This is a genomic window from Williamsia sp. Y712, assembly GCF_059445525.1.
In genome coordinates this window covers 2385820-2443490 of the sequence record NZ_JCAIUN010000001.1, presented here as the reverse complement: position 1 = coordinate 2443490, position 57671 = coordinate 2385820, and the positions used below count along the sequence as shown (strand labels likewise).

Sequence of the window (57671 nt, the reverse complement as noted above, 5' to 3'; positions counted from 1 at the left end):
CACCGTGAAGATCTCTGTGTAGTACTGCCAGGTGAATCCCCCACCGGATCCCGTGACGCTTCGGACCAGAAAGGATGTGAGTGGAGCCACCATGAACAACACCAGGAAGGCGACTGCGGGAATCGAACACACCATCACGCCGAGGCCGCGCGGGACGCGCGGCCTCGGCCGGCCGGTGCGTTTGGTGCTCGGGCCGGTCATGAGCATGGTCAGCCCGAGATTGCAGCGGTGTAATCGGCGACGAAATCAGCCTGTGCCGCAGCGAGTTCGGTCATGTCAAGCGACTGCGCCGCGTCGTACGCCTCACTCGGAGCGATCTTCGCCGCGATGTCGGCAGGCATTTCACCGCGAACGGGATGCACGTAGAACTCAGCGAAGAGCTTCTGCCCCTCATCCGAGAACTGGAAGTCGATCCACTTCTTCGCGCCGTCCGGATTCGGCCCGTTCTTGACCAGGCTCAAAGCGTAGGCGACCTTGACGGTTCCGTCGGAGGGAAGGACGACCTCGATGTCGGCATTCTGGTTGTACTTCTGTGCGTAGCCGTTGAAGTCAGCGTCGACGAGGATCGGATACTCACCCGAAGCCGCCTTGCTGGGCGTGGTGTTGACAGGCGCCTGACCACCGTTCGCCTTCAACTTCGCGAAGTAGTCGAGGGCCGGGGACCAGTCGGTCATCGACCCGCCGCGAGCAAGATTGACCGCCGCCGCCGTGTAGTACCCGATCGCCGCCTTTGCCGGATCGGCGTAGAACACCATGTCCTTGTACTCGGGCTTGAGCAGATCGTCCCAACTCTGCGGCACGGGAAGCCCGCCGAGCGCCTTCTTGTTGACCAGGAACGACACCACGCCGTAGTGCGCGACGTTCCATGAACCATCGGCGGCCTTCAAATCGTTCGAGATCTCGTCGGCCCCGGCCGGCACATAGGGTTCCAAGAGACCCTGCTGATCAGCAGAGACACCGAAGGTTGGTCCCCAGTAGGCCACATCGGCCTGCGGATGGTCCTTCTGCTCTGCCAGTGCGGAGAGAGTCTGCCCGCTGTTCTTGACATCGGCGGGAACGGTGATGTCCGTCTGCTCGGCGAATGCCGCTCGGACGTCCTTGTAATTCGCCCACTCGTCCGGACTGTTGTACTGGACCACCGTGCCTGCGGCTGCATCGCTGCCACCGCCTCCCACCGCACTGGAACATCCAGCGGTCGACATCATGGCGATAACTGCAAGCGCCCCAGCATATTTCACTACTTTTGAACGTGAACGAACGAGACCGCGCATTGCGGATGCCACTCCTCTTTTAGGGGATGAATTGGGCCTTGAGCAGACCAGCGAGAGGCGGACACCGTGGTCCGCAGTCCCAGTATGTCGCACGAAAATGGGTAGTTTTCACCAAATCATGAAGATTTAACCATTAGTTACGCTAACGGACTTCGGGCGTCTGGCTACCGGACTCCTTCGCGCACATCGACACGAAAGCGGCTGTACTGCAGTCACATTGCGGTCGTCATCGGGTAGATGAGCATCCATGGACGGACGTCGAACAATGCTACGGTCATGGAGATCGGCCCGGCGTATCCCCAATCCATCCCCTGTGCCCAGATCGAGGAGACCGTCAGTGAGCTCGAGCAGAGCGGCCCCGCCGGCACGACGCCAGCAAGCCATTGCCGATCACCTGTTCGCACACAACACGTCCACCGCACAAGAACTCGCGGAACTGTTCGGTGTGAGCCTGGTGACCATGCATCGAGATCTGGATGCGCTGGCGAGAAAGCGCGTCGTCCGGAAGTTCCACGGCGGCGTCACCGCGCAACCTTCCAGTGTGTTCGAGAGCAGTGTCGAGTTCAGGATGAGCCATGCACTGGAAGAGAAGCGGTCGATTGCCCGGTTGGCCGCGCAGTACGTCGAGCCAGGAATGTCAGTGCTACTGGATAATTCGACGACCAATCTCCACTTACTGGAACTCCTCGAGGAGACCCGTCCGCTGACCCTGATCACCAACTTCGTCCCGATCATCACCACTGCGTCGCAGTGGTCGGACGTGGTCCTGGTTGTACTCGGAGGCGAGTACAACAGTCGGCTCGCCTCGCTCCTCGGCGTCGATTGCCAGGCTGCGGCGAGGCGGGTCCGCGCCGATATCGGGTTCTTCTCGTTTTCCGGAATCGATGCCGGTGGGATGTACCACCAAGAGCAGGACGTCGTCGCGTGCAAGCAGGCCATGCTCGCGTCGTCGGGCCGACGGATTGCTCTCGCCGATCACAGCAAACTTGGCCGAACCGCGTTGCATTGGGCTGCGCCCCTGGCTGATTTCGAGCAGGTGATCACCGATCCCGGCGCACCGAGGGACGTTCTGCGTGAACTTCGTGAGCATGACGCACGTGTCACCGTCTGCACCGATGCACGCGGGCAGGAGTAGCTGCCGCCGAACTTGAACCTTGCGGGGTGGCTATTTCGGGTCCGCTGGCTCCTCCTCGCTCGGACCGGCATCGACCGCGTTTTCGCTGTCGTCTGTTGCCGGCGGTCCCTCAGCCAAGAGTTTTTTGAAACCGTCCTCGTCGAGGATGGGGACACCGAGTTGTTCTGCTTTGGCCGCTTTCGTCCCCGGGGCGTCACCGATCACCACAAACGCGGTCTTCTTCGACACCGACCCCGACGCCTTGCCGCCGCGGACCAGGATCGCTTCCTTGGCACCGTCGCGGGAGAAGTCCTGCAGGGAACCGGTGACCACGATGCTCAGGCCCTCGAGGTTGCGCGGGATCGACTCGTCGCGCTCGTCCTCCATCTGGACGCCTGCGGCCCGCCACTTGTCGACGATCTCACGATGCCAGTCGACGGCGAACCAGTCGACGACGCTCTGCGCCAACGTGTTTCCCATACCTTCGACATCGGCGAGTTGCTCAACCGAAGCCGACTCGATGGCTTCGAGCGAGCCGAACTCCGTGGCCAGCGCACGCGCCGCGCTGGGCCCGACATGCCTGATCGACAGCCCTACCAGTACCCGCCACAGCGGCACCTTCTTGGCCTTCTCGAGATTGGTGAGCAACCAGGCGCCGTTGGCCGACAATCCACCGTCTTTATTGTTGAATAGTTCAACTCGCGCCAGATCATCGGCGGTCAACGAGAACAGGTCGGCCTCGTTGCGCAGAACGCCAGATGACAGCAACGCTCCGGCAGCCTCGTAGCCGAGGGCCTCGATGTCGAACGCTCCCCGGCCGGCCAAATGAAAAAGACGCTCACGTAACTGCGCGGGACACAGCTCACTGTTGGGGCAGCGAATGTCCGCGTCGCCGTCTTTCTCGTATTTCAGTTCCGTTCCGCATTCGGGACAGTGCGTGGGCATCACGAACTCACGCTCTGTGCCGTCGCGTAGATCGACGACCGGACCGAGAACCTCGGGTATCACGTCACCGGCCTTGCGGATGGTGACGGTGTCACCGATCCACACGCCCTTGCGCTTCACCTCCGACGCATTGTGCAGCGTCGCCCGCGACACAGTCGAACCAGCGACAGTGACCGGCTTCATGAAGGCATACGGCGTGACTCGACCCGTTCTACCGACGCCCACCTTGATGTCGAGCAGCTTCGTCGTCACCTCTTCAGGCGGGTACTTGTATGCGATGGCCCAGCGCGGCGCGCGGGAGGTGGAGCCGAGACGACGCTGCAATCCTAAGTCGTCGACCTTCACCACGATGCCGTCGATCTCGTGTTCGACATCGTGGCGATGCACGCCCCAATAATCGATCCTCTCCAGGATCGATTCGGCGCCAACAAGTTTGGTGGTGTGCTTAGAAACCGGAAGGCCCCACTCCCCCAGCGCCAGATAAGCGTCGTGGAGGGTCTTGAATGTGGCTCCCTCGACCCGGCCGAGCCCGTGGCAGATCATGCCCAGCCGACGGCGTGCGGTGATCTGTGGATTCTTCTGGCGCAGCGAACCGGCCGCGGAGTTGCGCGGGTTGGCGAACGGCGCCTTACCGGCCTCGACCAACGACGCATTGAGCGCTTGAAAGTCTTTGACCCGGAAGAACACCTCACCGCGGACCTCCAGCAGATCCGGAATCGGGTACTTCTCCGATTCGGTCAGCCGATGCGGGACGTCGTTGATGGTTTTCGCGTTGAGGGTGACATCTTCACCTGTGCGGCCGTCGCCTCGGGTGGTGCCTCGAACGAGCACACCCTTCTCATAGACCAGGCTCAACGCCACGCCGTCGATCTTCAGCTCGCACAGGTATTCCAGGCCGGCGCCGGCATCGGCCTCGACGCGACCGACCCAGGCCCGCATCTCCTCGGCGTCGAAGACGTTGTCGAGCGACATCATGCGTTCGAGGTGATCAACCGCCTTGAACTCGGTTGCGAATCCACCGCCGACGAGCTTGGTCGGCGAGTCGGCCACCGCGAGCTCGGGATACTGCTCCTCCAGGTGCTGCAGCTTCTGGAGAAGGGCATCGAAATCACCGTCGGTGATGATCGGCGCGTCTTTGACGTAGTAGCGAAACTGGTGGTCACGCACCTCTTCGGCCAGCCTCGCCCACTGCTCGCGCACATCCGAGGGGGTGGGCTCCGCGGGCGTCGGCTCTTCGATATCTGCACTGTCGGACACACTGTTGAAGATAGTCGAGGGTGCCGACAGACCAATCCGGCTACGGCCGAATAGTCGAAACGCCCCACCTGCTCGTTCTACCCTTGTCACCATGTCGCACCCGATCATGTTCTCCGACGATGACCCGGTCCTGAATCGGTTGCGCAGTGTCGCCCTGGCGTTTCCCGATGCCACCGAGGTCGTCGCACACGGCAGGCCCACATTTCGTGGCGGAAAGATGTTCGGCATGTACGGCGGTGGCGTCAAGGGCGGGCCGAGGTTCGACGCGTCGATCCTCTTCAAGGTCGACGAATCCGAACGTAGTGCCCTGGAACAAGATCCCCGGTTCTTCTATCCGGCCTACGTGGGGCCCTACGGTTGGCTTGGTCTCGATCTGTCGAAGAAGCCCGATTGGACAGAGGTGGCCGAATTGCTCGACGCCAGTTACCGCATGATCGCGCCGAAGAAACTCATCACGCGCCTCGACGACGGAGAACGACCGGCCGAACTGGGCTGATACCCGGGCGTCGGTTGACCCGGACGCGAGGACCAAATCACGTCCAATGTGCGATCTGGGTCACCTCACTGCATATACTCCGCACATGCTTCTCATCGGAATCATCCTCTTCGGCATGCTCATCGGCGCCGCAGCCCAGCTCATCCTCGGCAAGCCCTCCGGTGGCATCGACTGGACCCTGGCGATCATCGCCGGCCTGCTCGGATCATTCGTCGGCGGACTGCTGATCAGCCTGGTCACGGGCCACGGGATCCAATTCCACATCAGCGGCATCATCGGCTCGCTGGTCGGCGCCGTGATCGTGACCGCCGGATGGCAGTTGTGGGCGCGTAAGCGCACTGCCTGATCTGCGCCTGCGTCGGTTGCTGCGCGTGGGGTGCTCACACACCCTTGCGTAGTGATTGCTCATGTAGATCAGAGCCGTGCGGGACGTGAAATGTTCCCGAACGTTTCCAGAGCACGGGTCAGACAGATGTGGGATCGGCGTGTAGGCCTTGAGCTGCCTTGCCGCACAACGCGAGCGCGGTCTTCGCCCATTCCGCGTCGGCCCCGGCCAGACCACATCCGGGACTGATGACGATCTGCTCGGCCAACACCTTGCGGGACAACCCGATTCGGTCGATCAGCTCTGCGCAGTTGGCGGCCACCTGCTCGGCAGCGAGTTCTTTGGCAGGCGCGGTGGACGGTACGGCGCCAAGCACCACCTCGCGGCCCTCGTCGAGCAGCAGCCCGATCCCATCGAGGTCTGCTGTCCGGATCTGCGCAAGATCAACGCTGATCGCGGCAAAGCGGCTCCGCGCCAGCAGATCCCACTGCACATCGGACGAGCAGTCGTGCATGATCACCGGGCGGTTCACCACGGTGATGAAGTTGTCGTAGTGCTCGGCGACCGTCTGCACCGGGATCGGGTTGATGATGTTGAACCGGGTCAACGGCTCGATCGAACCCTCGACCACGCGGCCGATGAGCGGTTCGTCCACCTGGACGACAACCTTTGCGCCCGTACGCCTACTGACGTCGTTGGCGTGTACCCGGAGGCCTTCGGCCATCGATTCGACCAGATCGGACCACGCGCCCTCGTCGCGGAGGATCTTGTGACCACCGGCGAGTTCCACCGATGCGGCCAGTGTGAACGGCCCGCACGCCTGCACTTTGACGGTGCGGTCGGTACCGGTCAAACCTGCCCGCTCCCAGGCTTCTTCGAAGGCATCCAGATCGGCGGCCAGGAAGTCCCGGGCCCGGCGACTCAAACCCGATGGGCGTCCCGAGAGTCGATAGCCCGAAGGTGCGACGTCCATCGGCATGTCAACCAGGAGCACCGCGGCCCGGCCGACCATGTCGGCGCCCAGTCCGCGGGCGGGCAATTCCGGGAGGAACGCGAACTCTGTTTCACCGACACTGATCTCGGCGGCAACCCGCGGATCGGTGCCCGGCATCGAGCCGACCCCTGTGCCCGATCCGACTGGCAGGATGCTCACGCGCCGGAGCTGCTGACCAGGTCGCCGGGGACCGAACCGGTCACCACGATGCGACCACTGCCGACCACCAGGTCGCCGTTGACAGAATCCGGTAGATAAACAACCGCTGCCTGCCCTCGGGCCACACCGGTTAGTGGGGCCTGCAGTCGAATCCGGATTCCCGGACCTTCGACACCGTCGGTACCGTCATCGATCGCCTCGACCGTCGCAGGTGCCAGGCCACCGTGAGCCCGCACCTGAACCATCGCCTCGAACGGCCCGGTCGGCGTCTCACCGGAGGTCCAGATCGCGCGGCCCGCGGTGATACTCCACACCTGGAGGTGCTCAGAAGAACCAACCGTCACCGTGCCCGAATCCGGGTCGATCTCGGTGACGTACCGGGGCTTGCCGTCGGTTGCCGGGGCCTCGATCCCGAGGCCCTTGCGCTGACCGATGGTGAATCCGTGGACGCCCTCGTGGTCGGCGAGCTCGGCGCCCGAATCGGCGTCGACAACCTTGCCCGGCCGCACACCGATGGTGGCGCCGAGGAAGGCCCGGGTATCTCCGGTGGGGATGAAGCAGATGTCGTGTGAGTCCGGCTTGTCGGCCACGGACAGGTCTTTCGCGGCGGCCTCGGCGCGGATCTGATCCTTCGGGGTGTCGCCCACCGGGAACATCGCATGCGAAAGCTGCTCCGCGGTCAGCACCGCCAGCACGTAGGACTGGTCTTTGTCGTCGTCGACGGCTCGCCGCAGTTGCCCGTTCTCGAGCCGGGCGTAGTGGCCCGTGGCCACCGCGTCGAATCCCAATGCGATCGCCCGCTCGGACAACGCGGAGAACTTGATCTTCTCGTTGCAGGTCAAGCAGGGATTGGGTGTCTGCCCGGCAGCGTAGGCGGCAACGAACTCGTCGATGACGTCGTCCTTGAACCGATCGGCGAAGTCCCAGACGTAGAACGGGATCCCGAGCACGTCGGCAGCGCGGCGCGCATCGTCGGCGTCCTCACGCGAACAGCATCCGCGAGAACCGGTACGTAGTGCGCCGGGTGCGGTCGACAACGCCAGGTGCACCCCGACGACCTCGTGTCCGGCCTCGACGGCGCGGGCCGCGGCAACTGCCGAGTCGACACCACCGCTCATGGCAGCGAGTACCCGCATCAGCGATCACCCGCCATCGCGGTGGCCATACCGGCAGCCTGTGCGCGGGCGACGACCTCACCGATCACCGCACCGACCGCCTCGATCTCGTCGACCGTGGTGGACGGTGCCAGCGAAAAGCGAAGGGAGCTACGGGCATCGGCGGTGGACACACCCATCGCGGTCAGCACGTGGCTCGCACGCGCCACACCGGCCGTGCAGGCCGAGCCGGTCGAACATTCAATACCGTTGGCGTCGAGCAACATCAACAGCGAATCACCTTCACAGCCGGGGAAAGAAACATGTACATTTCCGGGAAGTCGCTGCGGTCCGATCGGGCCGTTGATGACACATCCGGAGCTCGATTCGGCGAGCACCTCGAACAGTCGATCACGCAGCGCCGCGACCGCGGGCATCGTGACATCGAGTTCTCGCACCGAAACGTCCAGCGCCACAGCCATACCCACCGCAGCCGGTACGTCGGGGGTGCCAGAGCGAACGTCGCGCTCGTGTCCGCCACCGTGCAGCAGCGGGACACAATCGACGTCGCGGCCGAGCAGTAGTGCACCGACGCCGTAGGGTCCACCGAACTTGTGTCCGGTGACACTCATTGCCGACAGTCCGCTGGCACCGAAGTCGATGGGCAGATGCCCGGCGGCCTGGATCGCATCGGAGTGCATCGGCACCCCGAACTCGCGACAGATCTCGGCCAGCTCCGCAATGGGTTCGATGGCACCGATTTCGTTGTTGGCCCACATCACGCTGACCAGTGCGGTCTGCTCGGCATGGGCCGACAGCTCGGCGCGAAGGACGGCAGGATCGACGAGTCCCTGGGCATCGACCGGGAGCCAGGTCACGTCGGCACCCTCGGAATCAACGAGCCACAGCACCGGATCGAGGATCGCGTGATGTTCGATCGACGAAGCGATGATCCGCTTGCGCGGAGTCTCCGGATTCTTGTTGCGCGCCCAGAAGATGCCCTTGATGGCGAGGTTGTCGCTCTCGGTGCCACCACCGGTGAAGATCACCTCGGAGGGCCGTGCGCCCAGGGAGGCCGCGATCGATTCGCGTGATTCCTCCAGGCGACGACGGGCCCGGCGACCGGATCCGTGCAGCGACGAAGCATTGCCCGCGATCCCCAAGAGCTCATTCATCGCCACGACGGCGGCGGGGACCATGATGGTCGACGCGGCGTGGTCGAGGTAGATGGGCGTGCGATCAGCGGAGAACATAACCAACCAAGGATAACCGCATCATCGCCCTTGTTATTTCCAGCGTCCGAGCCGCCGTCGGCGCGCTCGTTCAGATTCGGCAACCCGAACACGATGCGCTCACAGCGGGCCGCGAGTTCACGGCGATCACAGCCGGAAAACTGCAGTTCACAGAGTCGGACCCGCACCGTCAGTCCTTTTGCGAGCAACACCCGACGCAGGGTGTCGGCAATGGTGTCATCGCCGATGTAGCAGGGTGCGGTGCTGACCTGGCCTGCCGATGTGTGGAAACTCACCACCATCGGACGTACCGGCACCTGCGCATCGATCGCGGCCTGGAAGAACGCCGGCCGGAAGCGGCCACCGCCGCGACCACACCAGGTGGTTCCCTCGGGGAACACCCCGACGCTGTCACCGGCCACGAGTTCGGCCCGCACCTCGTCGACCACTGTCGGCAATTCCCGCAGGGATTCACGCCTCAGCCCGATGACACCGATACCCCGGGTCAGCCATCCGATCACCGGCCACCCGGTCACCTCGGACTTGGCTACAAAATGTGCCGGGCTGACCGCGGCCAGCGCCAGGATGTCGAGGAACGAAACGTGGTTGGCCACGATGAGGCCGCCACCGGAAATCCTTCCCGCCGCCTCGTCGGCCGGATTGTCGATGTCCAAGGCCAGCCCGAGTGCGGCGAGCAACCGGCGGGCGGCAAACCGCAGGTACGGGGTGCGTAGCGCTCTGGGCAGGAAGGCCACGATCACACCGACCACCAGAACCGCGGCGATGGTCAGTGGCAACGCCACGATCCGCCGGGCCTGCCGAATCCGTCCGGCCCGGTGCTCGCCCGGGCGGATGCAGCTGTTGTCGCAGCCACTGACCGGGAACCAGCCGTGCCGCGGCGATCCGGTCACAGCGGGATCGGAGACGGCGAGATCGGAGACACTGGACGCAGCCTCTGGGGGCGCGGCCACGATGGCTGTACTCGCGGTGGTCATCGCCCCGCTCCGGACGTCGCCTGGCGTAGGCGGTCCAGATATCTGCGGTTGGCGAGCCGGCCGTCGAGGACCGTTACGAAATCGGCGACACCGAAGTCCGGGTCGTGTGCGGGCTCCCCGCAGATCCACGCGCCCATTCGGAGGTAGCCGGTGAGCAGAGGCGGCATCCGCAGCCTCGGTGACGGGTCGATGTCATCGAGATGCACTCCGTCGATTTCGACGCGGCGGTGCGGAAAGGCCTGCCACGGTCCGGCGTGCCGGTTACGCACGTGATCGCGGATCCCGCGGACCTGTGCGCCGGGACGGTCACGCGACGGATCGCCGGAGATGGGTACCGAGGTGGCACCCATGAGGTAGCGGTATCCGCTGCGCTCGAGGTAGGCCAAGATGCCCGACCACATCAGTGCCAGCACCGCGCCGGATCGGTGTGCTGCGTCGACGCATGCTCGTCCCATCTCGATCGTTTGTGGTGCGATGCCGTCGAGTTCGGTGATGTCGAATTCGGTTGCGAGATATGGTCCGCCCGCGGCAATCGCGCCTGGCGGCGGCAGCAGGCGGTAGCTGCCGACCACGTCTCCGCTCAGATTGTGTCGGACCACCAGATGATCGCAATGTTCGTCGAAGCGATCGGTGTCGCGTTGATCCGCGGAGGCCGATGCCGGCGCGGTGAAGCCCGGCTCGCCGGCGAAGACGCGGTAACGCAGCCGGGCGATGGTGTCGATGTCGGAGAGGTCGTTGCTCAGATACAGGCTGTAGGTAGGGCCGGAGACGAGTGCGGTGTCGCGCTGTGCGGCATATGTCCTCATGGGCATAGGTGTATCGACCGCGCCGTACCGGGCGACTGCGCAGACGTTAGGTGTCGGTGCCAATTGGGTGAACAGGCAGGGTGGATGAACGGCAAACGACCCTCCACCCGATTCGGGTGAAGGGTCGTTCGATTGCCTGCGAAGCGCGGAGGAGCTAGGCGCTCACTTGCGCGCCTTGACGGCCTCGGTCAGCTGCGGGGCGACGTTGAACAGGTCGCCGACGATGCCGAAGTCGGCGATCTCGAAGATGGGTGCCTCTTCGTCCTTGTTGACAGCGACGATCGTCTTCGAGGTCTGCATACCGGCCCGGTGCTGGATGGCACCGGAGATGCCGAGTGCCACATAGAGCTGGGGCGACACGGTCTTGCCGGTCTGACCGACCTGGAACTGTCCCGGGTAGTAACCGGAGTCGACGGCCGCACGCGAAGCGCCGACAGCGGCACCCAGCGAATCGGCGAGTTCTTCGACGACGGAGAACTTCTCGGCACTGCCGACGCCGCGGCCACCGGAGACCACGATGGTGGCCTCGGTCAGCTCGGGGCGATCGCCACCGATGTTCGGCTCGATCTTGGTGATCTTGACGGCGTTCTCGGGAACCTCGGGAACCTCGATGTCGACACGCTCACCGGCACCGGGCGCGGGAGCGGCCTCGACGCCACCGGGGCGGATCGAGAACACGGGGACATCGCCGCCGGCCTGAGCCTCGACGGTGTACGCGCCACCGAAGATCGAGTGGACGCCGATGCCGCCCTCTTTCACGTCGATGACGTCGGCGAGGACACCCGAACCGAGACGGGCAGCGAGACGGCCCGCGATTTCCTTGCCGTCGACCGTGGCAGCCACGATCACGCCGGCCGGAGCGGCCTGCTCGACGAGGGTGCCGAGGATGTCGACCTTGGGGGTGACGAGGTAGCCGTCGACTGCGTCGGACTCTGCGACGTAGACCTTTTCAGCGCCGGCTTCTTTCAAGCCGTCGATGATGGCGTCGGCGGTTCCGGGCTTGCCGGCGACAACCACCGACGGGCTGCCCAGGGCGCGGGCAGCGGTGATGAGCTCAGAGGTGACCTTCTTCAGGGCCCCTTCGGCGTCCAGCTCAGCGAGGACAAGTACTTCAGCCATGGCTTTTACTCCTTGGATGGTGGTCGATGTGGTGGTGTGTGGCGGAGAAGATCAGATGATCTTCTGGCCGACCAGGAACTCGGCGACCTTCGTGCCGCCGTCACCCTCATCGACGACCTTTTCGCCTGCGGTCTTCGCAGGCTTCGGGGTTGAGGCGGTGACCGTCGATCCGGCGTTGGCCAGACCGACCTCTTCGGGTTCGACGCCGATATCCGCGAGCGAAAGGATCTGAACCTCTTTTTTCTTTGCTGCCATGATGCCCTTGAAGGACGGGAAGCGGGGTTCGTTGATCTTCTCGCCGACGCTGACGATCGCGGGCAGAGCCGATTCGAGGTGGAAGATACCCTCGTCGGTCTCACGCTCACCGGTCAGCTTCTCGCCGTCGACGGTCAGCTTGCGCAAGTGGGTCAGGTGCGGCAGTTCGAGGTACTCGGCGATGATCGCGGGCACGGCGCCGACGCGGCCGTCGGTGGCCTCGTTACCTGCGATGACCAGCTCGACACCTTCGACGGTACCCAGCGCACGGGCGAGAACCCACGCGGTCTGGATGGCGTCGCTGCCGTGCATTGCGTCATCTTGGACGTGGATGGCCTTGTCAGCACCCATCGACAGCGCCTTACGGATCGCATCGGTGGTCCGGGCGGGGCCCACGGCCAGCACGGTCACCTCGCCACCGTTGGCTTCTTTGATCTGCAGGGCCTCTTCGACGGCCTTCTCGTTGATCTCGTCGAGCACAGCGTCGGCAGCTTCGCGATCGAGGGTGTAGTCACCGTCGCTGAGCTTCCGCTCGGAGTACGTGTCAGGGACCTGCTTGATCAGAACGACAATATTTGTCATGGGTCTACGTCGACCTCCTGCGTAGGGTTCTGGACAACTTACCCGTCGGTAAGTACGCCTTGTTCTGTACCACCTTAGCGCGCACTAAGAGGAGGTCGACCACCCGATTCTGTCACAATGACCTCCGTCACATTCCTACGGTCGTGAACGCTCGGCGACGAAGATCTGAACTCCGGTTCCAAGTCGCCCTTCAGGTCCGACTCCGCGACCACTAGGCTCCCCTAAATGGCCAACCGCACGCGTGGATCGCAGGACACCGTCACCCAGCCCGACACGGGTGAATCGGTGCCGCCCGCGCTTGCCCTCACCGGCGAACGAACGGTTCCCGGCATCGCCGAGGAGAACTACTGGTTCCGCCGTCACGAGGTGGCCTATGAATACGTACTGCAACGTTGCAGCGGCAAAGACGTGCTCGAAGCCGGATCCGGCGAGGGCTATGGCGCCGATCAGATCTCGACCGTGGCCGGCGGTGTCACCTGTGTCGACTACGACCTGTCCGCGGTGCAGCACACCCGCGCCCGCTATCCGCAGCTCACCATCCATCAGGCCAACCTGATCGACCTGCCCATCGCCGCCGAATCGGTGGACACGGTCGTGAACTTCCAGGTGATCGAACACCTCTGGGATCAGCCCGCATTCGTTGCCGAATGTCTGCGCGTCCTACGCCGTGGGGGCGAACTCCTGATCTCGACCCCCAACCGGATCACCTTCTCCCCCGGTCGCGACACCCCCCTCAATCCTTTTCATACGCGCGAACTGAATCCCGCCGAACTGCGCGAGCTCCTCGAAGACGCCGGTTTCACGGTCACCGAAACACTCGGGGTGTTCCACGGCGCCGGCATGCGCACCCTCGACAGCAAGTGGGGTGGTTCGTTCATCGACGCCCAGATCGAACGCGCCCTGTCCGGGCAGCCCTGGCCGCAGGAGCTGACCGATGACGTCGCCGGGGTCGGGACCTGCGACTTCGACATCAGCGACACCGACCTCGATGCGAGCCTCGACCTGCTGTTCATCGCGGTGAAGCCTTGAGGGACAACGCCTTGCCCGACAAGGCGAGCCCGGCACCGGGCATGTTCAGTCTGGTGCTGCATTCCCATCTGCCCTGGCTGGCCAATCACGGTCGCTGGCCGGTCGGCGAAGAATGGCTCTATCAATCGTGGGCCGCGTCGTACCAGCCGGTGTTCGCCGCGCTCCGACGACTCGCCGCCGATGGCTTCACCGACCAGCTGACGCTGGGCATCACGCCGGTCCTGGCCGCCCAGCTCGACGATCCTCACTGCCTGAGCTCGATGTACGAGTGGCTCGCCGATTGGCAGCTCCGTGGCGCCGAGGCCGCGATCTCCCGCGCCGACACCGGTAGCACCGCACGTCCCACCGCATCGATCAACGAGCTCGGTACTCGTGAATACCGCAGTGCCGCAGCTGCATTGGACGACTTCGAAACACATTGGCGCCATGGCGGTTCCGCGCTGATCCGCTCCGTTGTCGACTCCGGCACCATCGAGTTGCTCGGCGGACCACTGGCCCACCCGTTTGCGCCACTCCTCGATCCCCGACTGCGCGACTTCTCGCTCCGCGAGGGTCTGTACGACGCGCAGCAACGGTTCAACACCCGCCCCGAGGGGATCTGGGCACCGGAATGCGCCTACGCGCCGGGTATGGAGGCCGACTACCAGGCCGCCGGTGTCCGGCACTTCATGGTCGACGGCCCGGCTCTGCACGGCGACACCAGCCTTGGCCGCACGGTTGGCGACAGTAATGTGGTCGCCTTCGGCCGCGACCTGCAGGTGTCCTATCGGGTGTGGTCACCGAAATCGGGCTACCCGGGCAACAGCGCCTACCGCGACTTCCATACGTACGACCATCAATTCGGCCTCAAACCGGCGCGGGTCACCGGACGGACCGTCGCGGGGCCGGACAAGAAGCCCTACGAACCGGCCCGCGCACAGGCCGCACTGCGCCGTCACGTCGACGACTTCGTCACCTGTGTCCGCGAACGATTGATCAGCGAGAGCCGGCGCATCGGTCGTCCGGCGCATGTGGTCGCCGCGTTCGACACCGAACTGTTCGGTCACTGGTGGCACGAGGGACCGCAGTGGCTCGAAGCCGTCCTGCGCGCCCTGCCCGAGGCCGGGATCACCGTGGGCACACTGAAAACCGCACGTGATGAGGGCTATGTCGGGGCGCCCGTGGAGCTGAGCGAGTCATCCTGGGGTTCCGGAAAGGACTGGCGGGTCTGGAACGGTCCGGTCGTCGAGGATCTGGTGCGGATCAATGCCGAAGTGGTGTCGGCGGCGCTCGCCACCGTCCAGAAGCGCCGCGATCAGCAGCCCATGCGGGATCACGTCAGCGATCAGATCCTGCGCGAGACACTGATGACGCTGTCATCGGACTGGCCGTTCATGGTGTCCAAACAGACCGCGGCCGACTACGCCCGTAATCGTCTCTACACCCATGCCCACGCGACACGGGAGATCTGCGATGCCGCCGACCGAGGGCGGGAATCGGTTGCGGCACAACTGTCGTCGCAATGGAACCGGGCCGACAACCTGTTTGCCGGACTCGATGCACGTCGATTGAATTTTGCGGGGCGGGAAACACCATGAGGTTGCACGAGATTCGGATGGCGGGGGCAGCATGAAGGTTTTGATCGTGTCGTGGGAGTACCCACCCGTGGTGGTCGGGGGCCTGGGCAGGCACGTGCACCATCTCGCAGTCGAACTCGCCCGCGCCGGGCACGATGTGGTGGTGCTGTCGCGGCAACCCGGCGGCAGCGACGGATTGACCAATCCCGGCACAGATGCCGAAAACGAGGGTGTTCGCGTGATCGCCGCGGCCGAGGATCCGCCGCACTTCGTCTTCGGCGAAGACATGATGGCCTGGACTCTCGCGATGGGGCATTCACTCCTGCGTGCCGGGCTCAAGTTGGGTGACTCGAAAAACCTTGCCGCCGAAGGCCCGTGGATTCCCGACGTGGTCCACGCCCACGACTGGCTGGTCGCCCACCCGGCGATCGCGCTTGCCGAGCACTTCGATGTCCCGCTGGTCAGCACCATCCACGCCACCGAGGCCGGCCGCCACAGTGGTTGGGTCAGCGGTCGGGTGAACCGGCAAGTCCACTCGGTCGAATGGTGGCTCGCCGCCGAATCCGACGCGCTGATCGCCTGCTCGCAATCCATGCACGACGAGGTGAACCGGCTGTTCGGCCCCGAACTCGCCGAGATCCACACCATCAACAACGGCATCGACGTACAGGCCTGGCCTTTTGCTCAGCGCGTCGCCCACGGTGGGCCGCCGAGGCTGCTCTACGCCGGCCGCCTCGAGTACGAAAAGGGTTTGCAGGACGCGATTGCCGCACTGGCCCGCATCCGCCGGTCGTTTCCCGGCACCACACTGACCGTCGCGGGCGACGGCACGCAGCTCGACTGGCTGCAGGAGGTCGCGCGCAAACATCGTGTGTCACGGGCCATCAGGTGGGTCGGCAGTGTCGACCGGATCGGCCTGACCACGCTGATGCACGACTGTGACGCGATCGTCCTACCCAGCCGATACGAACCGTTCGGACTGATCGCCCTCGAGGCGGCCGCCACCGGCATCCCTCTGGTGACGTCCACCGCCGGTGGGCTCGGTGAGGCGGTCACCGACGGTGTCACCGGGATGAGTTTCGCACCCGCCGACGTGGCGGGTCTGACGGCTGCGATCCGCGGGGTCCTCGGCGATCCAGATGCCGCTCAGCAACGTGCCATCGCCGCCCGCGCCCGGGTGGCCGACGGTTTTGCCTGGAACCAGGTCGCCGAACGTACCGCCGGGGTCTATCTCGCTGCGAAGCGCCGCATCCGGCGCCCACTGGGCCGGCCCGACATCGTCGAACGTCCACTGCCCGAACGTGACCCGGCGGTGCCGGTGGTCGCCGCGCTTCCCGCCGACTGACAACAACGAGCGCAGGCCCCGTGTCCGGCTAGTGCTTCCGTGATGCCTGCGCGGCAGCCTTCTTACGTTCGATATCGGCCAGGGCACGCTCGAGTTCGGCACGCTCCTGCGCGTTCGATGCCCAGTCATCCTTGCGGTTCTTGACCACGCGGGCCGGTGATCCGACGGCGATGGAGAAGTCCGGGATCGTGCCCTTCACCACCGCATGGGCTCCCAGGACGCACCCGCGTCCGACGATCGTGTTGCGCAGCACGGAAACCTTGGTCGCGATCCAGGTGTCCGGGCCGACCCGCACGGGGCCCTTCACGATGCCCTGATCCTTGATCGCCACGGTGATGTCGTCCATCTTGTGGTCGAAGTCGCAGATGTACACCCAGTCGGCAACCAGCGTGGAGGCGCCGATCTCGATGTCGAGGTAGGCGTTCACGACGTTGTTCTGACCGAAGACGACCTTGTCGCCGATCCGCAACGAACCCTCGTGACAGCGGATGGAATTGCCGTCGCCGATATGAACCCAGCGACCGATCTCCATGCGGGCGAGCTCAGGGGTCGAATGGATCTCGACGTTCTTGCCGAGGAACACCATGCCCCGCAGGATGATGTGCGGATTGGCCATCTTGAACCGAAGCAACCGGAAGTACCGGACCAGGTACCAGGGGGTATAGGCCCTGTTCTGCACCACCCAGCGCAGCGAATCCCGGGTCAGGAAGCGGGCCTGCCCGTCATCGCGTCGCAGACCTGCACGCCACCGGCGACGCAGTGGCGCATTCCACATGCTCGTCATGGCTACGAAGACTAACGGGGGACGCCGATACCCGAGGTCGTGGGTCCCGCGCGATAGGCTCAGGCCCGATCAAGGCGAAGGGACGCAAGAATCACGATGAGGATGATGGAGACGCGGCCGAGCTCGACCACCAAACGGTCCGGGCGCCGGGTGAGTGCGCGGGCGGCCGCGGTGTTGGTGCCGATTCTCGCCGTACTCCTGAGCTCCTGTTCGGACGGTGTGGACGATGTCCGGTCCGTGGCCAGCGCGGGCTGGTCGAGCTACGGCGGCAACGCGCAGAACTCCAACTTCGCCTACCCCGAGATCCGGAGCGACCTGACGCTGTCGTGGTCGCGGCCGGTCGGTGGCCAGATCAGTGCTCCCCTGACGATCTCGGGGCGTTCCAATGTCAACGTCACCGCCACCACCGACGGCGGGTGCAACACCTTCCAGTTCGACCAGCGTGCCGGTCGCAAGAACTTCTGCAAATATCTCGGAGACGGTGTCGATCTGAACTCGATGCTCGTCGACCAATACGAGAACATCTACATCGGGCGGGCCGGGACGTTCTTCGGTCTCACCGGTAGCGGCGACACCAGGTGGCAGTTCGGTGTCGTCGGGGTCCCGTTGTCGGCCAAGTTCGCAAACCCCGGTTCGGTACTGATGGTCAGTCACCTCGGACAGGTCCTGCTGTTCGACTCCCAGACCGGCAAATTGCAGGCCCCCGGGATCGCATTGGTGCCCGGCGTCGACCCCACCAAACCACTCGAGGGTCTCGGAGACTGCATCACGGGCGGGCCGGCGTGCCCCGTTCAGGCACCACCTGCGGTCGACGATAACCGCGATCGCTTCTACCTCAACTTCTGGCCGAAAGGCGAGATCGCCTCTGGCGTCCGCGCATTCGACTACGGCGAGCAGGACGGCAGCCGCTCCATCCGCGAAGCCTGGAGCGCAGAGATCCCCGGTGGCGTGATCGGGCCACCGACCCTCTCGATCGACCGCTCCACGCTGTACGTGTTCAACCGCCTCGGCAGCATCTACGCGCTGGACGCGCAGACCGGTGAGCCGAAATGGGACTACTTCGTCGGTAACTTCGGCTTCGCCACGATGACGGTGGCCCCGGACGGCCTGTTCATCCCGACCGGACCGCTCAATTCCCCGGTCCGGGCGTTCCGCGACGAAGGCGATAAGGCCGTTCCGGTGTGGGAGCGCACCGATCTGCAATCGGTCAGCCTGGCAACGCTGACCAACTCGGGCACCGCGTGGACCGTGGTTCGAGAACCCGGCGAAGACAACCTCACCCTGACCGAGCTGGACTCCGGTGACGGCACCACCAAACGCACCCTCGAGCTTCCGCGCGCTGTCGGTTTCACCACCGGTGTTGCCGTATCCGCGTCGGGCCAGGTGGCCGTGGCCACCCATCTCGGCGAGGTCTTCTTTTTCGACTCTCCCAAGAACTGACACCGCTGCGCCGACTACGTGCGGCGAACCCCGGCCTCGCAGATGAACATGACCCCGCGACGGCCGATGCGGGTGATCACCACTGCCAGCGATCGTGAACCCTTGAGCTTCAGCCGCTTCCGAAGGGCATCGGGGTCGACGTCGATGCCGCGCACCAGGATCTCCAGTGCGCCGCAGTCGAGTTCGGCCAGTCGGCGTTTGAGCTGTTTCTCGGAGTAGGAAAGCTGTTCCAGCACCCGCCAGCCCCGCTCCCCGACCGGTAGTTCGTCGCCACTGAGGTATGCGATCTGGGGGTCGAGCTGCCACAGGTCGTGGGCTTTGGCGTAGTGCCGGACCAGACCCGCACGGATCACTGCGCCGTCGGGATCCATGATCCAGGTGCCTGCCTCATCAACACCGGCACTGTCGTCGGCGGCGTCGGTGATCTCGAATGTCGTACCTGTACCGGTCCGGATCACCGTGGCACGGCGCGTCACCCCAGGTGTCGGCTCGGTCCACAGGCAGGCCTCACGGACTCCTCCGTCGAGCGAAACCACCTGCACCTCACCGGTGAACCCATGGCGCTCCCGCAACAGGTCGTAGTCCAGACCGGGTGCCGACTTCACCACCAGTGGCTTGCCGGCATAGACGTCGAGGACGTCGAGCAGCGGCGGTTCGGTGTCCTCGATCCGGAAGCTGCGACGGCCACCGCTACGCCGGGCCGGGTCGGCGATGAACACGTCGGCATCACTGCTGGGCACCAACGCATCTGCCCGGCGCAGTGTCGCTGCGGGGACGTTGTTCTCGGCCATCGCCAATCGCACCTCGTCGAGGTCGCTGCCGATCACATCGCCGAGGCCGTCCTGCCGAGCCAGTGCGGCGAGGTCCGCGCCGATGGAACAGGTGACGTCGTGAACCCTGGCCCCCGGATAGCGGGCTGCCAGTTCGATCGCCCGGTGATCGGCCACTGGATAGGCGGTCGCCTGCTGCAACGCATCCGCGGTCAGCAGCAGTCGCTCGGGATCACGAAGTTTGCCAATCGCCTTGCGCCGCAACGTGACCGTCTCGACCAGCGCGGCCTGGTGTGGCGAGAACCTCCGTGCAAGTTTCTCGATGTCACCGAGCATCGTGTCGGGTTGCAGCACAAGCGAATCAGCAAACGCCAGGGCGCTGCGTCCGGCATCGGAACGCAGATATGCAACGTCGTCGATCGAGAAGTCGTAGCCCACGGGTATAACTGTAACGATGTCGAATTCGAGAAGATCGTGAGTAGTAAATCTCGGGGCGCGGGAATCCTGGCAGTTGTGATCGCGGCCGTGATCGGAGGAGTCGCCTGTACGGAAATATCCGGCGACACCCTCGTTTCAGCCCCGCCATCGGCCACACCGCAGCTCACCAACCCAATAGAAGCTGCCGCACCGGTATCAAGTGATTTCGACGCTGCCCGTACCCAATTGGAGATGCTGGCGGTCAAGGGCCGCGCACCCAAAACCGGTTACGCCCGTGACGAGTTCGGACAATCCTGGACCGACGACGTGAATGTGGAATTCGGTCACAACGGATGTGACACCCGCAATGACATCCTGCGCCGCGACCTCGCCGAGGTCACCGCCAGGCCAGGCACCCGGGAGTGTGTGATCCTGACCGGAGTGCTCGTCGATCCGTACACGGGCAAGACCATCGACTTCGTCCGCGGCGAAAAGACCTCTACCGCAGTGCAGATCGATCATGTTGTCGCATTGTCAGATGCCTGGCAGAAAGGTGCGCAGCAACTGACTCCCGAGCAGCGCACCGATCTCGCCAACGATCCGATGAACCTTCAGGCCACCGACGGACCCACCAATTCACGCAAGGGCGCCGGTGACGCCGCCACCTGGCTACCGCCGAGCAAGGCCTACCGGTGCACCTACGTGGCCCGCCAGATCGATGTGAAGGCCCGTTACGACATCTGGGTCACCGCTGCCGAAAAGGAAGCGATGACCCAGATCCTGACCACCTGCTGACCGAAGTTGGTGGGTTCTGGTGAGCGCGACCTGCGCATTTACTCGCCAGAACCCACCACTTCCGGTTTTTACTCGGGCTTGGTGCCCGTGATGATGACGTTGTAGAAGAACTTCGGGGGGACGACCTTGCGGAGGACGTTCTCGTCCAGCCAGGTGAGGTTCTTCCAGCCGCCGAAGGCGAAACGCGCCCAGCCCCAACCGAGCTTGCCGGGCGGAACCGCTGCCTCGAAGGTGCGCACCGGCCATCCGAGCATCGCTGCCGCGAACTCTTCGGTTGCGGTCCTCACATTCACCGCACCGGCCGAGCGCGACATCTGCTCGAGGTCACTCGGATCGAACGTGTGGATGTCGACAACCGCTTCGAGCGCTGCGGCCCGGGACGACTCATCGAGCTCCGCCTGCGGTCGGCGCCAGCTCTGCAGCGGACCGAACTTGGTGACGGTGGTGGTGGCAGCCCAGGTGGCCCGGGACAACCAGCGTGCGTAGAAGTCACCGATGGTCGACGGTTCGCCGGCGAAGATGAACCGGCCGCCCGGCTTGAGCACCCGGATGACCTCGCGCAGCGACTTCTCGACGTCCGGAATGTGGTGCAGCACAGCGTGCCCGACCACCAGATCAAACGTGTTGTCGTCGTACGGGATCGTCTCGGCGTCCGCGACGCGGCCGTCGACGTCCAGACCCAGGTGCTCGGCGTTACGCAACGCCACCTTGACCATGCCCGGAGACAGGTCGGTGACCGACCCCTTCTTGGCGATGCCGCCCTGCATCAGGTTCAGCAGGAAGAAACCGGTGCCACAACCCAATTCGAGGGCATGCTCGTACGGCAACGGCTCGTCGCCGGCCACCGCGTCGAAACGGCCACGCGCATAGTCGATGCAGCGCTCGTCGTAGCTGATCGACCATTTGTCGTCATACGACTCGGCTTCCCAGTCGTGATAGAGCACCTGGGCGAGCTTGCTGTCGTGCAGTGCTGCCTGCACCTCGTCCGCGGTTGCGTGCGGATTGGGTGCGGGATCGTTGGGAGACGAAGTCATACGCTCTACAACCACTTTCGCATCGATGTGCTTATTTACCGAGGTGCTTATTTGCCGACGAACTTGGCTTTGCCTGGACCGTTCTCGATGAACGAGGCCATACCGATCTTGCGGTCCTCGGTGGCGAACAGCGCCGCAAAGACGTGCTCTTCGATCTTCAGGCCGGTGGTCAGGTCGGTGTCCAGGCCTTCGTCGATGGCAGCCTTGGCGGCCGCGATCGCCACACTGGCCGCACCGCTGAACTGCGAGGCCCACTTGAGGGCGGCGTTGTACACCTCATCGGGTGCGACGACCTCATCGACCAGACCGATCTCGAGGGCTTCGGCGGCACCGACGAAACGTCCGGTGAAGACGAGGTCCTTGGCCTTGGCCGGTCCGATCAGACGCGCGAGACGCTGTGTGCCACCGCCACCGGGGATCAGGCCGAGCAGGACCTCGGGTACGCCGAGCTTCGCGTTGTCGCCGGCGATCCGGCGGTCTGCGCCGAGGACCACTTCGAGTCCGCCGCCGAGCGCGTAGCCGGTGATGGCCGCGACCGTGGGCTTCGGGATGGTCGAGATCGAACCGATGTCGCTCTGCAGCCGACCGGCCACCTTGCGCATCTCGGCGTAATCCATGTCGTTCATCTCTTTGATGTCGGCACCGGCCGCAAGGACCTTGGGTCCGCCGTAGACAACCACGGATTTGATGTCATCGCGCAGGGTCGCCTCGCGGGCGGCCTGCGCCAGTTCGGTCTGGACCTGACGGCTCAGCGCGTTCATCGGCGGGCGATTCAGAAGGATGGTTCCGACCCCGGGAAAGTCCTCAGAGGTCTGCAACGATACGAACTCAGGCATGCCTGGCAGGCTACCGGGTCCACCGCCGATACCCTACTGTCGGGTAATGGCAACAAGCTCGCACGGCGAGCCGGTTGAGGTCCAGGTCGGTGAGCGCCTCGTCCGCGTCTCGAGTCCGCAGCGCGTGTACTTCCCGGCGCGCGGTGAAACCAAGCTCGACCTCGTCCACTATTACCTTTCGGTCGGCGACGGCATCGTGCGCGCATTGCGGGATCGACCATGCATGTTGCACCGGTATCCAAAGGGGGTGGCCGGCCAGAAAGTCCATCAGAAGCGGATCCCCGCCGGAGCTCCCGACTGGCTCGAAACCGTCAACATCTACTTCCCCCGATACGGCAGGACCGCCGACGAAGTCTGTGTGACCGAACTGGGCAGCGTGATCTGGGCCGTGCAGATGTCGACCGTCGAATTCCATCCGTGGAACTCCCGCCGCTTCGACACCGAGAAGCCCGACGAGTGGCGGATCGACCTCGATCCGATGCCGGACTGTTCATTCGACCGGGTCCGCCGCAGCGCACACGTCGCCCATGAGGTGCTCGATGACCTCGGCATGCGCGGGTTCCCCAAGACCTCGGGCGGTTCCGGATTGCACATCTACGTCCGCATCGAACCCGAATGGGGTTTTGCCGATGTCCGGCGGGCGGCGCACGCGTTTGCCCGTGAGGTCGAACGCCGCGCACCTTCCGAGGTCACCACGACGTGGTGGCGCAAAGACCGCGACCCGACAACCGTTTTCGTCGACTACAACCAGAACACCCGCGACCACACCATCGCCAGCGCCTATTCGGTACGCGGCAACCCCGAAGGCACGGTCTCGACACCGATCACCTGGGACGAGATCGACGACGTCGAGCCTGCGGCGTTCACGATCGCCACCGTCCCGGCCCGCTATGCCGACCTCGGCGATCTACATGCCGAGATCGACGACAAGGCCTATCGCCTGGACACGCTGCTCGAGTGGGCCGACCGTGACGAGCGTGACGGCGCCGAACCCACACCCGATCCCGAATGACCGACGATCGCGTCGGTTTCGGCCCACTCGACGGGTCAGGTCACTTCAGGAACGTGCGCTCGACGCCGTAGACATCTTCTTCGTCGAACACGATCCGGACGTGTTCGCCGGTCGAGACGAGGGTGGGCTCGATGGCCTCGATGGTCCGCTCACGGCTGAGTGCTTCGTCGACGCTGCCGCATTCGGTCAGGTCGCGCAGTTGCGCCCAGGTCGGCGGCAGGAGCAGCGTGTTGCCCGCCTCCCAGTCCGCGAGCGCGGCCGCCGGTGTGCTCCAGCCACTCTCGGAGGCCTCGGTGGTCTCACCGTCGGCGTGCTGCCCCTGCGGAAGTACCGCAAGGAAGAACCGGGTGTCGTAGCGGCGGCGCTCCCCCAGCGGGGTTATCCAGTGTGCCATCGGACGCAGCAGATCGGCCCGCAACAGCAACTTCTGGTCGCGGAGGAACTGGGCGAACGACAGCGACTTGTCGACCAGCGCCGCACGCTCTGCGCTCAGGGCCGAGGTGTCGGGAAATGTCCCGTCGGCGTCGGCGGCCAGCAATACACCGCATTCTTCGAACAGCTCGCGGACCACCGCGCACACCAACTCTTGTGCGGTCGCCGGATCGGTGTGGAACTGATCTGCCCACCAGTGCTCATCCGGACCGACCCAGGCGAGGTCGGCCTCGGCATCGCGAGAGTCAACGCCGCCGCCGGGAAAGACGGTCACGCCGCCTGCGAAGTCCATGGCTTTGACCCGGCGCATCAGAAATACGTCGATCGGGGTCTCGGGTTGCTGATTCTCGCGAATCAGCACCACGGTCGCGGCACCGCGGATCGGGACCGATTCCGGATCCTCCGCGAAGGTGAACCTACTCATTCTGCACGCCGCCGATGCCCGCCCGCGCGGCGCGATCGCCTGGCGAAGTAACGGCCGCCCGACCTGGTCAGGACGATCGACTGGCTGAAGGCCGCCGACAGGTTCGCCGACGTCACGACGTCTTCCATGAGTCCCTGCGCCACCACCACGCCCTCCTTCAGCAGCATCGCGTGTGTGAACCCGTTGGGGATCTCTTCCACGTGATGTGTCACGAGAACGGTCGCGGGAGCATCGGGATCGGCGGCCAGCACCTCCAGGCGCGCCACCAGTTCTTCACGACCACCGAGGTCGAGTCCGGCCGCCGGTTCATCGAGCAGGAGCAGTTCGGGATTGATCATCAGCGCGCGCGCCACCAGCACTCGCTTGCGCTCGCCTTCGGACAGCGTGCCGAACTTCCGGTTGGCCAGATGCTCGGCGCCCATGGACTCGAGCATCTCCAGCGCCTGATCGCGATCGACCTGGTCGTAGACCTCTTTCCAACGCCCCAGGACCGCGTAACCGGCCGAGACCACCAGATCACTGACCACCTCGTCGGAGGGGATGCGATCGGCGAGCATCGCCGACGTCACGCCGATCCGCGCGGTCAGCTCCCGCACCTCGGTGCGCCCGACCGGCTCCCCGAGCAGAAACGCACTTCCGCTGCTCGGATGGGTCTCGGCGGAAGCCATCCGCATCAGCGAGGTCTTGCCCGCGCCGTTGGGTCCCAGGATCACCCACCGTTCGTCGAGTTCCACCTTCCAGGTGATGGGCCCGACGAGGTTGTTTCCCTCACGTCGCAGCACCACATCTTCAAAGTCGATCAGCAGGTCTGGATCCGTTTCACGCACCCCCCTATCGTGCCGCACGGCATTGCCTCACACGGCGCCCAGGTTGGAGTGTCGGGAAACGAAACGAAAATCAGTTCTGCCCGAAATCGGGTTCGACCATCGAGAAATCGGCAAAATCGAAGCCGGGCACCACAATACAACTCACCAACGACGCCTCATCGCCGTGCGGCGAAGCGCGCTGCCATTGACCGGGTATCACCACAAATTGGGGATGGTGACCGGCGAGCACGTCCGATCCGACGTACACCGTGTGTTCATCCGCCGGCGCGGCGCCAAGACCTCCCAGGCCCAACGCCACCGGAGCACCCCGGTGATGCAGCCAGATCTCGGACCCGCGCACGGTATGCCACGCCGATTGTTGTCCGGGCATGAGCAGGAAGAGGATCGCAGTGGCGCCCGGCCGGCCGGCAGGATATCCCTGCGGTAGCACCGATTTCGGGATGGTCAGATCACTGATCCAGGTCTGGCGGTAGAACCCACCTTCCGGGTGTGGAGACAGATCGAGGTTCACAGCCCAGTCCGGAAGTTCGGTCATGGATTCGAGCCTAGTCACCCGCGGCGGCCGTCGCAGACCTCATAGCGCGGCGATCACGGTCACCGAACCCGGTGCGATCTCGGTGAATCCGGCATCGCGGACCGCGACTGCCGTTCCGCCGGCATCGGCCGACAGCAACTGTTCCCACCGCGATTTCGACGACATCCGGACGCGAACCGGGCACCCGTCAGAAAACCATTGCGCTGCTTGACCGAGATCCATCAGTTTGACCGCCAGCATCGACGCATGACCGACCTGTGCCGCCAGCTTGCCCACCGACATTTCCAGGGTCGGGTTGACCCACAGGGTCGGACGGCGGGCATCAGCGTCGACATCGGATGGCGGGTCTTCGCCGCGATCGTCGACCTCGGTACCACCGATCTGTAGTCGCGCGATCCGGCGATCGGTCTGACCCACCGGGCCCGGCACGATCGCTCTGGCCTGCGCCGACCCGTACGTGGCGGTGACCCCCTGAACATCCTGAGCCGCTTCCCAATGCGCGCCGCGGGCACGGCGGGCGATCTTCCGGATCCGGGCATCGCACCAGTTGTCCATCGCCGCCGCCCACGGACCACCCGGCCCGCTGCGCTCATCGAGACATAGCAGCGCCACCGCGGATGCGGCGGCGGTGAGCAGGTCGATCCGGTCAACCGGCTCCGACTTCGGGATGTGCAACACCATCTGCATCGCCAACACCTGTCCGGGATCGTCCGGATCGCTGTGTCCGCCAACGTATCCGACCAGGCGTTGGTAGCGCTGCCCGAACGTGTCCGGGCGCTCGACGGCGTCCGGATCCTCCGGAACTTCGTGTCCCATCGTCAACGGAGCGGAACGCGACGCAAGACACCATCGATGGCGTCTGCTGCTTCGATCTCGTCGCGCGTGACGCCGAGGATGAAGAGCACCGCGTCGAGGAACGGATGGGACAGCGCCGCGTCGGCAACTTCCTTCAGAGCCGGTTTGGCGTTGAACGCGATCCCCAATCCGGCGACCGTCAGCATGTCGATGTCGTTGGCACCATCACCCACGGCGATCGTCTGCTCCATCGGGACGCCCACGCTGTCGGCGAAGGCCCGCAGCGCCGTGGCCTTGCCGGCCCGGTCGACGATCTCGCCGGTCACCCGGCCGGTGAGTTTGTTGTCCGGGCCGATCTCCAGGGTGTTCGCCTTCACGAAATCCAGTTCGAGTTCGTGCGCCAGCGGTTCGATGACCTGACGGAAACCACCCGAGACCACGCCACAGTGGTAACCCATCCGGTGCAATGTGCGAATGGTCGTGCGGGCACCCGGCGTCAGCTCGAGTTCGTTCGCGACCTCGTCGAGGACGGACACGTCCAGACCCGCGAGCGCCTTGACGCGCTGATGCAGCGACTCGGCGAAGTCGAGTTCACCGCGCATCGCGGCCTCGGTCACGGCGGCGACCTCGGCCTCACGCCCGGCCCGGGCAGCGAGCATCTCGATGACCTCACCCTGGATCAACGTCGAGTCGACATCGAAAACAATGAGTCGTTTTGCGCGTCGGGCCAGGCCACCGCGCTCGACGGCCACGTCGATGCCGTACTGACTCGCGATACCGGCCAGGCCCTTGCGGAGCGCGGCGTCGGCGGCGACACTGTCGCGGTCGACGCTGATCAGGAGTTCGAGCCCGGTGACCGGATAGTCGGCGATGCCGCGGATCGAGTCGATGTTGCAGCCCTGGCGGGCCAACTCCCCGGCGAGTGCACTGAAACCCTTTGCACTGACCGGACTTCCGAGAACAACCACCGCATGGGTCGAGAGCCGCCGGGTTGCGTTGTCGGCGCCGACCTCGACGGTGACGTCGATGCCCACCGAATCCATCGCCTGCTCGACGACCTCTTGGAGTTCTTCGCTGTCGCCGAAGCATTTCACCAGGACACCCAGCGTCAGGCGCGCCCGGATCACGACCTGTTCGACATCGAGAATGCTGACCTGCCGGTTAGACAATGCTCCGAACAGCACTGAGCTGACGCCCGGTTTGTCGTGTCCGGTGACAGTGATGAGGACAGTGGTTCCTTCGGTACCCGCGGACGCATTGGCACCGGGGTTGATGTTGCTGGTCACGTCAGTTCTGATCGGATTCTGTGGAGGATTCGTGGCTACCGACCTCGAGCGGCCCGTGCTTGGCCGCTTCGGCTTTCTCACTGGTGTGACCCACATGGGCTTCGTCGCGCATACGTCCAACCATATGCGGGTAGTGCAATTCGAATGCAGGCCGCTCCGACCTGATGCGCGGAAGCTCGGTGAAGTTGTGCCGCGGCGGCGGACACGTAGTAGCCCATTCGAGCGAGTTGCCGAAGCCCCACGGGTCATCGACGGTGACAACCTCGCCGTAACGGTAACTACGGAACACATTCCACAGGAACGGCAACGTCGAGACACCGAGGATGAACGCACCGATCGTCGAGACCACATTCAATTCGGTGAATCCGTCGGTACTCAGATAGTCCGCGTAACGACGCGGCATACCCTCACCGCCGAGCCAGTGCTGCACCAGGAACGTCATATGAAAACCGATGAATGTCAACCAGAAGTGGATCTTGCCCAAACGCTCGTCGAGTAACCGTCCGGTCATCTTCGGGAACCAGAAGTAGATGCCCGCGTAGGTGGCGAACACGATCGTCCCGAACAGCACGTAATGGAAATGCGCGACCACGAAGTAGCTGTCGGTGAGTTGGAAGTCGAGCGGTGGACTCGCCAGGATCACACCGGTCAGACCACCGAACAAGAACGTGACGATGAAGCCGACCGCAAACATCATCGGCGTCTCAAAAGTCAGATGACCCTTCCACATCGTGCCGATCCAGTTGAAGAACTTCACGCCGGTCGGCACCGCGATCACAAACGTCATGAACGAGAAGAACGGCAACAGCACCGCACCGGTGGCGTACATGTGGTGCGCCCACACCGCCACCGACAGCGCCGCGATCGCAAGGGTCGCGTAGATGAGCGTGGAGTAGCCGAAGATCGGCTTGCGGCTGAAGACCGGGAAGATCTCCGAGACGATGCCGAAAAACGGCAGCGCCACGATATACACCTCGGGATGGCCGAAGAACCAGAACAGGTGCTGCCACAAGATCACCCCACCATTGGCCGGGTCGTACAGAACCGCATCGAACTGGCGGTCGACCTCGAGTCCCATCAGAGCTGCGGTCAGCAGCGGAAACGCCATCAAAATCAGGACACTGGTCACCAAAATGTTCCAGGTGAAGATCGGCATCCGAAACATCGTCATACCCGGCGCACGCAAGCAGGCCACCGTGGTCACCATGTTGACCGCACCGAGAATGGTGCCCAGCCCCGACACACCCAGCCCCATGATCCACAGGTCGCCGCCCGGTCCGGGCGAATGGATCGAATCAGTCAAGGGCGTGTAGGCAGTCCAACCGAAGTCAGCCGCACCACCAGGGGTGATGAAGCCGAGCAGCGCAACGGTCGAGCCGAACAGGAACAGCCAAAAACTGAACGCATTCAGTCGCGGGAACGCAACGTCCGGAGCACCGATCTGCAGCGGAAGCACAACATTGGCAAAACCGATGACGATCGGAGTCGCATACATCAGCAACATCACGGTGCCATGCATGGTGAAAAGCTGGTTGTACTGCTCGGTCGACAAGAACTGCAGACCGGGAACAGTGAGCTCGGCGCGCATCAACAGCGCCATCAAACCGCCGATGAGAAAAAACGCAAAACAGGCGACCAGATACATGATGCCGATCAACTTGTGATCGGTGGTCGTCAACATTTTGTAGAGGAACGTCCCCTTGAGCCCCGTGCGCTGGGGGTAAGGCCGCACCGGCACAACCAAGGTCGTGGGCTTGTCTACCGCAGTCATGGGGTTCCCCCTACCTGCACAGGTCGGACGCGATCTGACCCATTCTCGATCAGTGACCGCGACTCACGAGCTCGGCACGATTCTTGGATCTGATCGTAAACCCAAACGACAACAGAAACCGGCCATCTCCTACGAACTGTAGGAGATGACCGGTTTCAGTTTGTCAAAGACCTGGGGTCAGCCTGTTAGAGACCTGAGGTCAACTCGGATCCGGATCCGAAGACGCCTCGTGGCTGCCGACAGTCAGCGGTTCGCGACGCGCCTTCTCTGCGTGGTCGCTGCTCTTCCCGTGGCCGGGTCCGACATGAGCCTCGTCGCGCATGCGATCGATCATGTGCGGGTAGTGCAGCTCGAACGCAGGCCGCTCCGAACGAATCCGGGGAAGCTCGGTGAAGTTGTGCCGCGGCGGCGGGCAGCTGGTGGCCCATTCGAGCGAGTTGCCAAAGCCCCACGGATCATCGACGGTGACAACCTCGCCGTAGCGGTAGCTACGGAAGACGTTCCACAGGAACGGCAGGGTCGAGGCTCCGAGGATGAAGGCACCGATCGTCGAGACCACGTTGAGCATGGTGAATCCGTCGGTACTCAGATAGTCCGCGTAGCGGCGAGGCATGCCCTCGTTGCCCAGCCAGTGCTGGACGAGGAAGGTCATGTGGAAGCCGATCATGGTCAACCAGAAGTGGATCTTGCCCAAACGCTCGTCGAGCATGCGTCCGGTCATCTTCGGGAACCAGAAGTAGATGCCGGCGTAAGTGGCAAACACGATGGTGCCGAAGAGCACGTAGTGGAAGTGTGCGACCACGAAGTAGCTGTCCGAGAGGTGGAAGTCGAGCGGCGGGCTGGCGAGCAGCACACCGGTCAGACCACCGAACAAGAACGTGATGATGAAGCCGACCGAGAACAGCATCGGCGTCTCGAAGGTCAAATGCCCCTTCCACATCGTGCCTATCCAGTTGAAGAACTTCACACCGGTTGGCACTGCGATGAGGAACGTCATGAACGAGAAGAACGGCAGCAACACCGCACCCGTGGCGTACATGTGGTGCGCCCAGACCGCGACAGACAGTGCCGCGATAGAGAGCGTGGCATAGACCAGACCGCTGTAACCGAAGATCGGCTTACGGCTGAAGACCGGGAAGATCTCCGAGACGATGCCGAAGAACGGCAGCGCGATGATGTACACCTCGGGGTGCCCGAAGAACCAGAACAGGTGCTGCCACAAGATCACACCACCATTGGCCGGGTCATACAGGTTCGCACCGAACTGACGGTCGACTTCCAGACCCATCAGAGCTGCGGTCAGCAGCGGGAACGCGAGCAGGATCAGGACGCTGGTCACCAGGATGTTCCAGGTGAAGATCGGCATGCGGAACATGGTCATACCGGGTGCGCGGAGGCAGACCACGGTGGTGATCATGTTGACCGCGCCGAGGATGGTGCCAAGACCGGACACGCCGAGTCCGAGAATCCACAGGTCGGCGCCGGCGCCGGGCGAATGCACTGCGTCGGTCAGCGGCGTGTAAGCCGTCCAACCGAAGTCAGCTGCACCACCGGGGGTGATGAAGCCGAGCAGCGCAACGGTGGAGCCGAACAGGAACAGCCAGAAACTGAACGCATTCAGTCGCGGGAACGCAACGTCCGGAGCACCGATCTGCAGCGGAAGAACGACATTGGCGAAGCCGATCACGATCGGGGTCGCATACATCAGAAGCATCACGGTGCCATGCATCGTGAACAACTGGTTGAACTGCTCTGTCGACAAGAACTGCAGGCCGGGAGCGGCGAGCTCGCTTCGCATCAGCAGGGCCATCAGGCCACCGATGAGGAAGAATGCGAAACACACAACCAAGTACATGATGCCGAGCATCTTGTGATCAGTTGTCGTCAGCATCTTGTAGATGAACGACCCCTTTGGCCCCGTGCGCTCGGGGTAAGGCCTCACCGGAACCACCTGCTTGGTGGGCTGGTCTACCGCGGTCACTGATCCTCCTACCTGCGTGGCCACTCCGGTCCGTCGCGGCGAAAAATCTTCCGCTCACGACATGAGGGCACGGCGATGAATGTGCGCTGTGAAGATGGTAAACCCTCCCTTGCGAAGCAGCTGCGCGGGCTCCTACGAACTGTCGTATTTCGATGCGGTGCTCTCGATCCGGCGTACCGAGGGCAACCTTTGCCAAAGGGGTCAGTGCTAGTTTGGTCGGGAATTCGACCACCTCCAGACAACATCGAAAGAGTGGCAGTGAGCGATGTGATCCGCCCTCGGCGCGGCATGGCGGTGTTGGCATTGGCAGCGTTGGTCAGTGTCGGCGTGACCGGTTGTATCGACTCGACGGTGCCCGGTGGCGAGGGTTCGGTCGAAAGGACCACCTCCCGCGTTGCCGCGGTCGATCTGGTCGACCCAGATCGGGATGCCGACACGACCTGTCAGCCGACTGCCCCGCTCGACCCCGGCGCACCCGATCCGCTGCGGATCCTGGTGGCCGACCCGAGCCTGCTCGACGCGTTGTGCGCGCTCGGGCTCCAGGAGCGTGTGGTCGCGACGACAACTACCGACGGCACGCTGCCGACCTATATGGGCGATACGGTGCATTCGTTGCCCACCATCGGCGACGTCGCAGACCCCGATACCGCCAAGGCTGCCTCCACCGACCCCGATCTGGTGCTGACGGTCGGGAACTCCCCTCTCACCGCCGCACTCGGCGATGTCCCGGACGCAACAGTCGATCCGAGAGCGGACTGGAAGCAACGGTTTGTCGCGGTCTCGGCCGCGGTCGGACGGACCGAGGCCGGAGACGAACGGCTACAGGGATATCTCGACACCGCCGCGACCATCGGGAAACGCAACGGAGCTCGATTCACCCAGGTGTCCCTGGTGCAGTTCACCGCAGATTCCACCATCGTCATGGGCACCGACACGTTTGCCGCGCGGGTCTTGACCGACGTCGGCGCACAACGTCCCCCGGGTCAGCGTGAACCCGAACCAACAGTGCTCGATGACAAGAACTTCGAGATCGCCGACGGCGACATCATCTACATCGGCTTCGACGGCCCCGAAGGCCAGGACTACGGCACGTCGGTTCTGGAGACCGATCGCTGGCTCGACATGGGCGCGCCCGCCTGGGGTCGCTCGCGGATCGTCGAAGATCAGGTCTGGTTCGGTAGCGGTGGACTCTGTGCTGCCAACATCGTCCTGCTCAACCTCCGCGGCTCCCTCTGAAACTCCCCTAAAACCGGGTTCATGCAGGTCAGCGCCACGAAACGAATTGCGATCACGGTGAGGGCAACCTTGTGCCCGGCGCATGCGGGGATCAGCATGAGTGCATGACTGTTACCGACGAATACCTGGAGAACAACCGCGCATACGCGGAGACCTTTTCCGGACCACTACCACTGCCGCCGAGTCGTCACGTCGCGGTGCTCGCCTGCATGGATGCCCGGCTCGACGTCTACCGCATCCTCGGACTCGGCGCAGGCGAAGCCCATGTCATCCGCAACGCAGGCGGCGTGGTCACCGATGACGAGATCCGATCCCTGGCCATCAGCCAGCGACTGCTCGGGACCACCGAGATCATCCTGATCCACCACACCGACTGCGGAATGCTGACGTTCACCGACGACGAGTTCAAACGCGGCATCCAGGACGAGATCGGCGTCAAGCCGCCGTGGTCGGCCGAGTCCTTCCCCGACCTGGACGAGGACGTCAAGCAGTCACTCACCCGGATCGAGAACTCGCCGTTCATCACCAAGACGACGTCGTTGCGCGGCTTCGTCTTCGATGTCGCCACCGGCAAACTGGGCGAAGTCACGCGCTGACGCCGACGCACCTTCACGGGACGTCCGGCCAGCCCTTCTCCGACGGAATGTCGCCGTTCTCGACCGCCCGGGCCAACTGGGCATGGTCGGCGGCATTCTGGTCGGCGTAGGCGCTGGCGAAGGCGACAAGCGCATCTTCGGCCTTGTGGCTGTGACCCAGGTAGTTCGCGATCGCCGCCGCATCCCCGCTCCGCGCATGCGCACGCGCCAGAACATGTCCGCAGGCAGCGGCGAATCGTGGCAGGACCGGGGCAACACCCTCGCCTTTCGGTATCACCTTCCCGTCCCGGTACTGCCGGACGTAGAAGTCGAGATCCAAGTTCAGCTCGGGATACTGAAACGACGTCCATCCCACGAACATGTCGGTTGCACTTTGAATCAGGTGTTGCCCCTGCACAACTCGGGCACCGTGATTGTCGTACTTGCTCTTGCCGAGGAACTGTTCGTAGACCGATGGTCCGGCTTGTTTGATCTGGAGGAACAACGGGTCCCCGGTGCGCTGCTCTTCGAGGAGGGTCAAGAACACCCGCATCCCCACGCTGCCGACACCGACCACCTGCCGCACCGCGTCGACGGCGTCATATCGGGCGAGGAGGCTTTCGAGATGGTCCGGGACCGACTTGTGATATTCGGCGAGCACGCTCCGCAGAATCTGCTCGGCGGCATCGCCGAAGCGGTGGGTGCGGTACGGCGGGTCTTCGGTGATCCTTCGCCGGCCTTCGACCGTCGTGAGGAGCTTCTTCGACGCACCCCGACTGGTGCGCTTGCGCGCCCGGCTCTCGATCAATTCGTCGAGGGCCTCCTCGTTTTCCTTTTTCGCATACTGGAGTAGCTGCTCGACCTCGATCCGGTCATACCAGACATCGATCTGCGGCATCTCGGAGTAGTGCTTGATGTTCTTGCGATAACTGCGATAGGCGTGTCGAACCGCCTCTTGCCCAGCCGATTCCGTCAACCCGTTGTCCCGTGCCAACACGATCACACTGGCGAGGTAGCGCTTGAGATCCCATTCGAACGGTCCTGGCAGGGTCTCGTCGAAATCGCGGAGGTCGAAGACCAGATGCCGCTCGGGCGAGATCCACATCCCGTAGTTGAGGATGTGGGCGTCGCCGCACATCTGAACCATGATCCCGGTGTGCGGTGTGGACGCGAGATCGGCAGCCATCACCGCAGCAGCGCCCCGATAGTAGGTCCATGGCGAGTGGCTCATCCGCCCATGTCGGATCGGCAGCAGATCGGGGGCGCGAATGTCGCTCTGCGCCAAGATCGTTGCCAGCGCATCATGCCCCCGTTTGGCGGGGTCCCACTGCCCCAGCTCGCGCCGGGAAACACGCGTCCGGGAGTCGCGGCCAACCTGTGAGTCTTGGGAAACCGAAGCAATCGTCATTTCTGCACCTCGCTGCACCTGGGTCACTGCCAAGTATTGCAGCCAGAGGCCGTCAATATCGGAAAGACTCCAGACCCACCCGGGGCGCTCGGATGATCAAAAATTTGAGTCGCTTTGCGGGGGATCACCGGCCGATAGTCGCGAACTGCCGACGGTAGGCCGTTGGTGTTGTGTTGTAAGCGGATCCGAAGTTCTGCCGAAAAGTGACACCGCTACCGAATCCACACGCCGATGCGATCTCATCGATGCCCCAATCGGTTGTCTCGAGGAGCACGCGAGCCTCATTGAGCCGTTGCTCGAGCACCCAGCGCGCCGGAGTGGTTCCGGTCGCCTGATGGAACTGCCGCACGAAACTCCGCCTGCTCATCCGGGCCTGCTCTGCGAGCCGGTCGACCGACAGGGTCTCGTCGAGCCGTCCCAGCGCCCACTCCTGCACCACCGATATCGCCGTGTCCTCGGCGGGCCGGGCGAGGGGGCGCTCGATGTACTGCGCCTGCCCGCCGTCGCGGTGCGGTGCGACAACCAGACTGCGGGCGACCCGCGTTGCCACCGCCGATCCGAGATACCTGCGTACGAGGTGCAGGCAGGCATCGATCGACGACGCGGTGCCCGCAGACGTCATCACGTCGCCATGATCGATGTAGAGCACCGAGGCGTCGATCTGACTACCGGGACTGCGCTGCGCCATCTCCGGCATCATCTCCCAGTGCGTCACCGCCGAACGACCCTCGAGTACACCGGCATCGGCGACCGCAAACGCTCCGAGGCACAAGCCGGCAATCAGCGCCCCGCGCTCGTGTGCACCCACAAGCTCGCTTCGGAAGGTGGCCGTGAGCGGTTTGAGCGGAAGCGGCCATGACGGAATGATCACGACGTCGGCCCACCCGACCGCGCTCGGATCCGCCACGTCGCCAACCGAATAGCCCTCGGCCGTCCGCACCGACCCGGGCTGGTCGGACCACAATCTCGTTTCCCAATCCGACGCCAACCCGAGACGCCCCAGTTCACCGAAGACCATCAGCGGCGCTGCGAGATGGAACATCGTGATGCCGTCGAAGGCGTAGATCGCGATCCGCATGCGCACTCCCAAGTTGGCCTGATCTCATCGAAATTATGCATCTATGCCACTGGCAGGCGGTGCTGAATCGACGGAACAATCTAAGGCGTCCACCTTTCACCGGGTTCCGATCCGTGAATTGCACCGCCATCCAGGAGTCATCATGACCGCACCGCGCCGCGCCCTTGTAGTTGTCGATGTCCAGCAGGAGTACTTCGACGGACCGCTCCAGATCCAGTACCCGCCACGCGAGGAGTCGCTGGCGAACATCGTCGGCGCCATCGAGGTCGCCGATGCACACGGGATCCCGGTGGTCATCGTGTCGCACCACATGCCCGAGGGTGCCCCGGTCTTTGTCGAAGGGACGCCCGGATGGTCGCTTCATCCGGACATCGAAGCTGCAGGTAGCGGTCCCCGAAAAGCGGTCCACAAGCAGTACGGCAGCGTTTTCGCGGGCACAGACCTCGCAACATGGTTGCGGGACAACAACATCGATACCATCACCCTGGTCGGGTTCATGACAAACAACTGCGACCTGGCATCAGCAGTGGAGGCAGAAGGCCTGGGCTTTGCCGCGGAGATCCTGTCCGATGCCAGCGGCGCGATCAACCTGGCAAACGAGGTGGGCAAGGTGTCGGCCGAGAACCTGCACAACACCCTCATGGTGCTGTTGCACTCCAACTTTGCCGCAGTCGGCACCACCGCCGGGTGGACCGACGCAGTAGTGGCCGGCACCGAATTGCCCAAGAGCAACCTCGTTGTCTCTGCCATCGAGGGCAGTGCTGCCACAGTCTGACGAAAACCCCTCGGGAGCGACCTCAACTCATACGGCGATCCGAAACAGGCTGGTGCAGAGACATTCTGCCGTCATCAGTGCGGACTCACTCGCCACTCTCCCTGCGCCGGCGGTCGATTTCAGCCTGCCGCCGTTGCTGTTGCGCGCGTTCCCGAACTTGCCGGAGGAACTCCTCGTCGGCCTTCGGGTCTTGCGGTTCGAAGCGGCCGGGCTCGTCGTATTCGGGATACCCCAAGGCGGTGGCCCGGCCCGAACCGCTCAATCGTCCGTGCGACGTCCCAACGGGCCTGCCCGCGAAGAACCACACGATCGAGCCGACCATGGGCAGCACGATCACCAGCAGCAACCACCCCCACCGCGGCAGTCCCCGCACTCCGGCGTCGTCGCTTCCGATGATGTCGACCAACGCCGCAATCATGATCACAAGCACAATCAAACCCAGATACGGCACAATCAAGCCCCTCGTTTGTCTCCCCATTAATCGGCCCACTATCGCACACATCAGTATCGAAACAAATGTGGTATCCACAACCGGAATGTTCATTCCTTCGAAGGACGCGGCGCTCGATTGTCGCGGTGTATCAACATATTCCACAGTTCCGCCCGGCAACAACAATGCACGCCGACCTGGTGAACAAACCTTCGGACTCAATACGCCGAATCAGTAACATCACTTGCTTTGATTACGACACGAAGACATGAAGCTCTCCCGAATGGTCCGCATTTCGCCGTGTCTCGCCGCATTGTGTATGGCAGCGGTAGCCGCGATGGCGCCCGCGGCCGCCGCCGAAGTCGTTGATGTCACCGTGGTACCCGGCCTCAGCACCGGTTCCACCACCGCTTACGGCGCCGGCTGCACGTATCTCGTGATCGCCAGAACCGCGGACTCCCCCGGCACTCCGAGTACCGCCGAGGTCTCGTTCATCGACTACAACCGGGCTTCGATCTTCCTTCCCCAGGACCTCATCTTCGAGTCGGTCAACCCCTACTACGTCACCCCGGTGATCTTCGACCACGCCCTCACGCTGTGGACCCCGACCGCACCCGGGCAACACGCCATCATGGCCTACCAGACGTCAGCCGGTGGACCCGTCGAGACCGTCCTGGTCCAACCCGCCACGCCAGTGGGCCCGGCCTGCCTCGTCGCACCCTGATCCACGCCGATGACCACAGCTGGTGAGATTCTGCGGCACTGGCGGCAGATACGAGCACTGAACTACGGGACAGTCGGCCGGACAGTGCATGGGGTGGCACAGTATTCGGATCCCGGGCACACCGAAGAGTTCTGGTTCGACCCACCTTCGTTCTGGCGCACCGATACCCGCGGCGCCATCACGATGATCACGACCGACACTGACGAATACCGCCGTTCCCCCAATGGCATGGTCCACACCGCGTTGAACGATGGCACCATGCGTTTCATGTCCGTGCTCGGAGCGCACGTCAAACTCCTACTGGACGCCCATCGCAGCTGGCCCCTACCCGGTGGCCATGATTTCGGCACTCTTCCCGACCCCACGCACATCAGTGAAACGAACGTGCACGGACGGCACGGTTGGCGCGTCGAGTTCCCCGAGTCCGAACACCGTGGTGCGCAAACATTCGTCGTCGACGCCGAGACCGGATTGGCGATTGCCTGGTACAGCGGCACCGACCAGATCGAGTTGATCTCGTACGTGCTGGACGAGGTATTCGACCCATCCCTGTTCACGTGGACCGGCGAGGTCATCGAAGAGGCCGAAGAAATGTCCACGATGCAAGCCGAGCACGCGGCGAAACAGCGTCTCCTCGAGGACATTCCACGTCCTGCACCGACGTGGTTTCCGAGTGCCGTCGATGTGTCGGTGACCGACGGTGACCCCGCCACCGGAGCCGTGGATCTGAGCATGTCTGTCAGCGGGCCCTACTGGACGGTGCGCAGGTGGCTCACCGGCACCGACGACCCGCCGGAGTCCTTCCTCGCCTCCCACTACGGCGAGGCGGTCCGCGACGTCGGCGAGACCTGGACTCATGAACTGCGCTACTCGTCGGGGACAATGACCGACACTGACGCGCACCGGATCCTCGCGTCGATACCACCCGTCACGCCACCGCGACCGGCCGCCGAGATCGTGGCCGAGATCGATACCGCTCGGGCCGACCACCAACAGGCCCTGACCACCCCGGGCACGACCGCCGAGACCGGAGTTGTGTATGCCGGTCCGGTTCACGTCAGCTATTCGCAGTATTACCTTCAGTCTCAGGATGTCTGGGACGGTGATTACATGGCTGCGTTCGCCGGCCAGAACAACGGTCTGGTCGGTACCCGGTGCCGCGAGCAAGTGGTATTGGTCAGCGGACTACACACCGGAACCATCTCCGTCACCGTGGAAATCACCGACACACGTCCTGACCCGGACACTTCGGCCTGGGACGAGATCGTGGAAGCACCACTGACAGTCGATTCACCGCTCGTGCTCAACGACTGGGACGGCGGGGAACCCGGCATTGAACTACCCATCTCCCGCGGGACCTACCGGCTTCGCTACTGCGCCAACAACATGGATGCGGCCAGCGACGCCGACGTCGGTGAATACATCGACGAATATCGCATCACCATCTGGCCCAGTCCCCTCGCCGACGACGAGGTGATCAAACAAACCGCCGACATCGCCGTCTACTGGAACACTCAAGCGCATCGCTGACGGCGCGCGGGTTTACACAACCACCCTGAACATGGCGCACCACTCGTGCGTGGCCGTTCAGTCCACTCATTCCGACCAGCCCTCGACCGCCTCCACCCGACCGGTGTCGATGGCCTTCACCAGTTGCGCGTGGTCGCGATCGTTCTGGTCGGCGTAGGCAAAGGCGTATGACACAAACGCCTCTTCGACCTTGTCCGATGTTCCGAGGTAGTCGGCGATCGCGGCGGCATCACCGCTGCGGGCATGTGCCCGGGCGAGTACATGCCCGCAGGCCGAGGCGAACTGCGGTAACCGGGAGGCGATGACCTCACCCTTGGGAATCACCTTGCCGTCACGGAACTGCCGAACGTAGAAGTCCATGTCGTTGATGGTCGTCCAGCCGACGAAGGAGTCGGTGGCGCTCTGAATCATGCGCTGGCCATGCACAACCCGTTCACCGTGATTGCCGTAGTGGCTCGCGGGCAGGAATTGTTCATATACCGACGGACCGGCCTGCTTGATCTGCAGGAAGAGCGGATCCCTGGTCCGGCGTTCCTCGATCAGCGTCAAGAACACCCGCATTCCGACGCTGCCCACACCCACCACCTGACGGACCGCGTCGACAACATCGAAACGCGACAGCAGGCTCGAGACATGGTCGGGGACCGAACTCTGATACTTCCCGATGATCTGATCGAGCATCGCCGCATGCTCGGCGAGCGCGTGGGTCCGAAATGGTGGATCCTCACTGATCATCCGTTGTCCGTCAACCACATTCGTGAGCTTTTTCGACGCACCGCGACTTGATCGTTTGCGGGCCTGCTTGTCGATCATCGCGTCGAGGCGGCCTTCGTCGTCCTGCGCGGTGTATTCGATGAGCTGCTCGACGTCGACCCGGTCGTACCAGACGTCGATCTCCGGCATCTGCGCGTAGAGCCCAATCCATTCGCGATAACCGCGGTACGCCTCTGACACGGCCAGCTTGGCGTCGGATTTCGAGACGTTGTTGCTCCGCGCCAACACCACGAGGCTGGCCACAAAACGCTTCACATCCCATTCGAACGGCCCAGGAAGGGTCTCGTCGAAGTCGCGCAGATCGAAGACGAGATTGCGTTCAGGGGTATTCCACAGTCCGAAGTTGAGGACGTGCGCATCTCCGCACAGTTGCACGGTGATACCGGTATCGGGCGTCGAGGCGAGGTCCGCCGCCATCACCGCCGCCGCGCCCCGGTAGTACGTCCACGGCGAATGACTCATCCGTCCGTGCCGGATCGGCAACAGGTCGTCGGCGCGGATCGTATTCTGCGCCAAGATGGTCTCGAGCGGGTCGTGTCCTCGCGTTGCCGGGTTCCACTCCCCCAGCGACCGCCGCGGGACGAGTTTGCGCGAGGCGCGTCCGGCACCGCGATGCTCCGGAACCCGGGCACGGCCGATCAGAGTGCCGCCACCGCCCTGCCAGAGAATGTTTCCCGCATTGTCTTGGGCGGCAGGGCCGGTTGCCGCGCTGGTGGTGGTCGTCACTCCGGAATTATTGCAGGCGAACTCACTGCGACCACGGCGTCACCGGCCGCTGACCCCGGACACCGTCGACGACGAAGTCGACTTTCTCCTGATAAAAGCAGATCCGCCCGGTGATCTGATGCATCTCCGGCGGCGGATTCTCATAGCTCCACGCGATATCGATGCCGGCGTCGCCGAGGCTGGGCGCGGACCAGTGGGTGGCCTCCCCCTTGTACGCACATGTTGTCGACGTGTTGCTGCGCACCAGATCTGCCAAAACGTCACCGGGTGAGAGATAGAACCGCGGCGGCAGGTGGGTTTCAAACAACATCAGTGGATGCCCCGATTCGGCCAGGATGTCACCACCGGAAATCACGTGGACCACGCGGGCGCTGTGCCGGATATCTATGCGTGAGAACGGATCTCGAGGATGCCCGAAGATCCGCTCGTCCTCTTCGAACCAATCGAAGGGATTGAAGTCGAGCACGGCATACCCGTCGAGATCGTCGGGCAGGAACGCACCACCCGGGCCGGCCTCACCCCGAACAACTGCGGTGCGACCCGCACAGGTGTGCTGCGCAAAGCCGTTGCTCGGATCGAGCATCCCGGTGGGCATCTCCCCGACGCTGAACGGACGGATTTCTTCCAGCGGCGTTCGCAGGTCCGCGACCGGGACGGCATACGAGGGAACGATGCGCTGCGGTTCCCAGACCAGGATGGCCTGATCGGTGCGCGCGATGCCGTGATCGGCCGACGACACCGTCACCATCTTGGCCGTGGGCTCATATCGCAGACTCCCGAGCTCCGACATCAGGTACTGCCGCATCATGGTCGCCATCGTGACCACCTCCGCTCACCACCATACGACTGATCGTGGGCCCACTCGATGGAAAGAGACAACCTCCGTACCGAGGTGTCGGTACGGAGGTTGTTTGTCTTACAAGACCCGGACGGTCAGAAGTCCCAGTCGTCGTCTTCGGTGTTGACGGCCTTGCCGATGACGTACGAGCTACCCGACCCCGAGAAGAAGTCGTGGTTCTCGTCGGCATTGGGTGAGAGTGCCGACAGGATCGCCGGGTTCACATCGGTCTCGTCCCGCGGGAACATCGCTTCGTAACCCAGGTTCATCAGGGCCTTGTTCGCGTTGTACCGCAAGAACTTCTTCACGTCTTCGGTCAGGCCGACGTCGTCGTAAAGCGCTTCGGTGTAATCGATTTCGTTGTCGTAGAGCTCGAACAGCAGCTCGAAGGTGTAATCCTTGAGCTCCTGCCGACGTTCGGGTGTCTCCGTCTCCAGCGCCCGCTGGTACTTGTACCCGATGTAGTAACCGTGCACGGCCTCGTCGCGGATGATCAGCCGGATCAGGTCCGCGGTGTTGGTGAGCTTTGCCCGAGATGACCAGTACATCGGCAGATAGAAGCCGCTGTAGAAGAGGAACGACTCGAGCAGGGTCGAGGCGATCTTGCGCTTGAGCGGGTCGTCGCCACGGTAGTAGTCCATGACGATCCGAGCCTTGGCCTGGAGCTGTTCGTTCTCCTCCGACCAGCGGAACGCCTCGTCGATCTCCTTGGTGGAGCACAACGTGGAGAAGATCGAGCTGTAGCTCTTGGCGTGCACCGACTCCATGAACGCGATGTTCGTCAGCACAGCTTCTTCATGCGGGGTGCTCGCATCGGGGATAAGGCTGACAGCGCCGACCGTGCCCTGGATGGTGTCGAGGAGCGTCAGACCGGTGAACACGCGCATGGTGAGCTGCTTTTCCAGCTCGGTGAGGGTGCCCCACGACGGGATGTCGTTGGACACCGGCACCTTCTCGGGCAGCCAGAAGTTACCGGTCAGGCGATCCCAGACCTCGGCGTCCTTCTCATCGGGCACCCGGTTCCAGTTGATCGCCGAGACGCGGCTGACCAGCTTGATCGGCGCTCCGTCGGCGGGCGAATGGGTCCCTTTTGCAACTGTCATAGCGGCATCCCCTGGATGTGGTCTGTGAAACGTGCCATTACCCAAAACTAGACTGTCAATCGAAATCGAGAGTAGGCGACCACGCTCAAATGAGCTGTACGCAACGATTGATTACGTTTTTTGGGGTACCAGGAGCGTAAACGACAAGCATGTAATTATCCAATACCCTCGCGGCATGTTGCCCGGGTATCAAACTGGCGAAAGTTGCTGTGACACAACAAATGGCGGCGAGGTTACTCGCCGCCATTTGCTATGTTTCGCTGACTAAACCTGCTGCGTAATCGTGCCGCCGGGATTTCGTTTGACGGTCGCGTCCGTCACGAATCGACCCGTTGAAGCTGATCGATTGACGGCTTTGCTATTTGCAGTTCCGGAACCAACTCGTTCAGTTGTCGTCTTGGCAGGCCATCGCGCTGCGGCCGCCTTGCTGACGAACTTCCCAGTTCCTGCACTTCGATGAACACGCTTCGACACGAGACATCACCTCCGATGGAGGTTGCGTTCCGACGCGAGCCTCGCCTGTATTGGCGAAGGACAACTCGTATACTCTTGGGACTCCCCCAGTGGGAAGTTCCGAGTTGTCGGAACTAGAGGGGTCGGACATTGCAGTGTCCGACCCCTCACACTTTTCAAGTCCTCACAACATGCAAGAGACGCAATTCTCGACCTCGGTCCCCTCGAGGGCCATCTGACGCAAACGGATGTAGTACAGCGTCTTGATGCCCTTGCGCCATGCGTAGATCTGCGCCTTGTTCACATCGCGGGTGGAAGCGGTGTCCTTGAAGAACAGGGTCAGGCTCAGGCCCTGATCGACGTGCTGCGTCGCCGCGGCGTAGGTGTCGATGATCTTCTCGTAGCCGATCTCATACGCGTCCTGGTAGTACTCCAGGTTGTCGTTGTCCATGAAGGGCGCCGGGTAGTAGACGCGGCCGATCTTGCCCTCTTTACGGATCTCGATCTTCGCCGCAACCGGGTGGATCGAGCTCGTCGAGTGGTTGATGTAGCTGATCGAACCGGTCGGCGGGACGGCCTGCAGGTTCTGGTTGTAGATGCCGTGCTCCTGCACGCTCGCCTTCAACTCGACCCAGTCGGCCTGCGTCGGAATCGTGATTCCGGACTGCGCGAACAACTCTCGGACCTTGGCGGTCTCCGGCTCCCACACCTTCTCGGTGTACTTGTCGAAGAACTCACCGGTCGCGTACTTCGACCGCTCGAAGCCGCCGAACGCCTTGCCCCGCTCCTTGGCGATCCGGTTCGATGCGCGCAGCGCGTAGAACAGCACCGTGTAGAAGTAGATGTTCGTGAAGTCGATGCCCTCTTCGGACCCGTAGTAGACGCGCTCACGCGCCAGGTACCCGTGCAGGTTCATCTGCCCGAGACCGATCGCATGCGAGTCGTCGTTGCCCTTCTGAATCGAGGGCACCGAGGTGATGGCGGTCTGATCCGACACCGCGGTGAGTCCGCGGATCGCGGTCTCGATGGTCTGCGCGATGTCCGGCGAATCCATCGTCTTGGCGATGTTGAGCGAACCCAGGTTGCACGAGATGTCTTTACCGATGTGCTCGTACGAGAGGTCGTCGTTGAACGTCGATGCAGTCGAGACCTGCAGGATCTCCGAGCACAGGTTGGAGTGGGTGATCTTGCCGTCGATCGGGTTGGCGTTGTTCACCGTGTCCTCGAACATGATGTACGGGTAGCCCGACTCGAACTGCAGCTCGGCGAGGGTCTGGAAGAACTCACGCGCCTTGATCTTGGTCTTGCGGATCCGGCGGTCGTCGACCATCTCGTGGTACTTCTCGGTCACGTTGATATCGGCGAACGGCACACCATAGATGCGCTCGACGTCGTACGGACTGAACAGGTACATGTCGTCGTTCTTCTTGGCCAGCTCGAACGTGATGTCCGGGATGACCACACCCAGCGAGAGGGTCTTGATGCGGATCTTCTCATCCGCGTTCTCACGCTTGGTGTCGAGGAAGCGGTAGATGTCGGGGTGGTGAGCGTGCAGGTACACCGCGCCTGCACCCTGACGGGCACCGAGCTGGTTGGCGTAGCTGAACGAATCCTCGAGCAGCTTCATGATCGGGATGACACCGGAACTCTGGTTCTCGATCTTCTTGATCGGCGCACCGTGTTCGCGAATGTTGGTCAGCAGCAACGCAACACCGCCGCCGCGCTTGGACAGCTGCAGCGCGGAGTTGATGGAACGGCCGATCGACTCCATGTTGTCCTCGATACGCAGCAGGAAGCACGACACCGGCTCGCCGCGCTGCTTCTTGCCCGAGTTGAGGAAGGTCGGGGTGGCCGGCTGGAACCGTCCGTCGATGATCTCGTCGACCAGGGCCCGCGCCAGGATGGTGTCGCCGTCGGCCAGCGTGAGCGCGACCATCGAGACCCGATCCTCGAAACGCTCGAGGTATCGCTTGCCGTCAAATGTCTTGAGCGTGTACGAGGTGTAGTACTTGAACGCACCCAGGAAGGTCGGGAACCGGAACTTCTTGCTGTACGCGTGGTCGAACAGACCCTTCACGAACCCGCGGTCGTATTTGTCGAGAACCTCTGCCTCGTAATAGTTTTCCTTCACCAGGTAGTCGAGCTTCTCGTCCAGGTTGTGGAAGAAGACCGTGTTCTGGTTGACGTGCTGGAGGAAGTACTGGTTGGCCGCTTCGCGATCCTTCTCGAACTGGATCTTGTTGTCGGCGTCGTACAGGTTCAGCATCGCGTTGAGCGAGTGGAAGTCCATCTCCTCCGGCTGGTGGCCGGACGGATCTGCGTGGACGCCCGACTTGCTGGCCGAGGTCCCTGACCTTGAGTCGGTTACTGGGGTTGCGGTTGGCGACACTGTGAAAACTCCTGTGATTGCGCAAATTCGTGGAGACCGGAGCGGACCCGGTCGACGTCGTCGGCGTCACCCATCAGTTCGAACCGATACAGATAGGGCACCTGGCATTTAGTTGAGATGATGTTGCCGGCGAAACAGAACTCTTCACCGAAATTGGTGTTGCCGGCGGCGATGACGCCGCGGATCAGCGAACGATTGTGTTTGTGGTTGAGGAACTTGATGACCTGCTTCGGCACAAACCCTGAGTTGCGCCCCGGCTGGCCGACTTCCCCGCCATCCGATGCCTTGCCGCCACCATAGGTGGGACTGATCAGAATGTACGGCTCGTCGACGGTGAAGGATCCGTCGTGATCGATGAGTGGAATTCGCCGTGCCCGCATCCCGAGCTTTTCGACAAATCGGTGCGTGTTCTCCGAGACGCTCGAGAAGTAGACGATCAGCGGGGTCTCGGAGAACTCAGCAACAGCGAACTCAGCCGCGGCGGCATGTTCGGGAACCTTCCCCATGTCCCGACCTCCACGAAATTGCTGACAGGTGATACTTGAACCAACTAGAACTACGGACCGCCTCGCGGACGGGGTCCGGGCAGATCAGGCAGCCGCTGCGACCAGAGCCTTGATGCGGTCCGGACGGAATCCCGACCAGTGGCTGTCACCGGTGACGACAACCGGAGCCTGCAGGTAACCGAGCGCCATGACGTAGTCGCGGGCCTCGGAGTCCTCGGTGATGTCGACGATGTCGTAGTCGAGACCGTTCTTGTCGAGGGCCTTGTACGTGGCGTTGCACTGAACGCAAGCAGGCTTTGTATAGACGGTGATCGTGGCGGTTGTCGCAGTAGTCATAATTCCCCAGAACTCCTTTGTGACGGAACCGATGATTGCTACCCACACCAGCACCAGATAGCGGCAAGACTTGACTTTCAAATAGTTATCCCGGCGGCTCTGCAGTGGAGAACTTGGCTGCGCTTTCGTTCCAACACCGTAGTGCCGTTCGGTGTTCCAAACACTACACCTAGTGTCTGACAAACGGTACCGACACAACACGTTGCGAATGACATTCATGAAAGTCCCAGGTCACGGGATCTGCACCAGCATGAATTTCGGCGTGTCTCGACGCGCCGGGCGTGTCCCCACAAGTCACATCCGTCACTGCGCGGCACCGGGCACCCTCATTGCACACCGCAACCCCGACAATCGGCTCCGCAGTCGCGCGCCGTCACGCACACCAGAGCACGATGCCAGCAGTTCGGTGACCGGGTGCGGGGTCGTCAGCCACAACGAAATCGAGCGGTCGGCCGCCACATCCACCAGGTGGGTGAAACGCACCGACCAATCCGGCGCACATCGGTCGAGCAGCGGGATGTCACGGATATGCCAGCCGGCCACGGAACAACGGTCGGTCATCCGATCCGCCTGGAACAGATAGTCGCGCGCCGACAGCGGCTGCCCACACACCTGATCGAAGGCACGGGCATCGACCGAAGGGATCTCGACGAAGCCCCCGGCAAGTCGCCCGGCGTCGCCCGTCCGATAGTCACGATCTCCGGCGAGTTCGACCACCTCGGCCATCTCACGCAGGAGCGCAACACCAGGTGCGAACACCGGTCGAAACAACGGATCGGGCAGTAGCTCCTCTGGCACCAGGTTCGATGTCGCCACCAGGACGATGCCGCGCGCCCGCAGCTCACGTAGCAACCGGATGAGCAGCGTCGCGGTCCCGGGGTCGTGCACATGGAACTCGTCGAACACCACGACCTGAACGCCGTCGCCGATCACCCGGCGGCAGGCGAGCTCGATCGCGCCCCGGCGTCCCGAATGCATGGTGACGGCGCGCTGCAGATCGTCGAAGAACTCGTGAAAATGCCATCGCACCAGTTCAGTCGCCCCCACCTGACCGATCATCCGATCTACCAGCATCGTCTTGCCGCGGCCAGGCGCACCCCACAGATAGAGGCCCGCAACCTTCCGTGGTCGACGATGCAGAAAACGGTGTGGCGGTTCGCGCAGTTCTGCAAGCAGACGCCCCAGCTGCGCATCGACGACGCGTTGCTCGGGATCGAGTTCATCCTCTACATACGTAGAGCCACCAGACATGTGATGACCATATCTCTACGGAAGTAGAGGACAATGATCGTGTGACGGGCCAGACAAACGATCGACGCGAGCTCATCGCAGACGCAGCCGTCCGGCTCATCGCCGAGGCCGGTATCCACGGACTGAGCCATCGCGCGATCGATCGGCGACTCGAACTCCCGAACGGATCGGTGTCCTATTACTTCCGCACCCGGACTGCCCTGATCGACAGCGCCATCGAAGCCATCACCCGGCGCGCGCGCTCGGCGTTTACGCAAGCGGCACCAAAGCCAGACGGTAGGGATGCCGCACAGACCGTCGCCGATTACCTCGACGACCTACTGATGCACCGGGACGCGGATGCACGGGCACGATACGCACTGCTCGCCGAGGTCGCGGGCGACCCGGATCGGGTACGAACGCTGCGTGATTGCCTGTTTTCCGAACAGGATTCGCTGACGCTGATGCGGGCGATCGGATCATCCGAACCGGAGTCGGACGCCGCCGATCTGATCAGCCTCTGCGAAGGCCTGGTGTTCGACGGCATCACCGGCAGACGCGACGAAACCGGACGCCGGGACACGATGACCCGCACAGTGGACCGATTCTTGCGCGGCCTCCGATAGGACCGACCCACGGCAAAGGCACACGTTCCGGTCATAACCACACGTTGCGACGTGTGGTTATGACTGGAACGTGTGCCTTTGCCGAGATTTAGATCTTGTAGGACTCAGGCGTCGACGGAGGCCGAGCGATCGACCAGCACGGCAACGGCCGCACGCAGGATCTCGACAACCTCGGGGACGTCGGCGATGTGCTTGCCGTCGAGGCTGCCGATCGCCAGATGCAGATCCACCTCTTCGACGACCTTGCCGCCGGCGATACCGACCGCGCGGGCGGTATCGGCGTGCGACCACTTGCCGCCGTACTGCGCGAGCGCCGCACCGAGCACGCCCACAGGCTTGCCGCTGATCGCGCCGGAGCCGTAGGGACGCGAGAGCCAGTCGATCGCATTCTTGAGGACGGCGGGGATGGTGCCGTTGTATTCGGGCGTGGCGATGAGAAGCGCATCGGCATCGGAGACCGCCGCGCGCAGCTGCGTCACGGACTCGTCGACCTCATCGATGTCGAGGTCTTCGTTGTAGAAGGGCAGCTTCTCGAGACCGCTGTACACCGCGACGTCAACACCCTGCGGTGCGTTGTCGGCCGCCACTTCGGCGAGAACCCGGTTGACGGAATCGCGCCGAAGGCTTCCTACCAAGACAAGAATCTTCGCGGTGGCGCCAGACGCCTCGTTCGTGCCAGTAGCTGTACCGGTCAAGGTCACTCCTCGTTGTTTCGCATTACTAATTGCTAAGTCCAGTTCATTCAACCGGACCCTGGTCCGAACGTATTCCCGAAGTGGCTACCGTTACAGTCATGGCTGTGCCCAAGCCCCCTGCGCACTCGGCTCCGAGTGCAGACCAGTCGCGAACCGGCACATCTGACGCCGCAATACCCCTCCTGACCACATCCACCGCGGCACGACCGGCTCACCCTGCGCCGATGTCACTCGTCGCGCCTGCCGAGTCCGAACGCGCGGACGCCGCCCGCAACCGTCAACTCTTGTTGGAGGCCGCCACCCGACTCATCGACCGCCACGGAGCATCCGCGGTCACGATGGACGCCGTGGCTCGCGAGGCCGGGGTCGGCAAGGGCACCGTTTTCCGCCGCTTCGGCAATCGGTCCGGCCTCATGATCGCGCTGCTCGATCATTCGGAGTCCGCGCTACAGCAGGCCTTCATGAGTGGACCACCGCCGCTCGGACCCGGAGACGAGGTCGACCCACTCGACCGACTGATCGCCTACGGTCGCGCTCGACTGGCCACCACTGCCGCGCACCTCGACGTTCTGCTCGAAGCCGAAGACAGTGGACCACAGCGATTTCTACATCCCACCCGCACCGTATCGGTCATCCACACCCGAACGCTGCTCGAGGCCATGGGGTTTTCAGGCGACCTCGAGTTGATGTGCATCGCGGTACTCGCTCCGCTCGACGCACCGGCGATCCATCATCTGCACAACCACAGGCACCTGTCCTTCGACCAGATCGCAGACCAGTGGGAATCACTGGTTCGGTCGCTCAAGCCCCCGAAGACCTGACCGGACTCGGACGGTTCAGTTCTCGGGTGCGCCGATCCGGGTTCCGGCGAGATCCGGCGACATCCCGTCGTGCGAGACCAGCGCATTGCTCTGCGAGAGAGTCGGGCCCGCGGCCAGCAGTGAGATGATCGACCAGGGGGCAGGCACCGGACTCTCCCCCAGTCCCAGTGCAATCGCAGTGTTCTGATCCGGGATACCGAACCGAACGCCCGAATCACTCACGTAGAACAGCGATTCGGCCCGGGTACTGTCCGGCTCGGAGCCGGTGACCCGGATGTAATGCCCGCGGCCCGGTTCGACGAACACCGCATCAAGTCCGGGCCCGGGTCCGTCGGCGCCGGCGAGCAACACCGGCTCTGATTTCGAACCGAGCGGCAACGTCGATCCGAGCAGGACCCCGCGGACCGCCTGATGATCGTCCTTGGTGCGCGACCACGCGCTACACAACACCGGGTCCGCATCCACATCGGTCAGGACCGGTGTGACCGCCGGGAAGTCGGTGACCGGTAGCTCCTCGATGGTGTCGACTCCGGTCAGAGCACCTGGGCCCACCGTCGGGACACTGCCACCACCGGCGGTGTCGGCCTGCCTGATCACCTCGGCGGCGACCTCGCCGATCTGTTGAACACCCTTCGTCAGCGCTACGTAATAGGTTGTCCCACCGGACAAACCGGTCACCTTGATCACCGATCCGACGGGTATGGCGCTCCCCAGCGCCGATGGTGCACCCGCACCGGAGATCGTCGGAACCACAACGGGTTCGACTTCCGGGATGGCGTTGAGCAGACCGGGGCTCACCATCCGCACCGGCGCCCCGTCGATGCCCAGCGCGCGCCGCACCGGAACGCTGTCGGTATCGATCCGGGCCCGCTTCCCCTCGAAGACGAGATAGGTGTCATCGCCGACGGTGACCAGGGAGGCATCACCTGCCGTTGCCTCCCGGATCCGATCGCCTAGTGCTGGTTCGCCGGCGACGACCGTGGTGACGACATCATCACCGGCCACCGTGTCGCACACCGTCCACTGCGAGACGTCGGCCGACCGCGGTCCCGGCAACGCCACCGGTGCACCGGGTATCCCGAGCAACGGGCCCCGCGGATATCCGGTGAGCTTCTTCTCGGCGATCGACTTCGGTGATTCGTCGCTGCCGCTGATCAACCGCGCAGAGGCGAGGTTGAGAACCGGATGCAACCTGTCGTCGACCACGACATACATCGCGCCGGCCTTCTTGCTCACGATGATCTTCGAATCACCCACGGTGCCTTGTGGTTTGATGAGTCCGTACACGCCGAATCCGGCCAACACCAGCAGCGCGAGAACCAACCCGACCAGCAGTGAACGGGCTTGTGACCGCATCGGGTCGTGCAACATCCTCACGTCGCGCCGAATCAGCGCGTGCTCGAGTCGGCGTAGCAGAAAGCGATAGCCGTTGACCTGAGCTTTCGTCGTCAATTGAGCAGGCAAAATATTCCCCCCCATCCTCCCGCCGTGTAGCGTATAGCAGCATTGAGCTCCGGGGTACGCCCGGAGTTCGACCATTGGATCGGGGCCGATGGCTGTGGGGGGATTCATGATTGTTGTGGTCGCGATCGAGCTGTTGATCGGCGGCGCGCTCGTGCTGTCATATGACAACGGCGCGCTCTGGTGGATTGCGCTGGTCGGCGCCGTTGTCTTGTCAGCGCTGTTGGTCGCGTTGCCCGGCCGGGCGTCAGTGGCGCGGTTGTTGATGTTGCGGCTCGGACTCTGGCGTCGCCGTTTGCTGCGTGGTTCCGAACCAGACGGATCGAAGCCGGATCAGGCACCGTTCGACATCCCGGTTCCCGACGAGTCTCCCATCGGCGCCCGATGGGACGGCACGTCCCTGGTCACGGTCCTCCGGATCGACACACCGCCTCCGGCGATCGGACTACTCGACCCCCGTGGATGTACCGGAATCCCCGGTGTCCCGCTCTCTGCACTCGCCGAGAGCGTTCGCCAGTTCGACATCGAACTCGAATCGATCGACGTCATCAGCCACGGCATCCGCTCGCACGGCACCGGCCGCGTGGCGCAGGTCTACCTGCGCACACTGGGCCCGCTCCCGGCCACGGCCTACCGGTCGGTCCTCGTGGTCCTTCGGCTCGATCCCTCCCGGTGCCCGGAGGCGGTCGCCCGCCGCGGCGGCGGATCCGAAGGCGCGCTGCGCACCGCGATCGTCGCCACCCGTCGGGTCGCCAACCGGATCGGTGGTCGCGGACTGTCCGCAACCGCGTTGACCGCGGCGGAGATCACCGCGGCGACAACCCAACTCGCCCATGGCGCCGGTGGCGCAGAGGTGTCCGAGAGCTGGGATTCGGTGTCGGTCGGTCGATTGCAGATGTCGACATATGCGGTCTCGCCCGAACACCTTGCCCCCACTCTCGACGCGGTGTGGGCTGTCCAGTCGGTGTCGACGACCGTCACGTCACGACTTCGTTCGACACCAGACGGAGAAATCTCGCTACGCACCCTGGTCAGGTTCAACACCCTGGCCCCCGAACAAGACAAGCGCGCCGGGCATCCCGAGATCGCCGGACTGCTCCCCCTCCATGGCCGCCAGCGCGCCGCCCTCGCCGCCAGCTTGCCCGTCGGTGCCGCCGACCGCCTGCCCCCGATCGCCGAACACACCATCTCCGGTGACGATCTGGCGCAGGTCTTTCTGGCCGCGGCCGGATGTGGCCAGCTCATCGGCGCCGACCACAGTGGACGCGCCGTGGCGGTCGACCTACTCGGTGGCCGACCGCATCAGGTCTCGATCGCCGGTGGGTTGCACCTGGCCCAGCAGGTACTGCTACGCGCGATCGGTGTCGGCGCCCGGGTACTGATCTACAGCGACCGCCCCGTCGACTGGCAGCAGTTCATCACGGCGATAGGCGATCCCGGACTCGTGGCATTGGCAGGCGGACGGGTCTTCCCGGGGCATTTCACCGTGGCGATGTTCGACGGTCTGGCCCCGACCACTGTCGATGCATCGACGATCATCTCGTTGACACCTCCCGGAACGCACACCGAAGCCGCCGACGTCAGGCTTGTCCAGAATCATGCTGCACCCCAGGACATCTGGATCTCGACACCCGGTGGCTCGGCGATGGTCACCATGGTCGCGACCGGGGATGAGATCAGTTTCATCGGCAACAGCCTGCCCTCGACCACCGGCGCCCCGGTACCCGGCCGGCATGCAGTTGCCGGGGCCTCCCCGGTCTATTGACCAGGGACCAGGGCGCGGAAGAAAACGCTCCGCGCACTGGCCGCATGGACCACGACGTCGGGATCACAGTCCGCAAGCCAGACTGCGTGTCCTTGCGGGACCAACAGACTGGTGCCAGTCCCCCTCAACTCGATCGCACCGGACGTACACAGCAGGATCTGCGGTCCGGGCACGTCGAACAGAATCGATGACGGCTTGTGGATACCGGTGCCGTCGAGCTCCACCATCGACAGCCGGAACTCCGAGATCGGTGTCTGATAGATCAATTCGGCATTGAGGGTGCGCAGCGTCGGGGTGACGTCGGACGCGGCAACCGGGGTGAAATCGAGCACCCGGAGCAATTCGGGCACGTCCACGTGCTTGGGGGTCAGCCCACCGCGCAGGACGTTGTCGGAGTTGGCCATCACCTCGACAGCCGTGCCGCCCAGGTAGGCGTGCAGATTGCCCGCAGGCAGGAACAGACCCTCGCCCGGACGCAGCGAAATCCGGTTGAGCAGCAACACCGCCAGCACGCCGGAGTCGGCCGGGTAACTCTCGCCGATCTCCAGGAATGTTCGGACCGCGGCCCCGAAGTGGCCGTTGCCGTCCGCCAGATATCGGATGGCTCCGTCGAGTACCGCGGGGATCAGAGTTGTCAGCGCCGATTCCGGAAGCGTGATCCAGGTGGTGAACAACGCTCGCAATCCTTGCGAATCAGGTTGTCCCGCCAGCATTCCCAGGTAGGCGTCGAGCTCGGGCACCTGTAGTGCACGCAGCAGGTCGACCGTTTCACCGACATCACGGAAACCCGCGAGCGCTTCGAACTCGGTGATGGCCACGACCAATTCGGGCTTGTGGTTGTCATCCCGGTAATTGCGGTGCGGCGCACCGACCTCGATCCCCTGGGCATTCTCCCGGGCGAATCCGTCTTTTGCCTGTTCCAGACTGGGATGCGCCTGCAACGACAAGGGCTCATCTGCCGCAAGGATTTTCATCAGGAACGGCAGGCGCCCCTGATACCTCTCGGAGCACGCCGCACCGAGCTGACCCCGCGGATCCGCTTCGACGACGTCGAGCAGGGTCTGACCCTCTGCCCCACCGCCGACCGGTGCCGGAGCCGCCGGATGTGCACCGAACCAGAGTTCGGCCTCCGGATGCGGGCTCGGAGTGGGCAATCCACGCAGCTCCGCCAGCGCAGTTCGCGAACCCCAGGCGTATGGCCTGATCACACCGTCGAGCAAGTGCATCAGTGGCTGCCGACCAGCCGCAGGTACGCACCGGCCATATCGGCGCGTAACGCGAGAATCATCAGAGGCACAAGGTCTTCCATACCTGCAGCCCGGCCCGTGGGTTCGGCGCTGGGCTGCTCGGCGGGCCCGCTCGTCCGGATGTCGACATCGGCCAGCGATGCGGTGCGCTGACGGGCCAGCCATTCCCGATCCGGGGTGGTCAGCAACTGCACACGCACAGGCTCGCTCGGTATCGGACCGTCGATCGCAGCGTCATGAAATATCGGATCGTAGTCAGCCGGCATGGTGCCACCGTACCTCGCCAGCAATGCGCCCGCAGCGAGGACTTCGCCGAGATCCGTTGCGGTACTGACCACTCCGGCACCTGCGAAAACCGTCCGCGACGCGTGGATCGCGACGACCATCCCGGCTGCCGTATCCCCTGTCCAGACCGTTCTACGATCCGCAACACGAACCGCCAGTTCCTTTGCCGCGTTGTGAAACAGCTCATGTCCGGGATGGTTTCCGGCAGCTTCCGAATCCAACTCGTCGGCCATGGCCGACAGATCCGGATGTCGGCCTTCGAACCGCACCGCACGCAATCCGTCCAGCACCGCGAACATCGCCGCCACATAGTGCGCGAACCGATACGGCGCGGGGACATGTACGCGCGGTGACAGATCCACCACCGGACCGGAAATCGCCTCGCGTAACGGTCCCTCGACCGGTCCGGCGACGACGACCTCGGCGCGGCGGCGGCCGGCCCTGGCCGCCGCATCCGCAAGACGCGGGTCCCCGGCGTCGTCCCCGGCGATCACCACCACGTCCAGCGGCCCGATCCAGGACGGCACGGCTCCGCACTTGATGAGCGGGACATCGATGTGCGGGCCGGCCAATGCCATCACGAGATCGACGGCCCGCCCGGAGGTGCCGTCACCGCAGACCACGACCACCGCGCGGGGCAGCAATCGTTCGAGCGGCTCGAGCACACCTTCGGACCGGGCCGCGGCCATCGCGCGACACTGGGCGCCGGCCAGGGCCGAAGCCGGCAGCAGGCCTTCGACATCGGCGTCGAGCAACGCGGCGACGTCGTCGATTTCAGGCGCTCCGGTCAACATGGCTCCAGCCTAGTGCCGTGAGTCGAAAGTTTCTTGCGGGTATCCGGTGTCGCAGATCGAACGCCGGAGACAGCAAAAGGACTTTCGACTCGCGGCAGTAGTGCCCATCAGCCCCGAACGACCCCCAGGATCCGTTCGGTCAGCTCATTCACCCGTTCGGTGGTCGCGGCCTCGACATTGAGCCGCAGTAGCGGTTCGGTGTTCGACGCCCTCAGGTTGAACCACGAACCATCGGCGAGATCGACCGTCACACCGTCCATCTGCGTCGTACCGGCGATCTCGTCGGCGAAATCGGCCAGCACCGCTGCCGTACGCGCTGCCTGATCGTCGACGGTCGAGTTGATCTCACCGGAACTGGCGTAGCGCTCGTACCGGGCCATCATCTTCGACAACGGCTGATCCGACGCCCCGAGGGCCGCGAGCACATGCATCGCCGCGAGCAGGCCCGAATCAGCACCCCAGAAGTCGCGGAAGTAATAGTGGGCCGAATGCTCGCCACCGAAAACCGCTCCGGTTTCCGCCATCTGCGCCTTGATGAACGAATGACCAACTCTGGTCTCCAGTGGCACACCACCCAGTTCGCGGACGAGTTCCGGGACCGCCCGGGAGGTGATCAGGTTGTGGATCACGATGCTGCCGGGGTGCTTCGCGAGTTCACGCTCGGCCACCAACGCGGTGACTGCGGACGGAGACACCGGGTCTCCCAGTTCATCGACCACAAAGCAGCGGTCGGCGTCTCCGTCGAAGGCCAGGCCGATGTCGGCGCCGGTCTCCTTCACATAGGCCTGCAGGTCCACCAGATTCTTGGGATCGAGCGGATTGGCCTCATGGTTGGGGAATGTTCCATCGAGCTCGAAGTACAGTGAACGCACGGTGAACTCCTCGGAACCACCCAGGACCACCGGAACTGTGTGACCACCCATGCCATTGCCCGCATCCACGGCGACTGTCAAGTGCCGCAGACCGGAAAGATCGACGAGCTTGTGCAGAAACGCCGCATAGTCCTTCAACACGTCGCGCTCGTCCAGCGATCCTCTCGCGACGGGCGTACTTGCATCACCGGGTCCTTCGACCAGTTCACGCGAGATGGTCGCCAGCCCACTGTCCTGGCCAACCGGTTTTGCGCCGGCCCGGCACATCTTGATGCCGTTGTAGCTCGCCGGATTGTGGCTTGCGGTGAACATCGCGCCCGGCCGGTCGAGATCTCCGGAAGCGAAGTAGAGCTGGTCGGTGGAGGCCAGCCCGATGAGGGTCACGTCGAGTCCCTCGTCCAGGGCGCCGTCGGCAAACGCCGCAGCCAGTTCGGGGGACGACTCGCGCATGTCGTGTCCGACCACCAGCGCCGATTGGCCTTCACTGTTCATCAGACGTGCGAACGAACCACCCACAGCGCGGACGAAATGGACATCGATCTGCTCTCCGACAAGCCCTCGAACGTCGTAGGCCTTGATGACGGCACTCACCAGCTCACGGCTGAAGAGTTGCGCGGGACGATCCACGGATTGGCTCCTTCTATGTCGGTACAGCATCACGATCTTGCATACACACAGTCGCCGGCGCGGCCGTTCCATGGAGCTCGAAACGTGCCATCGGCCGGGTCGGTCGACAGCGGGGTCAGCACCCAATCATGACCGACCTACAGACCCCGAAAACCGACACCCCTCCAACATCTTGGTACTCCCGGCTCCGATTCGCTGAGTTCAAAGCTGCCCGCCTCGGTGCGGAGAGATTGAACTTGACGCTCATCCGGCGCGTGACCGTGACGATCTGGGCGCTGACGCTGCTCGTCTTGCTGGCCACCCGGACCATGTCGTTCGGCCGGTCCTACGTGCTTGTCGCGCTGGCAATCGGCCTGGCCGCCGCGTCTATCGGCCGACGCAACATACTGTCGGTGATCCGTGACTGGCTGCCGTTCGGCGTACTGCTCGCGGTGTACGACTCCACGCGCGGTCTGGCCGCATTCCTCGGTATGCCCACCCAGTGGCATCTCGCGGTCGACGCCGACCGGTGGATGTTCCATGTGGTGCCGACCGTGTGGCTGCAAGAGCATCTCAAGATGGCTGACGCCCAGTGGTGGGAAGTGTTCACGAGTTTTGTGTACATGTCCTACTTCATCGTCCCCTACGCGGTCGCCGGCTTCCTGTGGCTCCGCG

Annotated in this window: 54 protein-coding genes (2 of these 54 only partly in view); 18 read left to right on the top strand and 36 right to left on the bottom strand. The window is 63.6% G+C overall.

Annotation, left to right across the window (positions count from 1 at the left end):
• Together AC1D75_RS11135 and AC1D75_RS11130 are read right to left on the bottom strand one after the other, a co-directional pair.
• Positions 1–201, bottom strand: the 5' end (the start) of a protein-coding gene (locus AC1D75_RS11135) for an ABC transporter permease (protein WP_495515287.1). Its footprint begins 678 nt before the window's first position; only the first 201 of its 879 coding nucleotides appear in the window; it begins with the start codon at positions 199–201; its stop codon lies beyond the left edge, outside the window.
• Positions 202–209: 8 nt separating this feature from the next.
• Complete coding sequence (locus AC1D75_RS11130; RefSeq protein ID WP_495515286.1) at positions 210–1205, bottom strand: extracellular solute-binding protein; 996 nt, start codon at positions 1203–1205, stop codon at positions 210–212.
• A gap of 403 nt (positions 1206–1608) precedes the next feature.
• Between AC1D75_RS11130 and AC1D75_RS11125 the strand changes: the two genes are divergently transcribed.
• Complete coding sequence (locus AC1D75_RS11125) at positions 1609–2406, top strand: DeoR/GlpR family DNA-binding transcription regulator (RefSeq protein ID WP_495515285.1); 798 nt, start codon at positions 1609–1611, stop codon at positions 2404–2406.
• Positions 2407–2436: 30 nt separating this feature from the next.
• On the opposite strand, the gene ligA is transcribed toward AC1D75_RS11125, so the two are convergent.
• A complete protein-coding gene (ligA, locus tag AC1D75_RS11120) occupies positions 2437–4587 on the bottom strand; it encodes an NAD-dependent DNA ligase LigA (protein ID WP_495515284.1) in 2151 nt (716 codons plus the stop codon).
• 91 nt (positions 4588–4678) lie between these two features.
• Here ligA and AC1D75_RS11115 point away from each other — a divergent pair, with 91 nt between their 5' ends.
• The gene (locus AC1D75_RS11115; RefSeq protein ID WP_495515283.1) at positions 4679–5083 is read left to right on the top strand and encodes an MmcQ/YjbR family DNA-binding protein; all 405 of its coding nucleotides are present in this window, start codon (positions 4679–4681) and stop codon (positions 5081–5083) included.
• Between the two features lie 85 nt (positions 5084–5168).
• Complete coding sequence (locus tag AC1D75_RS11110) at positions 5169–5429, top strand: GlsB/YeaQ/YmgE family stress response membrane protein (RefSeq protein WP_495515282.1); 261 nt, start codon at positions 5169–5171, stop codon at positions 5427–5429.
• A gap of 118 nt (positions 5430–5547) precedes the next feature.
• On the opposite strand, the gene AC1D75_RS11105 is transcribed toward AC1D75_RS11110, so the two are convergent.
• The 7 genes from AC1D75_RS11105 to AC1D75_RS11075 form a co-directional block, all read right to left on the bottom strand.
• Entirely contained in the window at positions 5548–6561 is a 1014-nt protein-coding gene (locus AC1D75_RS11105; protein WP_495515281.1) for a uroporphyrinogen decarboxylase/cobalamine-independent methonine synthase family protein, read from the bottom strand.
• Positions 6558–7697 carry a tRNA 2-thiouridine(34) synthase MnmA gene (gene mnmA, locus AC1D75_RS11100; protein ID WP_495515280.1) on the bottom strand — a complete coding sequence of 380 codons (1140 nt, stop codon included), beginning with the start codon at positions 7695–7697 and terminating at the stop codon, positions 6558–6560. Before mnmA ends, AC1D75_RS11105 begins: the two co-directional genes overlap by 4 nt.
• Positions 7697–8908 carry a cysteine desulfurase family protein gene (locus tag AC1D75_RS11095; RefSeq protein ID WP_495515279.1) on the bottom strand — a complete coding sequence of 404 codons (1212 nt, stop codon included), beginning with the start codon at positions 8906–8908 and terminating at the stop codon, positions 7697–7699. The genes mnmA and AC1D75_RS11095 overlap by 1 nt, the downstream gene beginning before the upstream one ends.
• Positions 8827–9882 (bottom strand): lysophospholipid acyltransferase family protein, encoded by a 1056-nt coding sequence (locus tag AC1D75_RS11090; protein ID WP_495515278.1) that lies wholly within the window; start codon positions 9880–9882, stop codon positions 8827–8829. Before AC1D75_RS11090 ends, AC1D75_RS11095 begins: the two co-directional genes overlap by 82 nt.
• Positions 9879–10688 (bottom strand): GNAT family N-acetyltransferase, encoded by an 810-nt coding sequence (locus AC1D75_RS11085; RefSeq protein WP_495515277.1) that lies wholly within the window; start codon positions 10686–10688, stop codon positions 9879–9881. Before AC1D75_RS11085 ends, AC1D75_RS11090 begins: the two co-directional genes overlap by 4 nt.
• A gap of 162 nt (positions 10689–10850) precedes the next feature.
• A complete protein-coding gene (locus tag AC1D75_RS11080; protein WP_495515276.1) occupies positions 10851–11807 on the bottom strand; it encodes an electron transfer flavoprotein subunit alpha/FixB family protein in 957 nt (318 codons plus the stop codon).
• A gap of 51 nt (positions 11808–11858) precedes the next feature.
• Positions 11859–12644 (bottom strand): electron transfer flavoprotein subunit beta/FixA family protein, encoded by a 786-nt coding sequence (locus tag AC1D75_RS11075; protein WP_495515275.1) that lies wholly within the window; start codon positions 12642–12644, stop codon positions 11859–11861.
• Between the two features lie 225 nt (positions 12645–12869).
• Between AC1D75_RS11075 and AC1D75_RS11070 the strand changes: the two genes are divergently transcribed.
• From AC1D75_RS11070 to AC1D75_RS11060, 3 genes are read left to right on the top strand one after another with little or no spacing between them, the layout of a single operon-like run.
• Positions 12870–13673 (top strand): class I SAM-dependent methyltransferase, encoded by an 804-nt coding sequence (locus AC1D75_RS11070; RefSeq protein WP_495515274.1) that lies wholly within the window; start codon positions 12870–12872, stop codon positions 13671–13673.
• Between the two features lie 41 nt (positions 13674–13714).
• Positions 13715–15250 (top strand): 1,4-alpha-glucan branching protein domain-containing protein, encoded by a 1536-nt coding sequence (locus tag AC1D75_RS11065; RefSeq protein ID WP_495516047.1) that lies wholly within the window; start codon positions 13715–13717, stop codon positions 15248–15250.
• Between the two features lie 31 nt (positions 15251–15281).
• Positions 15282–16574 carry a glycosyltransferase family 4 protein gene (locus AC1D75_RS11060; RefSeq protein WP_495515273.1) on the top strand — a complete coding sequence of 431 codons (1293 nt, stop codon included), beginning with the start codon at positions 15282–15284 and terminating at the stop codon, positions 16572–16574.
• Between the two features lie 28 nt (positions 16575–16602).
• Here AC1D75_RS11060 and AC1D75_RS11055 read toward each other — a convergent pair whose 3' ends face one another.
• The gene (locus tag AC1D75_RS11055) at positions 16603–17358 is read right to left on the bottom strand and encodes an acyltransferase (RefSeq protein ID WP_495515272.1); all 756 of its coding nucleotides are present in this window, start codon (positions 17356–17358) and stop codon (positions 16603–16605) included.
• 102 nt (positions 17359–17460) lie between these two features.
• Between AC1D75_RS11055 and AC1D75_RS11050 the strand changes: the two genes are divergently transcribed.
• Positions 17461–18798 (top strand): outer membrane protein assembly factor BamB family protein, encoded by a 1338-nt coding sequence (locus AC1D75_RS11050; protein WP_495515271.1) that lies wholly within the window; start codon positions 17461–17463, stop codon positions 18796–18798.
• Positions 18799–18812: 14 nt separating this feature from the next.
• On the opposite strand, the gene AC1D75_RS11045 is transcribed toward AC1D75_RS11050, so the two are convergent.
• Positions 18813–20006, bottom strand: a complete 1194-nt coding sequence (locus AC1D75_RS11045; RefSeq protein WP_495515270.1) for a class I SAM-dependent methyltransferase — start codon at positions 20004–20006, stop codon at positions 18813–18815.
• A gap of 36 nt (positions 20007–20042) precedes the next feature.
• Between AC1D75_RS11045 and AC1D75_RS11040 the strand changes: the two genes are divergently transcribed.
• Entirely contained in the window at positions 20043–20780 is a 738-nt protein-coding gene (locus tag AC1D75_RS11040) for an HNH endonuclease family protein (protein ID WP_495515269.1), read from the top strand.
• Positions 20781–20848: 68 nt separating this feature from the next.
• On the opposite strand, the gene AC1D75_RS11035 is transcribed toward AC1D75_RS11040, so the two are convergent.
• Complete coding sequence (locus tag AC1D75_RS11035; RefSeq protein ID WP_495515268.1) at positions 20849–21814, bottom strand: class I SAM-dependent methyltransferase; 966 nt, start codon at positions 21812–21814, stop codon at positions 20849–20851.
• Between the two features lie 47 nt (positions 21815–21861).
• A complete protein-coding gene (locus AC1D75_RS11030; protein ID WP_495515267.1) occupies positions 21862–22650 on the bottom strand; it encodes an enoyl-CoA hydratase/isomerase family protein in 789 nt (262 codons plus the stop codon).
• A 46-nt stretch (positions 22651–22696) separates the two neighbouring features.
• Between AC1D75_RS11030 and ligD the strand changes: the two genes are divergently transcribed.
• Positions 22697–23662 carry a non-homologous end-joining DNA ligase gene (gene ligD / locus AC1D75_RS11025; RefSeq protein ID WP_495515266.1) on the top strand — a complete coding sequence of 322 codons (966 nt, stop codon included), beginning with the start codon at positions 22697–22699 and terminating at the stop codon, positions 23660–23662.
• 40 nt (positions 23663–23702) lie between these two features.
• On the opposite strand, the gene AC1D75_RS11020 is transcribed toward ligD, so the two are convergent.
• From AC1D75_RS11020 to ctaD (AC1D75_RS10990), 7 genes are all read right to left on the bottom strand, one after another.
• Positions 23703–24518, bottom strand: a complete 816-nt coding sequence (locus tag AC1D75_RS11020; RefSeq protein WP_495515265.1) for an NUDIX hydrolase — start codon at positions 24516–24518, stop codon at positions 23703–23705.
• Complete coding sequence (locus AC1D75_RS11015; protein WP_495515264.1) at positions 24515–25345, bottom strand: ABC transporter ATP-binding protein; 831 nt, start codon at positions 25343–25345, stop codon at positions 24515–24517. The genes AC1D75_RS11020 and AC1D75_RS11015 overlap by 4 nt, the downstream gene beginning before the upstream one ends.
• Before the next feature lie 70 nt (positions 25346–25415).
• Positions 25416–25880: a cupin domain-containing protein gene (locus AC1D75_RS11010; RefSeq protein ID WP_495515263.1), complete on the bottom strand. Its 465-nt coding sequence runs from the start codon at positions 25878–25880 to the stop codon at positions 25416–25418.
• 39 nt (positions 25881–25919) lie between these two features.
• Entirely contained in the window at positions 25920–26696 is a 777-nt protein-coding gene (locus tag AC1D75_RS11005) for an aminoacyl-tRNA hydrolase (RefSeq protein WP_495515262.1), read from the bottom strand.
• Positions 26697–26698: 2 nt separating this feature from the next.
• A complete protein-coding gene (gene serB / locus AC1D75_RS11000) occupies positions 26699–27961 on the bottom strand; it encodes a phosphoserine phosphatase SerB (protein ID WP_495515261.1) in 1263 nt (420 codons plus the stop codon).
• A 1-nt stretch (position 27962) separates the two neighbouring features.
• The gene (gene ctaD / locus AC1D75_RS10995) at positions 27963–29732 is read right to left on the bottom strand and encodes an aa3-type cytochrome oxidase subunit I (protein ID WP_495515260.1); all 1770 of its coding nucleotides are present in this window, start codon (positions 29730–29732) and stop codon (positions 27963–27965) included.
• 199 nt (positions 29733–29931) lie between these two features.
• Positions 29932–31713: an aa3-type cytochrome oxidase subunit I gene (ctaD, locus tag AC1D75_RS10990; RefSeq protein WP_495515259.1), complete on the bottom strand. Its 1782-nt coding sequence runs from the start codon at positions 31711–31713 to the stop codon at positions 29932–29934.
• Positions 31714–31971: 258 nt separating this feature from the next.
• On the opposite strand from ctaD (AC1D75_RS10990), the gene AC1D75_RS10985 reads away from it, so the two are divergent.
• Both AC1D75_RS10985 and AC1D75_RS10980 read left to right on the top strand, forming a co-directional pair.
• A complete protein-coding gene (locus tag AC1D75_RS10985) occupies positions 31972–32949 on the top strand; it encodes an ABC transporter substrate-binding protein (RefSeq protein WP_495515258.1) in 978 nt (325 codons plus the stop codon).
• Positions 32950–33053: 104 nt separating this feature from the next.
• Complete coding sequence (locus tag AC1D75_RS10980; protein WP_495515257.1) at positions 33054–33545, top strand: beta-class carbonic anhydrase; 492 nt, start codon at positions 33054–33056, stop codon at positions 33543–33545.
• A gap of 13 nt (positions 33546–33558) precedes the next feature.
• Here AC1D75_RS10980 and AC1D75_RS10975 read toward each other — a convergent pair whose 3' ends face one another.
• Together AC1D75_RS10975 and AC1D75_RS10970 are read right to left on the bottom strand one after the other, a co-directional pair.
• Positions 33559–34932, bottom strand: a complete 1374-nt coding sequence (locus AC1D75_RS10975) for a DUF2252 domain-containing protein (RefSeq protein WP_495515256.1) — start codon at positions 34930–34932, stop codon at positions 33559–33561.
• 124 nt (positions 34933–35056) lie between these two features.
• Positions 35057–36010 carry a GlxA family transcriptional regulator gene (locus AC1D75_RS10970; protein WP_495515255.1) on the bottom strand — a complete coding sequence of 318 codons (954 nt, stop codon included), beginning with the start codon at positions 36008–36010 and terminating at the stop codon, positions 35057–35059.
• A gap of 142 nt (positions 36011–36152) precedes the next feature.
• Between AC1D75_RS10970 and AC1D75_RS10965 the strand changes: the two genes are divergently transcribed.
• On the top strand, positions 36153–36785 hold the full coding sequence (locus tag AC1D75_RS10965; protein WP_495515254.1) for an isochorismatase family protein: 633 nt from the start codon (positions 36153–36155) through the stop codon (positions 36783–36785).
• An 85-nt stretch (positions 36786–36870) separates the two neighbouring features.
• Here AC1D75_RS10965 and AC1D75_RS10960 read toward each other — a convergent pair whose 3' ends face one another.
• Positions 36871–37203: a PLD nuclease N-terminal domain-containing protein gene (locus AC1D75_RS10960; RefSeq protein WP_495515253.1), complete on the bottom strand. Its 333-nt coding sequence runs from the start codon at positions 37201–37203 to the stop codon at positions 36871–36873.
• A 280-nt stretch (positions 37204–37483) separates the two neighbouring features.
• Between AC1D75_RS10960 and AC1D75_RS10955 the strand changes: the two genes are divergently transcribed.
• Both AC1D75_RS10955 and AC1D75_RS10950 read left to right on the top strand, forming a co-directional pair.
• A complete protein-coding gene (locus AC1D75_RS10955; RefSeq protein ID WP_495515252.1) occupies positions 37484–37939 on the top strand; it encodes a hypothetical protein in 456 nt (151 codons plus the stop codon).
• Between the two features lie 93 nt (positions 37940–38032).
• Positions 38033–39469, top strand: coding sequence for a hypothetical protein (locus AC1D75_RS10950; protein WP_495515251.1), 1437 nt, complete (start codon positions 38033–38035; stop codon positions 39467–39469).
• A 66-nt stretch (positions 39470–39535) separates the two neighbouring features.
• Here the strand turns inward: AC1D75_RS10950 and AC1D75_RS10945 are convergent, their stop codons facing one another.
• The 7 genes from AC1D75_RS10945 to zapE all read right to left on the bottom strand — a co-directional run bounded on the left by AC1D75_RS10945 (position 39536) and on the right by zapE (position 47845).
• A complete protein-coding gene (locus AC1D75_RS10945; protein ID WP_495515250.1) occupies positions 39536–40969 on the bottom strand; it encodes a DUF2252 domain-containing protein in 1434 nt (477 codons plus the stop codon).
• A gap of 22 nt (positions 40970–40991) precedes the next feature.
• Positions 40992–41786, bottom strand: a complete 795-nt coding sequence (locus AC1D75_RS10940; RefSeq protein ID WP_495515249.1) for a DUF427 domain-containing protein — start codon at positions 41784–41786, stop codon at positions 40992–40994.
• 116 nt (positions 41787–41902) lie between these two features.
• Positions 41903–42910, bottom strand: a complete 1008-nt coding sequence (gene nrdF / locus AC1D75_RS10935) for a class 1b ribonucleoside-diphosphate reductase subunit beta (RefSeq protein WP_495515248.1) — start codon at positions 42908–42910, stop codon at positions 41903–41905.
• A gap of 637 nt (positions 42911–43547) precedes the next feature.
• Positions 43548–45752 (bottom strand): class 1b ribonucleoside-diphosphate reductase subunit alpha, encoded by a 2205-nt coding sequence (nrdE, locus tag AC1D75_RS10930; protein ID WP_495515247.1) that lies wholly within the window; start codon positions 45750–45752, stop codon positions 43548–43550.
• Complete coding sequence (nrdI, locus tag AC1D75_RS10925) at positions 45728–46258, bottom strand: class Ib ribonucleoside-diphosphate reductase assembly flavoprotein NrdI (RefSeq protein WP_495515246.1); 531 nt, start codon at positions 46256–46258, stop codon at positions 45728–45730. The genes nrdE and nrdI overlap by 25 nt, the downstream gene beginning before the upstream one ends.
• An 84-nt stretch (positions 46259–46342) precedes the next feature.
• On the bottom strand, positions 46343–46594 hold the full coding sequence (nrdH, locus tag AC1D75_RS10920; protein ID WP_495515245.1) for a glutaredoxin-like protein NrdH: 252 nt from the start codon (positions 46592–46594) through the stop codon (positions 46343–46345).
• Between the two features lie 303 nt (positions 46595–46897).
• Positions 46898–47845: a cell division protein ZapE gene (gene zapE, locus AC1D75_RS10915; protein WP_495515244.1), complete on the bottom strand. Its 948-nt coding sequence runs from the start codon at positions 47843–47845 to the stop codon at positions 46898–46900.
• Between the two features lie 41 nt (positions 47846–47886).
• Between zapE and AC1D75_RS10910 the strand changes: the two genes are divergently transcribed.
• Positions 47887–48450 carry a TetR/AcrR family transcriptional regulator gene (locus AC1D75_RS10910; RefSeq protein WP_495515243.1) on the top strand — a complete coding sequence of 188 codons (564 nt, stop codon included), beginning with the start codon at positions 47887–47889 and terminating at the stop codon, positions 48448–48450.
• 104 nt (positions 48451–48554) lie between these two features.
• Here AC1D75_RS10910 and AC1D75_RS10905 read toward each other — a convergent pair whose 3' ends face one another.
• Positions 48555–49151, bottom strand: coding sequence for an NADPH-dependent FMN reductase (locus AC1D75_RS10905; RefSeq protein ID WP_495515242.1), 597 nt, complete (start codon positions 49149–49151; stop codon positions 48555–48557).
• Between the two features lie 218 nt (positions 49152–49369).
• On the opposite strand from AC1D75_RS10905, the gene AC1D75_RS10900 reads away from it, so the two are divergent.
• Positions 49370–49966 (top strand): TetR/AcrR family transcriptional regulator, encoded by a 597-nt coding sequence (locus AC1D75_RS10900; RefSeq protein WP_495515241.1) that lies wholly within the window; start codon positions 49370–49372, stop codon positions 49964–49966.
• A 15-nt stretch (positions 49967–49981) separates the two neighbouring features.
• Here AC1D75_RS10900 and eccB read toward each other — a convergent pair whose 3' ends face one another.
• Positions 49982–51430: a type VII secretion protein EccB gene (gene eccB, locus AC1D75_RS10895; RefSeq protein WP_495516046.1), complete on the bottom strand. Its 1449-nt coding sequence runs from the start codon at positions 51428–51430 to the stop codon at positions 49982–49984.
• A gap of 88 nt (positions 51431–51518) precedes the next feature.
• Between eccB and eccE the strand changes: the two genes are divergently transcribed.
• On the top strand, positions 51519–53192 hold the full coding sequence (gene eccE / locus AC1D75_RS10890) for a type VII secretion protein EccE (RefSeq protein ID WP_495515240.1): 1674 nt from the start codon (positions 51519–51521) through the stop codon (positions 53190–53192).
• Here eccE and manA read toward each other — a convergent pair.
• The 3 genes from manA to AC1D75_RS10875 all read right to left on the bottom strand — a co-directional run bounded on the left by manA (position 53186) and on the right by AC1D75_RS10875 (position 57047).
• Positions 53186–54418, bottom strand: coding sequence for a mannose-6-phosphate isomerase, class I (gene manA, locus AC1D75_RS10885; protein WP_495515239.1), 1233 nt, complete (start codon positions 54416–54418; stop codon positions 53186–53188). The two genes, eccE and manA, sit on opposite strands and share 7 nt — an antisense overlap.
• Entirely contained in the window at positions 54418–55518 is a 1101-nt protein-coding gene (locus tag AC1D75_RS10880) for a hypothetical protein (RefSeq protein WP_495515238.1), read from the bottom strand. The genes manA and AC1D75_RS10880 overlap by 1 nt, the downstream gene beginning before the upstream one ends.
• Before the next feature lie 107 nt (positions 55519–55625).
• Positions 55626–57047: a phosphomannomutase/phosphoglucomutase gene (locus AC1D75_RS10875; RefSeq protein WP_495515237.1), complete on the bottom strand. Its 1422-nt coding sequence runs from the start codon at positions 57045–57047 to the stop codon at positions 55626–55628.
• 98 nt (positions 57048–57145) lie between these two features.
• Between AC1D75_RS10875 and AC1D75_RS10870 the strand changes: the two genes are divergently transcribed.
• On the top strand, positions 57146–57671 hold the 5' end (the start) of the coding sequence (locus tag AC1D75_RS10870; RefSeq protein ID WP_495515236.1) for a phosphatase PAP2 family protein. The gene runs 692 nt beyond the window's last position; the window shows 526 of its 1218 coding nt (coding positions 1–526); the start codon lies at positions 57146–57148; its stop codon lies beyond the right edge, outside the window.

Coding starts and splice junctions, on each gene's coding strand:
- AC1D75_RS10940 (WP_495515249.1), bottom strand. CDS start 41,786: ATGGCGACCATGATGCGGCAGTACCTGATGTCGGAGCTCGGGAGTCTG.
- AC1D75_RS11030 (WP_495515267.1), bottom strand. CDS start 22,650: ATGCCTGAGTTCGTATCGTTGCAGACCTCTGAGGACTTTCCCGGGGTC.
- AC1D75_RS11050 (WP_495515271.1), top strand. CDS start 17,461: ATGATGGAGACGCGGCCGAGCTCGACCACCAAACGGTCCGGGCGCCGG.
- AC1D75_RS11110 (WP_495515282.1), top strand. CDS start 5,169: ATGCTTCTCATCGGAATCATCCTCTTCGGCATGCTCATCGGCGCCGCA.
- AC1D75_RS11035 (WP_495515268.1), bottom strand. CDS start 21,814: ATGACTTCGTCTCCCAACGATCCCGCACCCAATCCGCACGCAACCGCG.
- AC1D75_RS10980 (WP_495515257.1), top strand. CDS start 33,054: ATGACTGTTACCGACGAATACCTGGAGAACAACCGCGCATACGCGGAG.
- AC1D75_RS10975 (WP_495515256.1), bottom strand. CDS start 34,932: ATGACGATTGCTTCGGTTTCCCAAGACTCACAGGTTGGCCGCGACTCC.
- AC1D75_RS10970 (WP_495515255.1), bottom strand. CDS start 36,010: ATGCGGATCGCGATCTACGCCTTCGACGGCATCACGATGTTCCATCTC.
- AC1D75_RS10965 (WP_495515254.1), top strand. CDS start 36,153: ATGACCGCACCGCGCCGCGCCCTTGTAGTTGTCGATGTCCAGCAGGAG.
- AC1D75_RS11070 (WP_495515274.1), top strand. CDS start 12,870: ATGGCCAACCGCACGCGTGGATCGCAGGACACCGTCACCCAGCCCGAC.
- AC1D75_RS11065 (WP_495516047.1), top strand. CDS start 13,715: ATGTTCAGTCTGGTGCTGCATTCCCATCTGCCCTGGCTGGCCAATCAC.
- AC1D75_RS11020 (WP_495515265.1), bottom strand. CDS start 24,518: ATGAGTAGGTTCACCTTCGCGGAGGATCCGGAATCGGTCCCGATCCGC.
- nrdF (WP_495515248.1), bottom strand. CDS start 42,910: ATGACAGTTGCAAAAGGGACCCATTCGCCCGCCGACGGAGCGCCGATC.
- AC1D75_RS10875 (WP_495515237.1), bottom strand. CDS start 57,047: ATGCTGTACCGACATAGAAGGAGCCAATCCGTGGATCGTCCCGCGCAA.
- AC1D75_RS11055 (WP_495515272.1), bottom strand. CDS start 17,358: ATGACGAGCATGTGGAATGCGCCACTGCGTCGCCGGTGGCGTGCAGGT.
- nrdI (WP_495515246.1), bottom strand. CDS start 46,258: ATGGGGAAGGTTCCCGAACATGCCGCCGCGGCTGAGTTCGCTGTTGCT.
- AC1D75_RS10955 (WP_495515252.1), top strand. CDS start 37,484: ATGAAGCTCTCCCGAATGGTCCGCATTTCGCCGTGTCTCGCCGCATTG.
- AC1D75_RS10900 (WP_495515241.1), top strand. CDS start 49,370: ATGTCACTCGTCGCGCCTGCCGAGTCCGAACGCGCGGACGCCGCCCGC.
- AC1D75_RS11080 (WP_495515276.1), bottom strand. CDS start 11,807: ATGGCTGAAGTACTTGTCCTCGCTGAGCTGGACGCCGAAGGGGCCCTG.
- AC1D75_RS11075 (WP_495515275.1), bottom strand. CDS start 12,644: ATGACAAATATTGTCGTTCTGATCAAGCAGGTCCCTGACACGTACTCC.
- ligD (WP_495515266.1), top strand. CDS start 22,697: ATGGCAACAAGCTCGCACGGCGAGCCGGTTGAGGTCCAGGTCGGTGAG.
- AC1D75_RS11005 (WP_495515262.1), bottom strand. CDS start 26,696: ATGGGACACGAAGTTCCGGAGGATCCGGACGCCGTCGAGCGCCCGGAC.
- AC1D75_RS11010 (WP_495515263.1), bottom strand. CDS start 25,880: ATGACCGAACTTCCGGACTGGGCTGTGAACCTCGATCTGTCTCCACAC.
- AC1D75_RS11130 (WP_495515286.1), bottom strand. CDS start 1,205: ATGATGTCGACCGCTGGATGTTCCAGTGCGGTGGGAGGCGGTGGCAGC.
- AC1D75_RS10960 (WP_495515253.1), bottom strand. CDS start 37,203: ATGATTGCGGCGTTGGTCGACATCATCGGAAGCGACGACGCCGGAGTG.
- AC1D75_RS11090 (WP_495515278.1), bottom strand. CDS start 9,882: ATGACCACCGCGAGTACAGCCATCGTGGCCGCGCCCCCAGAGGCTGCG.
- AC1D75_RS11095 (WP_495515279.1), bottom strand. CDS start 8,908: ATGTTCTCCGCTGATCGCACGCCCATCTACCTCGACCACGCCGCGTCG.
- AC1D75_RS11115 (WP_495515283.1), top strand. CDS start 4,679: ATGTCGCACCCGATCATGTTCTCCGACGATGACCCGGTCCTGAATCGG.
- nrdH (WP_495515245.1), bottom strand. CDS start 46,594: ATGACTACTGCGACAACCGCCACGATCACCGTCTATACAAAGCCTGCT.
- AC1D75_RS11085 (WP_495515277.1), bottom strand. CDS start 10,688: ATGAGGACATATGCCGCACAGCGCGACACCGCACTCGTCTCCGGCCCT.
- manA (WP_495515239.1), bottom strand. CDS start 54,418: ATGCACTTGCTCGACGGTGTGATCAGGCCATACGCCTGGGGTTCGCGA.
- AC1D75_RS11060 (WP_495515273.1), top strand. CDS start 15,282: ATGAAGGTTTTGATCGTGTCGTGGGAGTACCCACCCGTGGTGGTCGGG.
- zapE (WP_495515244.1), bottom strand. CDS start 47,845: ATGTCTGGTGGCTCTACGTATGTAGAGGATGAACTCGATCCCGAGCAA.
- AC1D75_RS10880 (WP_495515238.1), bottom strand. CDS start 55,518: ATGTTGACCGGAGCGCCTGAAATCGACGACGTCGCCGCGTTGCTCGAC.
- ctaD (WP_495515260.1), bottom strand. CDS start 29,732: ATGACTGCGGTAGACAAGCCCACGACCTTGGTTGTGCCGGTGCGGCCT.
- mnmA (WP_495515280.1), bottom strand. CDS start 7,697: ATGCGGGTACTCGCTGCCATGAGCGGTGGTGTCGACTCGGCAGTTGCC.
- eccE (WP_495515240.1), top strand. CDS start 51,519: ATGGCTGTGGGGGGATTCATGATTGTTGTGGTCGCGATCGAGCTGTTG.